General features: G+C 58.2%; 44 protein-coding genes, 1 pseudogene and 1 riboswitch (2 of these 46 running past the window's edge). Of the genes and pseudogenes, 13 read left to right on the top strand and 32 right to left on the bottom strand.

Annotated features, from left to right (window positions below; all coding sequences use genetic code 11):
- On the top strand, nt 1-1482 hold the 3' portion of the coding sequence (locus tag ACVBEG_RS21915) for a histidine kinase (RefSeq protein ID WP_322177561.1). Its footprint begins 69 nt before the window's first position; only the last 1482 of its 1551 coding nucleotides appear in the window; the start codon falls outside the window, past its left edge; the stop codon is at nt 1480-1482.
- Between the two features lie 123 nt (nt 1483-1605).
- Here the strand turns inward: ACVBEG_RS21915 and ACVBEG_RS21920 are convergent, their stop codons facing one another.
- The 7 genes from ACVBEG_RS21920 to cpdA form a co-directional block, all read right to left on the bottom strand.
- A complete protein-coding gene (locus ACVBEG_RS21920) occupies nt 1606-2316 on the bottom strand; it encodes a PqiC family protein (protein WP_322177560.1) in 711 nt (236 codons plus the stop codon).
- A gap of 180 nt (nt 2317-2496) precedes the next feature.
- Nucleotides 2497-4755: a DNA topoisomerase IV subunit A gene (gene parC / locus ACVBEG_RS21925; RefSeq protein ID WP_322177559.1), complete on the bottom strand. Its 2259-nt coding sequence runs from the start codon at nt 4753-4755 to the stop codon at nt 2497-2499.
- A gap of 10 nt (nt 4756-4765) precedes the next feature.
- The gene (locus ACVBEG_RS21930) at nt 4766-5245 is read right to left on the bottom strand and encodes a retropepsin-like aspartic protease family protein (RefSeq protein WP_407074642.1); all 480 of its coding nucleotides are present in this window, start codon (nt 5243-5245) and stop codon (nt 4766-4768) included.
- Nucleotides 5246-5283: 38 nt separating this feature from the next.
- Nucleotides 5284-6261: an esterase-like activity of phytase family protein gene (locus tag ACVBEG_RS21935; RefSeq protein WP_322177557.1), complete on the bottom strand. Its 978-nt coding sequence runs from the start codon at nt 6259-6261 to the stop codon at nt 5284-5286.
- Nucleotides 6261-8165, bottom strand: coding sequence for a DNA topoisomerase IV subunit B (parE, locus tag ACVBEG_RS21940; RefSeq protein WP_322177556.1), 1905 nt, complete (start codon nt 8163-8165; stop codon nt 6261-6263). Before parE ends, ACVBEG_RS21935 begins: the two co-directional genes overlap by 1 nt.
- A gap of 59 nt (nt 8166-8224) precedes the next feature.
- Nucleotides 8225-8842 carry a YqiA/YcfP family alpha/beta fold hydrolase gene (locus tag ACVBEG_RS21945; protein WP_322177555.1) on the bottom strand — a complete coding sequence of 206 codons (618 nt, stop codon included), beginning with the start codon at nt 8840-8842 and terminating at the stop codon, nt 8225-8227.
- Nucleotides 8843-8948: 106 nt separating this feature from the next.
- Complete coding sequence (cpdA, locus tag ACVBEG_RS21950; RefSeq protein ID WP_322177554.1) at nt 8949-9770, bottom strand: 3',5'-cyclic-AMP phosphodiesterase; 822 nt, start codon at nt 9768-9770, stop codon at nt 8949-8951.
- 288 nt (nt 9771-10058) lie between these two features.
- Here cpdA and ACVBEG_RS21955 point away from each other — a divergent pair, with 288 nt between their 5' ends.
- Nucleotides 10059-10541: a YkgB family protein gene (locus ACVBEG_RS21955; RefSeq protein ID WP_322277950.1), complete on the top strand. Its 483-nt coding sequence runs from the start codon at nt 10059-10061 to the stop codon at nt 10539-10541.
- 87 nt (nt 10542-10628) lie between these two features.
- Here the strand turns inward: ACVBEG_RS21955 and ACVBEG_RS21960 are convergent, their stop codons facing one another.
- Nucleotides 10629-11081, bottom strand: coding sequence for a DUF1249 domain-containing protein (locus tag ACVBEG_RS21960; protein WP_219062406.1), 453 nt, complete (start codon nt 11079-11081; stop codon nt 10629-10631).
- A complete protein-coding gene (locus ACVBEG_RS21965) occupies nt 11072-11689 on the bottom strand; it encodes an NUDIX domain-containing protein (protein ID WP_322277949.1) in 618 nt (205 codons plus the stop codon). Before ACVBEG_RS21965 ends, ACVBEG_RS21960 begins: the two co-directional genes overlap by 10 nt.
- Nucleotides 11690-11894: 205 nt before the next feature.
- Between ACVBEG_RS21965 and ACVBEG_RS21970 the strand changes: the two genes are divergently transcribed.
- Entirely contained in the window at nt 11895-12641 is a 747-nt protein-coding gene (locus tag ACVBEG_RS21970; protein ID WP_322177552.1) for a DUF3298 domain-containing protein, read from the top strand.
- Here ACVBEG_RS21970 and cytX read toward each other — a convergent pair.
- Complete coding sequence (gene cytX, locus ACVBEG_RS21975) at nt 12610-13902, bottom strand: putative hydroxymethylpyrimidine transporter CytX (protein WP_322177551.1); 1293 nt, start codon at nt 13900-13902, stop codon at nt 12610-12612. The genes ACVBEG_RS21970 and cytX overlap by 32 nt on opposite strands.
- A 113-nt stretch (nt 13903-14015) precedes the next feature.
- Nucleotides 14016-15905 carry a phosphomethylpyrimidine synthase ThiC gene (gene thiC / locus ACVBEG_RS21980; RefSeq protein WP_447108306.1) on the bottom strand — a complete coding sequence of 630 codons (1890 nt, stop codon included), beginning with the start codon at nt 15903-15905 and terminating at the stop codon, nt 14016-14018.
- 155 nt (nt 15906-16060) lie between these two features.
- Nucleotides 16061-16165, bottom strand: a riboswitch (TPP riboswitch).
- A 179-nt stretch (nt 16166-16344) separates the two neighbouring features.
- Between thiC and ACVBEG_RS21985 the strand changes: the two genes are divergently transcribed.
- Nucleotides 16345-17784 (top strand): TolC family outer membrane protein, encoded by a 1440-nt coding sequence (locus ACVBEG_RS21985; RefSeq protein WP_322277948.1) that lies wholly within the window; start codon nt 16345-16347, stop codon nt 17782-17784.
- A gap of 30 nt (nt 17785-17814) precedes the next feature.
- Here ACVBEG_RS21985 and waaA read toward each other — a convergent pair whose 3' ends face one another.
- Both waaA and ACVBEG_RS21995 read right to left on the bottom strand, forming a co-directional pair.
- On the bottom strand, nt 17815-19092 hold the full coding sequence (waaA, locus tag ACVBEG_RS21990; protein WP_447108307.1) for a lipid IV(A) 3-deoxy-D-manno-octulosonic acid transferase: 1278 nt from the start codon (nt 19090-19092) through the stop codon (nt 17815-17817).
- Between the two features lie 14 nt (nt 19093-19106).
- Nucleotides 19107-19991 (bottom strand): LysR family transcriptional regulator, encoded by an 885-nt coding sequence (locus ACVBEG_RS21995; RefSeq protein WP_322177548.1) that lies wholly within the window; start codon nt 19989-19991, stop codon nt 19107-19109.
- Nucleotides 19992-20084: 93 nt separating this feature from the next.
- Between ACVBEG_RS21995 and ACVBEG_RS22000 the strand changes: the two genes are divergently transcribed.
- The 4 genes from ACVBEG_RS22000 to ACVBEG_RS22015 are packed head-to-tail and all read left to right on the top strand — an operon-like array spanning nt 20085 to nt 23466.
- Entirely contained in the window at nt 20085-20417 is a 333-nt protein-coding gene (locus ACVBEG_RS22000; protein ID WP_322177547.1) for a DMT family transporter, read from the top strand.
- 50 nt (nt 20418-20467) lie between these two features.
- Nucleotides 20468-21658, top strand: coding sequence for an NAD(P)/FAD-dependent oxidoreductase (locus tag ACVBEG_RS22005; protein ID WP_330200585.1), 1191 nt, complete (start codon nt 20468-20470; stop codon nt 21656-21658).
- Complete coding sequence (locus tag ACVBEG_RS22010; protein ID WP_322177545.1) at nt 21655-22464, top strand: aldo/keto reductase; 810 nt, start codon at nt 21655-21657, stop codon at nt 22462-22464. Before ACVBEG_RS22005 ends, ACVBEG_RS22010 begins: the two co-directional genes overlap by 4 nt.
- 39 nt (nt 22465-22503) lie before the next feature.
- The gene (locus tag ACVBEG_RS22015; protein ID WP_322177544.1) at nt 22504-23466 is read left to right on the top strand and encodes a metal ABC transporter ATPase; all 963 of its coding nucleotides are present in this window, start codon (nt 22504-22506) and stop codon (nt 23464-23466) included.
- A gap of 126 nt (nt 23467-23592) precedes the next feature.
- On the opposite strand, the gene hldE is transcribed toward ACVBEG_RS22015, so the two are convergent.
- The 5 genes and pseudogenes from hldE to msbA form a co-directional block, all read right to left on the bottom strand.
- Nucleotides 23593-25014 (bottom strand): bifunctional D-glycero-beta-D-manno-heptose-7-phosphate kinase/D-glycero-beta-D-manno-heptose 1-phosphate adenylyltransferase HldE, encoded by a 1422-nt coding sequence (hldE, locus tag ACVBEG_RS22020; protein WP_322177543.1) that lies wholly within the window; start codon nt 25012-25014, stop codon nt 23593-23595.
- An 86-nt stretch (nt 25015-25100) separates the two neighbouring features.
- Nucleotides 25101-25313 (bottom strand): annotated as a pseudogene (locus ACVBEG_RS22025) (adenylyl-sulfate kinase); the annotation flags it as partial.
- A 63-nt stretch (nt 25314-25376) separates the two neighbouring features.
- Nucleotides 25377-26111, bottom strand: coding sequence for a glycosyltransferase family 25 protein (locus tag ACVBEG_RS22030; RefSeq protein WP_322177542.1), 735 nt, complete (start codon nt 26109-26111; stop codon nt 25377-25379).
- 50 nt (nt 26112-26161) lie between these two features.
- Nucleotides 26162-27367 carry a capsule biosynthesis protein gene (locus ACVBEG_RS22035; RefSeq protein WP_322277947.1) on the bottom strand — a complete coding sequence of 402 codons (1206 nt, stop codon included), beginning with the start codon at nt 27365-27367 and terminating at the stop codon, nt 26162-26164.
- Nucleotides 27368-28016: 649 nt separating this feature from the next.
- Nucleotides 28017-29822: a lipid A export permease/ATP-binding protein MsbA gene (gene msbA / locus ACVBEG_RS22040; RefSeq protein WP_322277946.1), complete on the bottom strand. Its 1806-nt coding sequence runs from the start codon at nt 29820-29822 to the stop codon at nt 28017-28019.
- A gap of 156 nt (nt 29823-29978) precedes the next feature.
- Between msbA and ACVBEG_RS22045 the strand changes: the two genes are divergently transcribed.
- Nucleotides 29979-31835, top strand: coding sequence for an O-antigen ligase family protein (locus tag ACVBEG_RS22045; protein WP_322177539.1), 1857 nt, complete (start codon nt 29979-29981; stop codon nt 31833-31835).
- A gap of 289 nt (nt 31836-32124) precedes the next feature.
- Here ACVBEG_RS22045 and ACVBEG_RS22050 read toward each other — a convergent pair whose 3' ends face one another.
- From ACVBEG_RS22050 to glnE, 14 genes are all read right to left on the bottom strand, one after another.
- Nucleotides 32125-33009, bottom strand: coding sequence for a glycosyltransferase (locus ACVBEG_RS22050; protein ID WP_322177538.1), 885 nt, complete (start codon nt 33007-33009; stop codon nt 32125-32127).
- Nucleotides 33006-34160: a glycosyltransferase gene (locus ACVBEG_RS22055; protein WP_322277944.1), complete on the bottom strand. Its 1155-nt coding sequence runs from the start codon at nt 34158-34160 to the stop codon at nt 33006-33008. The genes ACVBEG_RS22050 and ACVBEG_RS22055 overlap by 4 nt, the downstream gene beginning before the upstream one ends.
- Nucleotides 34157-35041, bottom strand: a complete 885-nt coding sequence (locus tag ACVBEG_RS22060; RefSeq protein WP_322177536.1) for a DUF6625 family protein — start codon at nt 35039-35041, stop codon at nt 34157-34159. The genes ACVBEG_RS22055 and ACVBEG_RS22060 overlap by 4 nt, the downstream gene beginning before the upstream one ends.
- A gap of 57 nt (nt 35042-35098) precedes the next feature.
- Nucleotides 35099-36523, bottom strand: coding sequence for a PIG-L deacetylase family protein (locus ACVBEG_RS22065; protein WP_322177535.1), 1425 nt, complete (start codon nt 36521-36523; stop codon nt 35099-35101).
- Nucleotides 36520-37416: an antimicrobial resistance protein Mig-14 gene (locus tag ACVBEG_RS22070; RefSeq protein ID WP_322177534.1), complete on the bottom strand. Its 897-nt coding sequence runs from the start codon at nt 37414-37416 to the stop codon at nt 36520-36522. Before ACVBEG_RS22070 ends, ACVBEG_RS22065 begins: the two co-directional genes overlap by 4 nt.
- A complete protein-coding gene (locus ACVBEG_RS22075) occupies nt 37416-38546 on the bottom strand; it encodes a glycosyltransferase (protein ID WP_322177533.1) in 1131 nt (376 codons plus the stop codon). The genes ACVBEG_RS22070 and ACVBEG_RS22075 overlap by 1 nt, the downstream gene beginning before the upstream one ends.
- Nucleotides 38530-40287, bottom strand: a complete 1758-nt coding sequence (locus ACVBEG_RS22080) for a carbamoyltransferase family protein (protein WP_322177532.1) — start codon at nt 40285-40287, stop codon at nt 38530-38532. The genes ACVBEG_RS22075 and ACVBEG_RS22080 overlap by 17 nt, the downstream gene beginning before the upstream one ends.
- 249 nt (nt 40288-40536) lie before the next feature.
- Nucleotides 40537-41979: a lipopolysaccharide kinase InaA family protein gene (locus ACVBEG_RS22085; RefSeq protein WP_322177531.1), complete on the bottom strand. Its 1443-nt coding sequence runs from the start codon at nt 41977-41979 to the stop codon at nt 40537-40539.
- Nucleotides 41979-42731, bottom strand: a complete 753-nt coding sequence (locus ACVBEG_RS22090) for a lipopolysaccharide kinase InaA family protein (RefSeq protein ID WP_322177530.1) — start codon at nt 42729-42731, stop codon at nt 41979-41981. Before ACVBEG_RS22090 ends, ACVBEG_RS22085 begins: the two co-directional genes overlap by 1 nt.
- A 73-nt stretch (nt 42732-42804) precedes the next feature.
- Complete coding sequence (rfaP, locus tag ACVBEG_RS22095; protein WP_322177529.1) at nt 42805-43611, bottom strand: lipopolysaccharide core heptose(I) kinase RfaP; 807 nt, start codon at nt 43609-43611, stop codon at nt 42805-42807.
- Complete coding sequence (locus ACVBEG_RS22100) at nt 43608-44732, bottom strand: glycosyltransferase family 4 protein (protein WP_322177528.1); 1125 nt, start codon at nt 44730-44732, stop codon at nt 43608-43610. Before ACVBEG_RS22100 ends, rfaP begins: the two co-directional genes overlap by 4 nt.
- On the bottom strand, nt 44732-45793 hold the full coding sequence (gene waaC / locus ACVBEG_RS22105; protein WP_322177527.1) for a lipopolysaccharide heptosyltransferase I: 1062 nt from the start codon (nt 45791-45793) through the stop codon (nt 44732-44734). Before waaC ends, ACVBEG_RS22100 begins: the two co-directional genes overlap by 1 nt.
- Nucleotide 45794: 1 nt before the next feature.
- The gene (gene waaF, locus ACVBEG_RS22110) at nt 45795-46829 is read right to left on the bottom strand and encodes a lipopolysaccharide heptosyltransferase II (RefSeq protein WP_322177526.1); all 1035 of its coding nucleotides are present in this window, start codon (nt 46827-46829) and stop codon (nt 45795-45797) included.
- Nucleotides 46830-46985: 156 nt separating this feature from the next.
- Nucleotides 46986-49931 carry a bifunctional [glutamate--ammonia ligase]-adenylyl-L-tyrosine phosphorylase/[glutamate--ammonia-ligase] adenylyltransferase gene (gene glnE, locus ACVBEG_RS22115; protein ID WP_322177525.1) on the bottom strand — a complete coding sequence of 982 codons (2946 nt, stop codon included), beginning with the start codon at nt 49929-49931 and terminating at the stop codon, nt 46986-46988.
- A 382-nt stretch (nt 49932-50313) separates the two neighbouring features.
- On the opposite strand from glnE, the gene aceE reads away from it, so the two are divergent.
- The 4 genes from aceE to ACVBEG_RS22135 all read left to right on the top strand — a co-directional run.
- Nucleotides 50314-52959 carry a pyruvate dehydrogenase (acetyl-transferring), homodimeric type gene (aceE, locus tag ACVBEG_RS22120; protein ID WP_322177524.1) on the top strand — a complete coding sequence of 882 codons (2646 nt, stop codon included), beginning with the start codon at nt 50314-50316 and terminating at the stop codon, nt 52957-52959.
- Nucleotides 52960-53113: 154 nt separating this feature from the next.
- On the top strand, nt 53114-54760 hold the full coding sequence (aceF, locus tag ACVBEG_RS22125) for a dihydrolipoyllysine-residue acetyltransferase (protein ID WP_323566009.1): 1647 nt from the start codon (nt 53114-53116) through the stop codon (nt 54758-54760).
- Between the two features lie 237 nt (nt 54761-54997).
- Nucleotides 54998-56434, top strand: coding sequence for an alkaline phosphatase D family protein (locus tag ACVBEG_RS22130; protein WP_447108308.1), 1437 nt, complete (start codon nt 54998-55000; stop codon nt 56432-56434).
- A 270-nt stretch (nt 56435-56704) separates the two neighbouring features.
- Nucleotides 56705-57671, top strand: partial view of a putative bifunctional diguanylate cyclase/phosphodiesterase gene (locus tag ACVBEG_RS22135; protein ID WP_322177521.1) — the start only. It continues 1727 nt past the right edge of the window; 967 of the gene's 2694 nt are visible here — the first part of the coding sequence; its start codon is at nt 56705-56707; its stop codon lies beyond the right edge, outside the window.

Here is a 57671-nt window from a genome sequence, read left to right on the forward strand (position 1 = left end):
CGTGTACCGCTTGCTTTGCGCATAGCCAGCCATAACGTGATTCTGGTCGCCTTGGCGTTGGTGATCTATGCCTGCGTGATGGGCCTGCAGTTCAAGCAGGCCATGCACGAACAGGCTGATGCCCTCGGCCAGGCCCTGACCACGCAAACCGCGACGTCCGCCACGGAACTGTTGGTGTCCAACGACATCCTCAGTCTCAACGTACTGTTGGGCAATCTGGTGAAGAACCCGCTAGTGGCCCACGCAGCCATCTACAGCGTGGATAACCGCATCCTTGCAGAAGCCGGTCAGCGCCCTAAAAACGGCCTGCTGGGTGAAGCCGAAGGCTTGTACGAGATCAAAATCACCTTCCAGGACGTGATCGCCGGGCATCTGCGCATCAGCCTGGACATGGCGCAATTCCAGCAGCCGATGACCATCAGCTTGCAAAGCATGGGCATCCTCAGCGGCATTCTGCTGGCATTGGCACTGGCGCTGAGCTTGCGTCTGGGTCGTTATATCTCGACGCCCCTGCTGCAATTGCGCGTGTGGCTGCGCGATATCGACGAGCACACACCCGCCACCGAGCGTCAGGATGAAATCGGCGACCTGGCCCGTCAACTGCACGCCTCGTTCGCGCCCGAACCGCCTGAACCTCAGCCCGTTCCGGAACCCGAATACGACGAACACGCTGGCAACGATCCGCACCTTGAAACCGAAGAGGACGACGAACCCGGGTTTACCGCGAACGACCTGCACGAACCTGGTTTCGATGAAGCACCTAAACCTCGCCTGCCAGCGCAAGCGCCGAGGCGCATCGTCGCGGAAGAAGATGAAGAGGACGAAGAAGACCCCTTCGCCGATCTGCGTGATCATTCCACCCCCGCACCCGTGGTCAAGCACGCTCCGATTGTCCCGAGCCAGCCGCAACACAGTGCGGTACTGGCCGTACAGCTTGGCGCCCAGGATCAACTGCGCCGTTTGCCCCGCGCTCGCCTGACCGATTTGCTGCAACGTTACCGTGACTGCCTGGATCAGGCGGCATCGCTGTATCAAAGCGAACTGCACACCCTGAACGATGGCAGCACGCTGATGCTGTTCCATAGCCAGGACAGTGGCGAGGATTACCTGACCAACGCAATTTGCTGTGGCGAGCTCCTGCGCGCCCTGGGCCATGCCTTGCAGATCGAGGTCGCCGACAGCGGCATCACTCTGCAATTGCAGTTAGGCCTGACCCTGAGTGACGGGCTGTTCGGTTTGAGTCAAATCGACCTGTTGCTGACCGAAACCGCCCAAGATGCACTTGCGCTGTCACAACACAGCCGGAACCTGCTGCTGGTGGAGCGCAAGATCAGTGATGATGTCCTGATCCGCCAACGCGCCCGTATCCGACCTATCGCCAGCCCGGAAGGCGCTTGCTGCGTCGAACGGCTGATGGAACCCTACCCATCCATGCTCGAACGCCAACTGGCGCGGATGCATGAGAGCCGGGGCAAGGTTTAGCGGATACCGCCATCGCGGATAAGCCTGCGCCAGCCTGCGCCAGCCTGAAGGTGTTGGTGAGTCACCGCCCAATAAAAAGCCCACATCGCTGTGGGCTTTTTATTGGGCGGTGGAGCCACTTCCTTAGAAGCGGAACACTTCCATATCCGTACGAATCGGTGAAGCCAAGGGAATCTTTGGTCTGCCCTGATCTTGCTCTTTATTAGTGCGAGTCTGAGCCGAAGGCTGCTTTTTAGGTTCGTCCGCAGGCTGGTTGGCCAGGGGTTTGACCGCAACGCTCAACTGATCGGCCAGACGCTGCAAAAGTACGCCCTGCGCTTTTACCTGTGCAGCAGAGGTCCCGACGTGGGGCTCTTCCAGGTGAATCAGTCGGCTATCGCGAACCTGGCCCCTGCGATCAAGCAAGCGCCACTGAGCATCGAGCACCGCTGGTTGGCTTACACCCGAATCAAGCCGGGTAATGGACAATAAGACCTGCACATCCGGTGTAAAACCAGCGACAGCCGGTGCCAGCACCACCCGCTGACTGTCCAGCTTCCAGGCCAGTCGGCGCAACAGTAGTTGATCGATGTCAGAAGACAGACTACCCGCCCAGCGACCATCGGCCGATGCCGTCAGGCTGCCATCCGGCTGCCGTTGCAACAGGGTTTCACGTTGAAGGTAATCGGCCACTGAAACCGGCCCCAACAAAACAGCCAGCCCTGCACTTTGTTTAGGTTGACCCGGCTCACCGGCGTCAAGCTGATATAACGAAGTCGGTTGTTGCATGCTGCAACCGGCAAGCCCAATTACGCCGGTCATTAATAAAACAAAAGGAAGGCGTAAAAAATTCATCATCCCATCCAGGTAGTCGCCACAAGGCACACCACAGCGTCAATACTCACAAAATACATGAAGGCACTCAGCCACGCTGGTGACTCAAGACGTCATATCATCCGTGAATATTGCTCATGACTCCAGCGATTATGCGTCGGCCATCATGGCCAAATGAAGACCGAGCGCTCTATTCCGGCATTACAGGCTACTTTCGACCAATAATGCATCCACACGCTGGAAGCCTCGGGGAAGCTTGTTACCGCGTCGACCGCGCTCCCCTTTGTAATGCTCGAGGTCATCAGCCTTCAACGACAGGGTGCGCTTGCCGGCTTGCAGCACCAATGTCGCGCCTTCCGGGACCACCGCCAGGTCGGTCACGTACTCTTCGCGGCTGGCCACACGCTCGCCCGGAATACCGATGATTTTGTTGCCCTTGCCTTTGCCCAGCTGCGGCAAATCACTGACTTTGAAAATCAACAAGCGTCCCTCAGTGGTCACTGCCGCAAGCCAGTTTTGCTCACGATCAGCCACTGGCCGCGGCAGAATCACCTTGGCGCCATTAGGCAGACTCAGCAACGCCTTGCCCGCCTTGTTCTTGGCTTGCAGGTCTTCACCTTTAACCACAAAGCCATAGCCTGCGTCGGAAGCGATGACGTACAGCGCGTCGTCGTCCGGCAACAGTACACATTCAAAGCTCGCACCCGGCGGCGGCGTGAGACGACCGCTCAACGGTTCGCCCTGGCCACGGGCGGACGGCAAGGTGTGTGCCGGCAGCGAGTAGCTGCGCCCCGTAGAGTCAATGAAAACCGCAAATTGGTTGGAGCGCCCGGCGGCCGAGGTCTTGAAGCTATCCCCGGCTTTGTAGGAAAGACCGGTGGCGTCGATATCGTGACCCTTGGCGCAACGCACCCAACCTTTATCCGACAGCACAACTGTGACCGGCTCGGTCGGCATCAGCTCGTTTTCCGACAACGCCTTGGCTTCAGTGCGGGACACAATAGGCGAGCGACGGTTGTCGCCATACGTTTCAGCGTCCGCGATCAGCTCAGTGCGCACCAGCTTACGCAACTTGGTTTCGCTGCCCAGCAGCGATTGCAGACGCGCCTGTTCCTTGCGCAACTCATCCTGCTCGGCCCGCAGCTTCATTTCTTCCAGGCGAGCCAGTTGACGCAAACGCGTGTCGAGGATGTAGTCAGCCTGAATTTCCGACAGCGCGAACCGCTCGATCAGCTCCGCTTTCGGGTGTTCTGCGGTGCGGATGATATGGATGACTTCATCCAGGTTCAGGTAAGCCGTTAGCAAACCGTCCAACAGGTGCAGGCGGCGCTCGACCTTGTCCAGACGGAATTGCAAACGTCGGCGCACGGTGCCGATACGGAACACCAGCCACTCGCTGAGCAACGCCTTGAGGTTCTTGAGTTGCGGCTTGCCATCGAGACCGATGATGTTGATGTTCACCCGGTAGCTGGATTCCAGCTCGGTGGTGGCGAACAGATGCTGCATCAACTCGTCGAGTTCGACCCGATTGGAACGCGGGATAATCACGATGCGGCAAGGATGCTCATGATCCGACTCGTCGCGTAAATCGGCGACCATCGGCAGCTTCTTGGCCTGCATCTGCGCAGCGATCTGCTCCAGCACTTTGGCGCCGGACACCTGATGCGGCAACGCAGTGACGACGATATCGCCGTCTTCGATGCGATACACCGCACGCATGCGCACCGAGCCTTTGCCGGTTTCGTACATTTTCAGCAGATCGGCGTGCGGGGTGATGATTTCCGCTTCGGTCGGATAATCCGGGCCCTTAATGTGCTCACACAGCTCTTCGATCGTGGCCTTGGGCTCATCGAGCAAATGCACGCAGGCAGAGGCGACTTCACGCAAGTTATGCGGCGGTACATCAGTGGCCATGCCCACGGCGATGCCGGTGGTGCCGTTGAGCAGAATATTCGGCAGGCGCGCCGGCAACACGGCCGGCTCGTCGAGGGTTCCGTCGAAGTTCGGTACCCAATCCGCCGTGCCCTGACCCAGTTCGCTGAGCAGCACTTCGGAATAGCGCGACAACCGGGCTTCGGTGTAACGCATGGCGGCGAAGGACTTCGGATCATCCGGCGCGCCCCAGTTACCCTGACCGTCGACCAGCGTGTAGCGATAGCTGAACGGCTGCGCCATCAGCACCATGGCTTCATAGCAGGCCGAGTCGCCATGGGGGTGGAATTTACCGAGAACGTCGCCGACGGTACGCGCCGACTTCTTGTGCTTGGAGTCGGCATCGAGCCCCAACTCGCTCATGGCGTAGATAATACGCCGCTGTACAGGCTTCAGGCCGTCGCCGATATGCGGCAGGGCACGGTCCATGATCACGTACATGGAGTAGTTGAGGTAGGCCTGTTCTGTGAAGTCAGCCAGTGATCGGCGTTCTACGCCATCCAGGCTGAGGTCAAGGGAATTGCTCATGCAAGCCTCATCATTTCGTGGTCTGGCGCAGCAGCATAGTGCCGCCGCGCTGGGTGAATTCAAGTTGTTTCATTGCGCTCATGCCCAGCAGTATCTGTTCGCCTTCCAGACCGGGCGCCACCAGGGCGCGTACGTCATGCAGGACGATATCGCCCACTTGCAGACGGTCGATCGTGGTGCGAAACCCCTCGCTCCGGCCATTGGCGGTATTGACCGTCACCGGCGTGCCGCGTTTGAGTCGCAATGTATCGGCTACCTTGCCGGGAATCGCAACGTCGGTGGCGCCGGTATCCAGTAAAAACTGCACCGTCTGGCCATTGATCTGACCACTGCTGACGAAATGGCCCTGGCCGTTGCTCAGCAGTTGCACTTCGATATAGCCATCACCGTGTTGCGAAGTTACCTCCGTATTGGGGTTTTCCTGGCGCGCCTCCCACTGCCCGAAAAAGCGTGTGGCCAGAAACAGCGCAGCACCCCACGCCAGAATCATCAGCACGCGGCCCGCACGCTTGCCGGGAAGTTGCTGACTCACGGCTTGGCGCTCCAACCACCCTCGGGTGCCGCGAAACGCCAGACTATCGGACGTTTCTCGCCATCGGCTCGGGCGCCAAAGTTATTGTCGACACCGATCCAGGCGCCTTCCGCGTCTATAACCAGCGCCTCGGCCAGTCCGTAAGGCTGCGAATAACGTCGCGACGGCACCAATGCATCATCGGCGAACGACCAGCAAAGCTCGACCTTCCCAGTGTCCAGATCGCGACGACAGACTCGATATGCGGCGCGTTCCAGGGTAAACAGCTTGCCGTTGAACAGCGAAATATCGGAAAAGTCTTTTGGCGCCTCGCGACTGTCCATTTGCGCCGGCATGGTTTGCTTGCCCGCCTCACTGAGGATCACGCAACCCCCTTTGCAGCTCCAGGCAGCCTGATCACGATGGACCACCAGCAACCCGCGCTTCTGCCGCTCGGCCGCCAGCCACAGCCGATCTCCGGCCGGATTGATCGCGATACCCTCGAAGATCGCATTGAAGTGCTGGAGCATTCCCTTGGCACGCGCCTGGCGGACCAGACTCGGCGGCAGCTTCAACCAACTCGGCGCGCCGGAAACAGGCACTTGCAGCACCGCCGCGTACCCCTCGCTGACCAGGTAACGATTCCCCGCCGCGTCGCACGTCACGCCTTCGAAATCCAGGGCGCCCCCACGAACCAGCGACGACGCCCCGACCATCGAACGCACACTCAACGCCAGACCACTGTCCGGCACGGTCGGCACGTCAATGGTATTCGCCTCGGCCTTCCACACCACCGAAGAGGTATCGAGCCTGTACAGCAAGGCATCATCGCGGTCCGATACTGTCCACAGCTCGCCATTGCAAGACGCCAGTCCCGACAGATTACCGCCCACCATGCCCTCGACCGCATGTTCGGACAGCATCTTCAGTTCAGCCAGCGGCGCTGCGAATACCGGTGAAGCGATCAGCCATAACGCGACGAACCAGCCTCTCATCAAGTGAGAACCTCGGCCAGATTGCCTTTTGATTCGAGCCAGGTCTTGCGGTCGCCCGCGCGTTTTTTTGCCAGCAACATATCCATCATTTCCGAGGTCGCCGCGTAATCGTCCAGGGTGAGCTGGACCAGGCGCCGGGTGTTCGGGTCCATGGTGGTTTCGCGAAGCTGGGGCGGGTTCATCTCACCCAGGCCTTTGAATCGGGTGACCTGTGGCTTACCGCGCTTTTTCTCCGCGATCAGACGATCAAGAATCCCGTCACGCTCCGACTCATCCAGCGCGTAGTAGATCTCTTTGCCCAGGTCGATCCGGTACAGCGGCGGCATTGCAACGTAGACGTGGCCCGCGTCCACCAGCGGGCGGAAATGCTGGACGAATAACGCACAAAGCAACGTTGCGATGTGCAGGCCGTCGGAGTCGGCGTCGGCGAGAATACAAATCTTGCCGTAACGCAGCTGGCTGATGTCGGCCACACCCGGGTCAACGCCGATGGCCACGGCGATGTTGTGCACTTCCTGGCTGGCGAGCACTTCACCGCCATCGACTTCCCAGGTATTAAGGATCTTGCCGCGCAACGGCAAGATCGCTTGAAACTCTTTGTCTCGCGCCTGTTTGGCCGAACCGCCAGCGGAGTCGCCTTCGACCAGAAACAGCTCGGAACGCATCGGGTCCTGTCCGGCGCAGTCGGCCAGCTTGCCAGGCAGCGCGGGGCCTTGAGTGACGCGTTTACGCTCAACCTTCTTGCTGGCCTTAAGGCGACGACCAGCGTTGTTGATCGCCAATTCCGCCAACTGCATACCGAGTTCGGAGTGCGTATTGAGCCACAGGCTAAATGCGTCCTTGACCACGCCAGAGACGAACGCCGCCGCTTCACGCGATGACAGCCGCTCTTTGGTCTGGCCGGAGAATTGCGGCTCCTGCATTTTCATCGACAGGACGAACGCGATCTTCTCCCAGACGTCTTCGGGCGCCAGTTTGACGCCACGCGGCAGCAGGTTGCGGAACTCGCAAAACTCGCGCATCGCGTCAAGTAAACCCTGGCGCAGGCCGTTGACGTGGGTCCCGCCCTGCTGGGTAGGAATCAGGTTGACGTAGCTTTCCTGAACGCTGTCGCCACCCTCGGGCAACCAGAGCAAAGCCCAATCGATGGCTTCTTTATTACCGGCGAAACTGCCGCAGAATGGTTCATCCGGTAGACGCAAAAACTCGCTGACCGAATCTTGCAGGTAAGAACGCAAGCCGTCTTCGAAATGCCACTCGATTTTCTCGCCGGTGGCTTTGTCTTCGAAGCTGACCAACAGCCCCGGGCACAATACCGCCTTGGCTTTGAGCACATGCTTGAGGCGGCTGACAGAGAATTTCGGCGTGTCGAAATATTTAGGGTCCGGAGCGAAGTACACGCTGGTCCCGGTATTGCGTTTACCAACCGTGCCGATAACCGCCAGTTCGCTGGCTTTGTAGCCGTCAGCGAAGGTCATTTCGTATTCGTTGCCGTCGCGTTTGACCCGGACCCGAACATGGTTCGAGAGCGCGTTCACCACGGAAATCCCCACGCCGTGCAGGCCGCCTGAGAACTGGTAGTTCTTGTTCGAGAACTTGCCGCCCGCGTGCAGTTTGGTCAGGATCAGCTCGACGCCAGACACACCCTCTTCCGGGTGAATGTCCACCGGCATACCGCGACCGTCATCGGACACTTCCAGCGAGTTGTCGGCGTGAAGAATGACCTGCACCGATTTCGCATGCCCGGCAAGGGCTTCATCGACGCTGTTGTCGATAACTTCCTGGGCGAGGTGGTTCGGCCGCGTGGTGTCGGTGTACATGCCCGGGCGTTTGCGTACCGGGTCGAGGCCCGAGAGGACTTCGATGGCGTCTGCGTTATAAGAGCTAGCGCTGGGATTGGCCATGGGGTCTCGTCATCAGTCGTTCGTGAAATTTCGGAATATCAGTCAATTGATTACAGGTGTTACAGCACAGAACGATCAATCGCCTGGAGCAGCGCCGGGGCAAAGCCTGCAAAACCCAGCAACGCCGGCAACTGCTCGGTAAAGCCCTGAAAGCTGTGATCGCCGCCAGGCTGAATGCGCAAGGCGCACGCTCGGTAATAGGACTGGGCACTGCGGTAGTCCAGGGTTTCATCACCTGTCTGCAACCACACCTGGAAGCGCAACGGATCCTGCGGGGCGGGCACTTCCAGTTCGGCGAGAGCCTGCACATGGTCGTGGGTCAACTCCCAGCTTTCACCGCTGTAAAGATTCTGTTGGGTACCGATATACCCGTCGAACAGCCGATGTGGCATGACTGCCGGGTTGATCAGCAGAGCCTTGAGGCCATGGCGCTCAGCCAAGTGAGTGGCATAGTAGCCGCCGAGGGAGCTGCCGACCAGCAGCGGTCGACCCAGCTCGGTGATCAATGCGTCGAGCTGAGCAATCGCCTGACGCGGGTGATGATGCAGCTCCGGCACCCGCAAATGCTCATCGAGGCCAAGCGTTTGCATCAAGGTCGACAACTGGCTGGCCTTCTTTGAGCGCGGCGAGCTGTTCAAACCATGGATATACAACAGTGTGGATGGTTCGCCGGTCACATTCCCTCCTGAAACTTTTTAGCGCAAGCAAAGACGCGCAGTTTACAGGGACTGCCGCCCGTTGACTCGCCTTCAGACATTTCCCACTCAAATCAGGACGGATCGCTCAATAACCTCGGCCACTGTAATCCACGTCAAAGGCCAGCCCCTCTACCCGCGACACACCGGTTTCAAGGCGGCCGTCTGCGTGCAGACGCAACCAGCGGTAGCCTGGCGCGGTGCTGTCGACCTTGAACTCGACACTGCCCGGTGCAAACTGAATGCAGGTGGACGGTGAGGCCAGCAGCCGTACGCCATTGCGCAGCTGGTCGTATTCCTGATGGACATGGCCCCAGAGTACAGCGCGCACCTGCGGGAATCGATCAAGCACGGCAAACAGCGCCTCGGGGTTACGCAGGCCGATGGGGTCCATCCAGGCACAACCGATGTTCACCGGATTGTGGTGCAGGCACACCAGATGGTGGCGATCAGGCTCTTCACTCAGGGACTGCGCCAACAGCTGCAATTGCTGATCCTGCAAATACCCCGGCACCGAACCAGGCACCGAAGAGTCCAGCAGGGTGATACGCCAATGGCCGAGATCGATGATCGGCGCGAGAAAATCGCTCTGCCGCGCAGCCTCGGTCATCGCCGGCACCTCATCGTGATTCCCGGGAAACCAACGCGCCGGTGCCTGAATCCGCCCACTGGCCTGACGAAACGCCTGGTAGGACTCAAGACTGCCGTCCTGGGACAAATCACCGCTGGCGATCAGCAGGTCGATCTGCGACTGCTCAGCCAGGACGCACTCAATCACCTTGTTCAGGCTTTCAAAGGTACTCATGCCCAGCAGCTTTTCGTCTGCATTGGCAAACAAATGGCTGTCGGTTAGCTGGACCAGCAGGACTGAAGAATCGGCGATAGGGCTGGGGGGGCTCGGCAAGGCCATCTCCTTGAGCGGGGTCTGCGACGATTATGGCGGCCGATGGTAGAGGCGGCAAACCTGTCCAACGATTCGGCTTACATTTGAGGGGATATCAAAATCTGCATTACATCGACTTATCTCTGACAGACAACCAGACATAGCGTGCAAGACTCTTTCCCTCACATGGAGGCCGAACAATGAGGGTAACGAGCGGACTTAGCCAGCAAAGTTCATTCCAGATATGTCTACACGGCAACGCAGAACAAGACGCCGGCTATATTGAAATCTCCCCCATAACACTGAGATTTACCCATGCACGGATGCGCCCTGAATCGCCTTTGCCACTCCAACATCGATGTTCAACTCATGCGCTGGACGCTCGTGTTGATTTTTGCATTGTTTGGTTACACCAAATGGTTCCCTTACGAGGCACAATCGCTGATCCCGCTGATGTCTAACAGCGCGCTATTCTCATGGCTGTACCCGGCCTTTGGCGTGCAAGGCGCAAGCTATGCGCTGGGCGTGGCCGAATGGGCCATTGGCTTGGGATTGGTGGTCGGAGCCTGGATACCAAGGGTTTCTGTCGTCGCAGCCGCGGCCTCCGTCGTCACGTTCCTCACTACCTTGACACTCATCATTTCTACACCAGGTGGATGGGAAGCATCTGCTGGCGGTTTCCCTGCCATGGGCAGCGCTACCTCTTTCCTTATTAAAGACGCTGTACTGTTGGCCGCATCATTTAGTCTGTTCAAGCATGATTTGATCGCCGTGCGCAGTGCCCCCACAAAACAGTAAGTCTGTAATGGATTCACGTCACTTCAGCGCGCGACAGGGGAAAACTCCCCGCGCGTAGCTGTTTAATAGAGCCCTTCCACAGCCGCCTTAGCGCACCACTTCAAACTCATGCCCGCACGCCAGGCAATGGCTCAGCCACTCCCCAAGAAACAGGTTGAGCTGGGCTTTTTCATCCGGCTGGTGCATGGCGGCATTGGGATAAGGGTAGATGCCGCGAAACCGGCGGGCATGTTCGGCGCCGATGACTTCGGCCATGCGGGCGTCGTGATAGACCTGCACTTCGAGCTTGGGCACCGGCAGCCACGGCAGGCTGTGTTCCTGACGCACTTGCAGGGTGGTGGTGTACGGACAATCGAGCAGCACTTCGACGGCCAGCACACCGAGCATTTGATCGCCCTGGGTGACGGCCACCCGACGCGAGCGTTGCTGGTTGCGCATGTCGGGGAGCAATCGCATCAAGCGCGCATAGTTGGCCTCGCAGGCCGCTTGCAGCCCGACAAGGTCAACACGGTAGCGCTCGCGCACAAGGTTCACGACCATTGCCCCCTGACTTCAGTACGGTTCAATGCCAGCCATTGCAATGCAATAAGAGTGGCCGCGTTGAAAATTCGTCCATCACGTACGGCCTGTAGCGCATCGTCCAGCGACCACACCGTCACGCGAATATCCTCGCCTTCCGCTTCCAGCCCGTGTAACCCTCCCGCCCCCTCGCTTTCGCAATGCCCCAAGTACAGGTGAACGTATTCACTGCTGCCACCCGGCGATGGAAAGTACTTGGTGATCGGCAACATCGCACTGAAAGTAAGTCCAGCTTCCTCTTCTGCCTCGCGGTGGGCAACCTCTTCTGGTTCCTCGTCCTTGTCGATCAGACCGGCCACCAGCTCAATCAACCACGGGTTATCGACCTTGCCCAGCGCACCGACTCGAAACTGCTCAATCAGGACCACCTCGTCGCGCTTGGCATCGTAGGGCAGCACGCACACCGCATCGTGACGAACAAACAACTCACGGCTGATTTCGTTGCTCATGCCGCCACCGAAAAGCTCGTGGCGCAGGTGCATGCGGTCGAGGCGGTAAAAACCCTTGAAGCAGTTTTCACGCTTCGTAATTGCCACCGCCACCGGGACGGATCTGGTCGTATCACTCATATAGTTCTCGCTACTGGCCCACGTCGACTTCGCGCCATCCTAGCGCGGTCTTTCACCGGATGCAGCCCTTTAAACCAGTCATTGGGGCAACCGGGGTAGACGGCCAGGTCGCAAACAACTTCTAATTAGCCTAGTGGCGAACTGATGGGGCTGCTTGCAGTCGAAACACGTCAACTCGCTTTTTTTGTTACTGCCAAGGATCAACATGTCAATTTTGAGGATCACTTCGCTCGCGTGCATCGCACTGATGCTGGGCGCCTGCCAGAGCCTGTTCCAGCCCGACATGCGTGCACCGCTTGAAGTCCGGCGTGATGCCTCGGAACAGATCAAGCCGGGCTGCACCGTGGCTGACTGCCCACTGGTGAACGTCGATACGGTGCATTTTCAGAGCGAGCCGACGCTCGACAGTCTTGTCGAGAAGTCCTTGCTGAAAATGACCCGTACCTCGCCGAACGCACCGTTGCCGGTGTCGCTCAAAGTCTATGAAGAACAATTCCTGCGTGAAGCGCAAAGCCACAACGGCAGCTATCTGCAAGCCAAGGTACGCGACCAGCATGACGGTCTGGTGATTGTCGAACTGTCCAGTTATCTGGACACCGGTGACGAACAGGGAACACCCGGTCGCGGATTCATCAACTACTCCCGTCAGCAACACAGAGCACTGACCCTGCAAGACATGCTTTTACCGGGCCAGGAAGAGGCATTCTGGCTGACAGCGCAGCAAGCCCACAAAGAATGGATGATCAACACCCGGTTCACTCAGGACCCCGCGTTCGTGAAGACGTGGCCGTTCCAGAAAACCCCTAACGTCGCCCTGACCTCTGGCGGAGTCATTCTAAAATACGAGGTGGCGACGATTGCCCCTTATGCCAACGGTCACATTGAGCTGAAGATGTCTTACCTTCAGCTCAATGGCATCCTCAAGCCGGAACTGTTCCCGCGCCGCGGTTGAATGTCTGACCCAGCAACAGTTGCAGCACGCCAGCCACAATCAGGGCTGGCAGTGTTGCACCCACGTCAGGGTACATGTTGGCCAGCAGGTGATAGGTGCTGACGCCACCCAGCCAGGCCAACAGCGTCATCCCGCGAAAGCCTACTGTTGCCATCTGGCTGCGGCGGCGACGCTGGATGAAGTGGTCCACCAACACCACACCGAACAACGGTGCGAACACCGAGCCGATCAGCAGCAGGAAGTTCTGGTACTGCGCCAGCGGTGCAAAGCAGGCGATCAGGGTGCAGATCACACCGATGGCCAATGCCAGATGCTCTACCTTCAAACGCAGCAGAATCCCGCTGGACACCGCCGCCGAGTGAATATCGGCGAACGCGTTTTCTGACTCGTCGAGCAGAATCAGCAACAGTGGAATACCCAGTCCGGCACCGGCCAACGCCAGCAGCAACGCATTGATTTCACCGCTCGGCGCGAACGCCAGGGTGTAGGCAACGCCCAGGCTCATCAGCCAGAAATTGCCGATAAAGAAGCCCAGCGCTGTGCCGCCAAAGACACTTTTGGCGCGTTTGCCGAACCGCGAGTAGTCGGCGATCAATGGCAGCCAGGACAACGGCATGGCAATGGCGATATCAAAACCCACGGCAAACGGCATCGAACCGTCACCGGCACGCGACCAGAGTGCGGACAAGTCGGTTTTGGTCAGCAGGTTCCAGGTCAACCACACACACGCAGCCAACAGTAGCCAGATGCCCCACTTGCGCAGTATCTGACGGACGAAAGTCAGCGGTCCGCTGACCGCCAGCAAGGTGGCCAGCGCGCCGAAGAACAACGTCCAGAGCAGAGGGTTAGCCCATAGACTGCCCTCGGCAAACGCACGCGCGCCCAGCAGACTGGCGGCGTCACGCATGATGATGATCTCGAAAGCCCCCCAACCCACCAATTGCAGCAGGTTCAGCACCGCTGGCAGCGACGCGCCACGGGTGCCAAGGCTGAGCTTGAGCGCGGCCATGGCCGAAAGCCCGGTATCGCTACCGATCACACCCACGGCGGCCAGCAGCAAAACGCCGACGAGGGTGCCAAGAAAAATCGCCAGCAGTGACCCTGACAAGCCCAGCCCCGGCGCCAGCAACGCGCCGGTTTGCAGGACCATCAGGCCAATGCCGAGGGAAAACCACAGGGAAAACAAATCACGACCGCCGAACACACGCTTGCCCGCAGGCACCGCGACATCGGGGGAGTAGGTATTGGTTGAAGGGTTCACGGGGTTATCTCAGAGGAGCAGATGATAGGGGTTAACCCTTTGTTTTTTTGGTGCCTTGCCTGACCTCTTCGCGGATGCGGGGTGTCAGACACCCCGCATTCAGGCCAAAAGACTTAAACTTTTTTGTACAGCTGACTGCCTTCCTGCTTGAAGCGCTCGGCCTGTTCTCGCAGGCCCTCCTGCACGGCCGCATCCACGGTTTCGATGTGCTGGTTGGCGGCGTATATCCGAACTTCCTGGGTAATTTTCATCGAGCAGAACTTCGGTCCGCACATGGAGCAGAAGTGCGCGACCTTGGCCGAGTCCTTCGGCAGGGTTTCGTCATGATACGAGCGTGCGGTATCAGGATCGAGGCCGAGGTTGAACTGGTCCTCCCAACGAAACTCGAAGCGCGCCTTGCTCAAGGCATTGTCGCGAATCTGCGCGCCAGGGTGCCCTTTGGCCAGGTCCGCCGCGTGGGCCGCGATTTTATAGGTAATGATCCCGGTCTTCACGTCATCCTTGTTCGGCAAGCCCAAATGTTCTTTAGGCGTGACGTAGCAGAGCATGGCGCAACCGAACCAGCCGATCATGGCCGCACCGATGCCCGAGGTGATGTGGTCGTAACCCGGTGCGATGTCGATGGTCAACGGCCCGAGGGTGTAGAACGGCGCCTCGTCACAGCATTCCAGCTGCTTGTCCATGTTCTCTTTGATCAGCTGCATCGGGACATGGCCCGGGCCTTCGATCATGGTCTGCACGTCATGCTTCCAGGCAATCTTGGTCAGCTCGCCGAGGGTTTCCAGCTCGCCGAATTGCGCCGCATCGTTGGCATCGGCAATCGAGCCCGGACGCAGGCCGTCGCCCAGCGAGAAGCTGACGTCGTAGGCCTTCATGATTTCGCAAATGTCTTCGAAATGGGTGTACAGGAAGTTTTCCTGGTGATGCGCAAGGCACCACTTGGCCATGATCGAACCACCACGGCTCACAATCCCGGTCACGCGTTTGGCGGTCAGCGGTACATACCGCAACAGCACGCCAGCGTGAATGGTGAAGTAGTCGACGCCCTGCTCGGCTTGCTCGATCAAGGTGTCGCGGAACAGCTCCCAGGTCAGGTCCTCAGCCGCGCCGTCGACTTTTTCCAGCGCCTGATAAATCGGCACGGTGCCGATCGGGACCGGCGAATTACGGATGATCCATTCGCGGGTTTCGTGAATGTGTTTGCCGGTGGACAGGTCCATGACAGTGTCAGAACCCCAGCGGATGCCCCAGGTCAGTTTGGCGACTTCTTCTTCGATGGAAGAACCCAGCGCGCTGTTGCCGATGTTGCCGTTGATCTTCACCAGGAAGTTACGGCCGATGATCATTGGTTCCAGTTCAACGTGGTTGATGTTGGCCGGAATGATCGCGCGACCGCGGGCGATTTCGTCACGGACGAATTCAGCGGTGATTTCTTTCGGGACACTGGCGCCGAAGCTGTGACCCGCGTGCTGCGGAGTCAGCAGACCGGCGGCGCGGGCTTCCTGAAGTTTCATGTTTTCGCGGATGGCGACGTATTCCATCTCGGCGGTGATGATGCCCTGACGCGCATAGTGCATCTGGCTTACGTTGGCGCCGGCCTTGGCCCGGCGCGGGTTGCGCACATGGGCGAAGCGCAGGGCTGTCAGTTCGGCATCGCTCAGACGTTCCTGGCCAAAGTTGGAGCTCAGCCCCGCCAGGCGCTCGGTGTCGTTACGCGACTCAATCCACGGCGAACGGATGTCTGCCAGGCCTTTGCGCACGTCGATGATCACGTTGGGATCGGTGTAAGGGCCCGAGGTGTCATAAATAACCACTGGCGCGTTGATCTCGCCGCCAAAGTCGGTGGGCGTCACATCCAGAGTCACTTCACGCATCGGCACAAGAATGTCCGGGCGCGAACCCTGAACATAGATTTTTTGCGAGCGGGTAAAGGGCTGCACTGACCCCGAGTCGACCTTGGCCGAATCGCTCAAATTGGTGGCGTCTTTTAGTTTTTTACTCATCACGGGCACTCCAGGCATCATCCAGCGGCGGATTAATTGTCGGAGCAAACCTGAATGACACGGACGCACCAAGGCTGGCGCTGAGTATAGAAAGGAGGCGTACTGTTCATTTATTGAACAATCGACCCCGGACGACACTCAAGAGGACTCGCCGGGAGACGAGAAATCTTGTTCCCTACGCAGGCGTTAACCTGATCAGGTTCAACGGGATCCGGATTAACCGATCTCAGCCTCATAGCAAGGCACCCCGACAAGAACCCGACCAGTCTAGTGCAAGATATGGACAGAACGCCAACTTCCTCTTATATCGTTCGATAAATGGCGGATATACAGGATTGTTGTGAGCAACCCCGAGAACTACACTCGCTGCGTTGCGGATCGTGCCCCGTAGCAGCGATCTTCACATCCTCATTGCACTATCAACTCTAGGGAACGTCTCATGCTGCGCAAACTTTCACTGGCGCTTGCCGTGTCTTGTGCTTCCAACGGAATGGCCTGGGCAGCAGACGCGCCCATACCGACCAAGACCGGCCTGGTCAACGTGTACCAGGATGCCGTGAATAACAACGCAGACCTGGCTGCCGCTATCGCTGATTACTCGGCCCGCAAGGAAATCGTGCCCCAGGCTCGCGCCGGTCTGCTGCCTAACCTGTCTGCAGGCGCGGGTGTCAGCAATACCCGCACTCAAATGGATCAGCCCTCAATGACCGCTACCCGTAGCGGCACGGCCTATCAAGCAACATTGAGCCAGCCCATCTTCCGCGCGGATCGCTGGTTCCAGTTACAGGCCGCCAAGGCCGTCAACGAACAGGCGGCGCTGGAGCTTTCCGCGACCGAGCAGAACCTCATTTTGCAGAGTGCGCAAGACTACTTCGAGGTCCTGCGCGCCCAGGACACCCTGGCCTCGACCAAGGCTGAAGAAGCCGCGTTCAAGCGCCAACTGGATCAAGCCAACGAGCGCTTTGACGTTGGCCTGTCGGACAAGACCGACGTACTGCAATCCCAAGCCAGTTACGACACAGCGCGCGCCAACCGAATCGCCGCCAAGCGTCGGGTAGACGATGCGTTCGAGGCGCTGGTGACCTTGACCAACCGCGACTACAACGCCATCGAAGGCATCGTCCACACCCTGCCCGTGTTGGCGCCAACGCCCAACGATGCCAAAGCCTGGGTCGACACCGCGTCGCAACAGAACCTGAACCTGCTTGCCAGTAACTACGCGGTGAGCGCCGCTGAAGAAACCCTGCGCCAACGCAAAGCCGGGCATGCGCCGACTCTCGATGCGGTCGCTTCGTACAAGCGCGGGGATAACGACGCGCTGGGTTTCAGCAACCCCAACTTCACGGGTCAGAATTATGGCGGCAACGTCGAACAACGCAGCGTTGGCGTTGAGTTGAACATTCCGATCTACAGTGGTGGCTTGACCAGTTCACAAGTGCGTGAAGCCTATGCACGCCTGAGCCAGATCGAGCAGCGCCGCGAAGCCTTGCGTCGTCAGGTTGTGGAAAATACCCGCAACCTGCACCGCGCCGTGAACACCGATGTCGAACAGGTTCAGGCACGCAAACAATCGATCATTTCCAACCAAAGTGCACTGGAAGCGACCGAAGTCGGTTATCAGGTCGGGACGCGCAATATCGTCGATGTGCTCGACGCCCAGCGCCAGCTGTACAACTCGGTGCGTTTATACAACAACACGCGCTATGACTACCTCATCGACAACCTGCGCTTGAAGCAGGCGGCGGGCACGCTGAGCCCGGCTGACTTGCAGGGGTTGTCGCGCTACCTCAAAGCCGACTACAACCCGGACAAAGACTTCCTGCCACCAGACCTGGCGAAGGCGGCACAGAAAAACCTGGAGAAGCCTTCGGAGTATTGACGGCCTTCCCCACAGAGGCTTGCGACGGCCTTACAGCTTCGCCACCCGCGCCAACATTGCCAGTAACCGCTGCAAAGCGCCCTGATTGGCACGCATCACTGTCAGGCCGGCATCGGCCATGATGCGCGCCAACTGCGGCTGATCGAACAGGCGCTGCACCGCGACCGCCAGCCCCGCCACATCACTCACTTCTTCCAACGCGCCAGCCTGACGCAGCAGCGCAGCGATTTCCAGAAAGTTGAACAGGTGCGGGCCGCTCAAGACCGGCTTGGCCAATGCCGCAGGTTCCAGCAGGTTGTGCCCGCCATTGGGCACCAGGCTGCCGCCGACAAACGCGCAATCGGCCAACGCGTACAGAAACAGCAGTTCACCCATGGTGTCACCCAGCAACACCGACGTGGTTGACGTCACCGCTTGCGCCGTCGAGCGACGAACCGTCTCGAAGCCTTGCTGCTGGCATAAATCGTAAACGCTGTTGAAGCGCTCGGGGTGACGCGGGACCAGGATCAGCAACGCATCGGGATGGCGGAGGAGCAACTGACGGTGCGCCGCCAACACGGTTTCATCTTCGCCGGCGTGGGTACTGGCCGCGATCCATGTCGGGCGCTGGCGCGTGTGCCATTGCTCACGCAGCTCAGCGGCGCGCATCAACAGCTGCGGGTCGATGCTCAAGTCGAACTTGATCGAACCTGTCACTTCTACGCAATCGCGCCGCGCCCCCAGATCGAGAAAGCGTTGGGCCTCGGTTTCGGTCTGCACGGCGAATCCGCTCATTTTGGCAAGCATCGGTCGGGTCAGCTTGGTGAAACGCCCATAACCGCGTGCCGAGCGCTCTGACAGTCGGGCGTTGGCCAGGACTACAGGGATGCCGCGCCTGGCGCATTGGTGAATGTGGTTGGGCCACAGTTCGGTTTCCATGATGACCCCGAGCCGAGGCGCGACATGATCGAGAAAACGTCCGGCTGCCCAAGGCAAATCGTAGGGTAGATAACAATGCTGAATGCGCGGCTCGTCAGCGAACAGCGCCTTGATCCGCTCCGAACCGGTCGGCGTCATGCAGGTCACAGTGATCGGTAACTGTGGATAACGCGTCAGCAAGGCGCGAATCATCGGCGCCGCTGCGATGCTTTCACCCACCGACACTGCATGCACCCAAATGCCGCCACGCTGCATGGGCGGCAGACCGAACGAAAACCGCTCGCTGACTCGCTGCGCGTACGCCGGGGCTTTGCGCGCCCGCAACCACAGGCGCAGCGCGACAAGAGGTAAACCGAGATGAAACAGCAGGGTATAAAGAGTTCTATTCATGGCGGCGGAGTTTATCAGCCAATCGCCTGCAAATGCCGGGCAAAGCATTCGGCCAGCCACCGGGCCGCCGGACCAAGTGGTTCGTCACGGCGCCAGACCATCTCCACCACCAGGGCCGGCGGGGTCCAGTCGCTGATCAGCTCGACCATCTGATGCTGGTAAGCCGGGTACTGCACCACATGCCGGGGCAACCAGGCCCAGCCGAGGCCACGCATGAGCAATTCAGCCATCACGTAAAAGCTGTCGGCACGCCAGACCTGTGCACTGATGGGTTCGCCACCGGGATAGCCGCTTTGCTGAGGCGCGATCAATAGCTGCCGATGGCGCCCCAACTGCTGACGACTGACCCGTGACGCGTTGACCAATGGATGCCCCACTGCACAGACCGTGACCATTTCGACGCTGCCCAGCACCCGGCGTTCCAGAGCTTCGGGCATCTGCTCATGATGAAACAGCAGCCCGAGATCGGCGCGGCGCTCCACCAGTTTGCGCGCCACATCACCTTGGGCGCCGCTGGCCAGTTGCACCTCCAGACCGGGAAACTGTTCAGCCAGCGCCTCCAGGCTGTCCAGCACCGGTTGATAAGGCATGGCTTCGTCATGCGCCAGTCGCAAGCGGGCCTCTTCGCCACGCATCAAGGCCAGTGCCCGACCGTCCAGACGCTCACACTGGCGCAACAGCTCTCGCGCTTCTTCGAGCAACGCACTACCGGCTTCGGTCAAGCGTGGCTGACGGCCACTGCTGCGGTCGAACAGGCTGACTCCCAGATCAGCCTCCAACAGCGCGATACCACTGCTGACCGCCGATTGTGCGCGCTGCAGATCACGCGCCACGGCCGAAAACGAGCGCTGTTCGGCTACGCTGACGAATAAACGAATTTGCTCGAGGTTCCATTGCAAAGCACACCAACCTATCGCTCAGAAAGATAGGTAATGACTTTACCCCATCCAAGCAATCTCTAGAATGCGTGGCTAATGAAGAGGAATCCCGTCATGACCGCCTACTACTATCTGGCCATCGCCATCTGCGCAGAAGTTATCGCTACCGTCTCGATGAAAGCGGTCAAAGGCATCAGCACGCCACTGCCATTGCTGCTGGTGATCGTGGGTTACGCCATTGCGTTCTGGATGCTGACGCTGGTAGTGCGCAGCATTCCGGTGGGGGTCGCGTATGCGGTCTGGGCGGGCATGGGCATCGTCATGGTAAGCATCGCCGCGCTGTTCATTTACGGGCAGAAACTCGACGTGCCCGCGATGCTTGGCATGGGCCTGATCGTCCTCGGCGTGGTGGTGATTCAACTGTTCTCGAAAACCGCCGGGCATTGAAAACGCGATCCCCTATAATGGCGACATCCGTTTAGCCACCGAGGTCGCTCATGCCATCTGCGCTCACTCCATCCCCTATGACCACTGACGTCCTGATCGTCGGCGCCGGTGTTGCCGGTCTTTGGCTCAATGCGCGCCTGCGCCGTCAAGGGTTCTCGACCGTTTTGGTGGAAAGCGCCAGCCTCGGCGGCGGGCAAAGTACAAAGTCTCAGGGGATCATCCACGGCGGCGCCAAATATGCGCTGCACGGCGCACTGAGCGGTGCTTCCGAAGCGATTGCCGACATGCCGCGTCGCTGGCGTGATGCGCTCGCGGGCAAAGGCGAGCTGGACCTGTCTGGCGTACGCTTGCTGTCCGAAGCGCATTACTTATGGTCACCCGGCACCCTCGCCGGCAACCTCACCAGTTTTTTCGCCAGCAAGGCCGTACGCGGCAGGGTCGATCACGTCACCGGCAATGACCTGCCTCCGGCGCTGCAGAGTCCCGGGTTCAAGGGCAAGGTCTATCGACTGGCCGAACTGGTGATCGACGTGCCCAGTCTGGTCGAGCGTCTCGCCGAACTGTCCGGCGACAGCCTGCTGGCGGGCACAAAAATCGAACCCCTGTTCGAAGGTGAAGATCTGATCGGCCTGCGGGTCGATGGCCGCGAGATCCTCGCCCAGCGTGTGGTTTTGAGCGCGGGCGCGGGTAACGCCGAGCTGCTGAAGTCCATGGGGCTGTCCCATCCCCCTATGCAACGCCGCCCGCTGCATATGGTGTTGGTCAAAGGACCGACCTTGAAGCCCTTGTATGCCCATTGCCTGGGCGGCGGGCCGAAACCTCGGGTCACCGTCACCACCCACCCCGCAGCCGATGGCCAATGGGTCTGGTACCTGGGAGGGGATCTGGCCGAAGCTGAGGGCGTCGCCCGCGAACCCGAGGCTCAGATCGCTGCGGCCAAAAAAGAACTCGGCAACTTGCTGCCGTGGGTCGACCTCAGCCAGGCGCAATGGGCGACCTTGCGTATTGATCGGGCCGAACCGGCGCAGTCCGGCCTGGTGCGCCCGGACAACGCCTATCTTTCCGTGCAACAACGCCTGATGGTGGGCTGGCCGACCAAGCTGGCGCTGGCCCCTGACTTTGCTGATCGGGTATTGGCCGCACTGGCCCGCGACGGTGTCCATCCGACACCGCAGTCGCCAGCCGTCGGCCTGCCGAAACCGCCCATGGCCCAACCGATTTGGGATCAACTGCTGCCATGAAAACCCTGCATGAACTGCACCGCCCGCTCGGCAGTACCGGTCTGCGTGTTTCGCCACTGGGACTGGGCACCGTCAAGCTCGGCCGTGATCAAGGGGTCAAATACCCCAACGGTTTCACGATCCCCGATGATCGAGAAGCACAGATGCTGCTCAAGCTGGCTCGCGATCTGGGCATCAACCTGATCGACACGGCCCCCGCCTACGGCACCAGCGAAGAGCGCCTGGGCCCATTGCTGCGAGGGCAGCGTCAAGAATGGGTGATTGTCAGCAAAGTCGGCGAGGAGTTCGAGGGCGGCCAATCGCGCCACGACTTCAGTGCCGAACACACGCGGCTGTCGGTGGAGCGCAGCCTCAAGCGCCTTGAGACTGACTTCATCGACCTAGTGCTGGTCCATTCCGACGGCAATGATTTGGCCGTGCTCAACGATTCCGGTGTGTATCAAGCACTGGCCGAACTCAAGCAGCAAGGCAAGATTCGCGGCTACGGTTTTTCCGGAAAAACTGTCGAAGGCGGCCTGCTGGCGTTGCGCGAAGGCGATTGCGCGATGGTCACCTACAATCTCAACGAACAAAGTGAAAAGCCGGTACTGGACTACGCCGCCAGCCATGGCAAAGCCATCCTGGTGAAGAAGGCGCTGGCCAGCGGTCATGTGTGCCTGAGCCCCGGCGTGGACCCGGTGCAGGCCAGCTTCGAGTTGCTGTTTGCCCATCCGGGTGTCGCCAGTGCTATTGTCGGGACTATTAATCCGCTGCACTTGGCCCATAACGTGGCGACTGCCGCCGCCGTGATTCGCCGTCAAACCTGATTCAGGCGGCGGCCGACCCCAACGCAAGAAGGAGCCGACATGCCGCGAACGTTGATTCGAAAAAACCCCAACAACTTTAAAACCCTGCCGCTCGCTGTCGAAGCCACTCCCGAAGGCCTGAATTACCAGAGCATCGGGATGCCGTTGAATTTCGCCCAGACCCTGCAACGTCGACGCAAGATCGAAGTGGCCGATGTGGAACGCTTTTCTGTGGAGCTGGCCAACCTCGGGGTGTCGGTGCGCTTGACCCTGAACTGGCAGAACCGCGATTACTGGGTGCTGGTCAGACAGCGTCGGCGAGACCGTGGCGATGTCGTACTGAAATTGATTTCCGGCTACGTGCCCGCGCACGAATTGAATCTGCCACTGCACACCGCCATTCAGGAAGTCGCTGAAGAGTGCTTGATCGAAACCCCGCAAGGCTGGCTGAGCGGACGCTTCAATGACACCTGGCTGCCTGCGCCCTATGCCTCGGCGCTGCATTACCGCGAAGCCCTGCCTTTTCGTTTAAGCCCGCTGTCCGGTGCTGCCAGACCCGTGCGCTGCGGGAGCATGCCCCTGATTGAGCGCCCGCGTGCTTACGTGCACCTGCCGACGTCGTCTCTGCAGCTGATTTACGACATGCGTCTGGAAGTGCCCAAAGAAGCGCGGCCAATGAGCCTGTTTCACGTTGATGAGAGCCTGGAAAACGATCAGTTGGTGGCACGACTCAACCGCAGCCGCCCCGACCTGTACCTGATGCCCCTGGAAAATGGCTTGCCCAAACCCGAGCTGTACACCCTCAAGCGCGACAAGCTGCAACCGGCCAGCACCCGCGGCCTGTACCTGGCCGAAAGTTTTGCACCGCAGGAAGGTTGGGTTGTGCGTGATGAGCGGATTCGCTGGAAGGATTGGCTCCGGCAACAGGGTTTGACCCCAGCGCCAAAGAAGACCGGCCTCAAGCGCCTGACGAGCAAAGCCCGGCAATTGATCGACCTTGCCCGAAGCACCCTGAGCAAGTGATCCCACAGATTGGCGTCTCACCTGTAGGAGTTGCCGAAGGCTGCGGAGCAGTCGCAGTGCGGGAGCAATCGGAACGCGCAGTCTTATTCGCGATGGAGGCGTCAGCACGGCTGACGCCTCCCCCCATCACTGCCTGCGAATTTTCTCGACGATAGCGGTGGTCGAACTATTGGCAACCAGCCCCAACACCTTCACCTTGCCACCATAGGCTTCAACGATTTCAGCACCGACCACTTGATCGATGCCGTAATCCCCGCCCTTGACCAACACGTCAGGCTTGACGTGGGACAGGAGGTTTTCCGGGGTGTCCTCAGGAAAGCTGATCACCCAATCCACAGCGCCCAATCCCGCCAGCACAGCCATGCGTCGGTCGACACTATTAATCGGCCGTCCAGGCCCTTTCAGGCGGCTGACAGACGAATCATCATTGACCGCAACGATCAGCCGATCGCCTTGCGCGCGCGCCTGCTCCAGGTAGGTCACATGCCCGGCATGGAGAATATCGAAACAGCCGTTGGTGAAGACGATCGATTCTTTGTGCGCACGCGCATCGTCGATTGCCAGGAGCAATTGATCGAGGCTCAACACCCCACGCTCCGAGCCTTCTTCACGCTGGATCGCACGACGCAACTCCGGCGCGCTGATAGCGGCTGTACCCAGCTTGCCGACCACGATGCCGGCGGCCAGATTGGCCAGCGCAACGGCGTGCGGCAGCTCTTCACCGGCAGCAATCGCCGCCGCCAAGGTAGAAATAACGGTATCGCCCGCACCCGTGACGTCAAACACTTCACGAGCACGCGCCGGCAAATGAAGGGCCGGACAGTCAGGACGCAACAGGGTCATGCCGTGTTCGCCACGGGTCACCAGCAATGCACCCAGCTCCAGCTCACTCATCAACTTCGCGCCCTTGGCGACCAGTTCAGCCTCATCGGAGCAATGGCCGACAATGACTTCGAATTCACTGAGGTTCGGCGTAAGCACGCTGACGCCGCGGTAGATCGCAAAATCCTTACCTTTAGGGTCAGCAAGGACAGGGATACCCCGAGCACGCGCAGCCTGAATCAATACTTGATGGTTTTTCAGCGCGCCTTTGCCGTAATCGGACAGCACCAGCACTTTGATGCCGTCGAGCATGTCTTCGACATCTGCGCTCAGCGCCAAGGCATCGGTGGCAAACGGTTCTTCGAAGTCGATACGCAGCAACTGCTGGTGACGACTCATGACCCGCAGTTTAACGATGGTCGGTTGATGGGCGATGCGCTGAAAACGTGCGGTCACACCCGCCGCTTTCAGGCTATTGGCCAGACTTTCGGCCGCCTCATCTTCCCCGGTTACACCCACCAGCGAGGCTGGCGCACCCAGGGCTGCAATATTCAAGGCAACGTTGGCAGCACCGCCTGGGCGATCCTCTATCTGCTCGACCTTGACCACCGGCACCGGTGCCTCCGGTGAAATCCGTGAGGTACCGCCATGCCAATAACGGTCGAGCATGACATCGCCAACTACCAAGACAGGCGCTTGATCGAAACGCGGCATGGACAACTTCATGGGCAACCCAAATACAAAATGAACAGGGGCGCGATATTAACACAGGGTGAACAGCCCCTAGGTCGACTGTATCGAAGGGGTTGCCACTCCCGGCGCAAAGGTGAGGTCGCCGAGACAATCACCACCAAGCCAGCATCTACCATTAGGCGAGCAAAGTGCGCCATTCGGCGGATATTTTCCGTTCGCGATTTGGCACACACACCCAAATCACTGCTCAGGCCACTGCGCACGTTATCGCCATCGAGCACAAAGGTATGCACACCCTGCTCGTTGAGCCGTATCTCCAAGGCATTGCATAATCACCTTGGCAAACCTGACGAACCGACCTGCATGTGCGCACAAAGCGAACGTCGCGCAGGCCTTTAGCCAAAGACCCCATAACGCAACCGTGCGGCCAAGCGACTGACCCACTGTCGAGTCTTAAGCTTCGGTTTTCGAACCACCTGCTCAATATCACTCATTACCATCAAGCTCTGTCGAGCCAGGATTGGCTGCACGATAAAAGCCCGAGTCGTGGACAACAGCATTTCCGAGTAATACCAGTCCAGTGGCAGGCCAGAAACGGGAGCCTCCTGCAAAATTCTGTCATAAAGCTCAGCCCTGACCACATAGGCATGCGCCAGGCGCACGCGAGTCACGGCCGTCAAGTTAGGTGAGACTTTGCGGGCCTGGCCGCCCTTCTTCAGGGTGCCCCCCAAATAGAGCAGGGTCCAATCACGCCCCTGCAATTGGGCCTGTACGCGCCGCAGAACCGCCGGAGTAAAGGTTTCAAACTCACAGTCATCCTCAAGCACCAGCACGTAAGGCCAACCGCTAGCTCTCGCCTTGGCGATCACCGCCAAATGGCTGCGCATGCACGCCCAAGTGGCCAGCAGCTTATGCTCTGACTTATCACTCGGCCCGTCAGTACGCAAAAGGAACTCGCGTAGCGACTGCGAAGGCTGGTCATCGCCAAGCTCATGCAGAGAGACCGCAGAAAAGCGCTCGGCCTCCAAGCCCAAACCCTGTAAGTGGTTCTGCAGCCGTGACCAGCGATCATTTCGGCTGTCGAGATTGATGACGCAAGCGTGCTCAAACGGCCAAATTATGCTTTTCATACCACCGCGACTCACACCCTTCATCCGAATGAATTTACTCACATTGGCGACTAAACCGTGCCATCAAGCACTTGGCTAGGCACAGGCTTGGCGTTCAATAGGTCAACCAACAGGTTGACGGTTCTGTCCAGCGCCCCAGCCCCATTAACCAAATGAAACTCGGCAAAACGCTCAGCCTCTTCAAGGCACTGCCGATAGTGCGTCTGAATCCAAACAATACGCTCCGACAATGCCGCAACCGTGGCCACTCGACGGCCCAGAAAACGCTCCTGGGAAAAAATATCGTGATGTTCACTGGCATTGACATAAATAATCGGTCGTCGTGCCAGTGCGGCCTCAATGACAGCGTTGGACATGATATTGATCACGATAGAGGCCTTATCCAATGCGGCCGCCAAACTGCACTCAGGGGGCAACACCTGAACATGGGGCAAGTCCAGCGCCGCTTTCTGCCAGAACGGTATCTGACTGCGAGGGTGCGCCTTGATCAACACTTGGAACTCCGGATGTTGAGACACCCATTCGTAAAGTAAGGCATAGGTTCTCTGGTAACCCGGTTCCTTCTCTTTATCCGGCCCCACACCGAGTACCAACAGGACTCGACGCTCGGGCGTCGCCGGCAGCAAATCGTAAGACAGGTCAATCATGTGCGAACCCGACAACACGGCGTTGGAGTTGCCAAACCGTAGCGGCCGTGACTGCAGAGCCTCCAGAGAACTGTGACCGAACATAAAATAGTAGTCGTAGTCATTCATACTCAGACGGCTGGATGACTCGACCGTCGTGGCGTGCGCCAGATGCACCAACAAACATTGCCGCTGGTTCAATGCCAAACGCAAAAACGGCGCATACAGGCTGCCATTACGGTCATTGAGCAAAATTCTCGGCTGGTGATGTGCAACCAGCCACTCCGCATAAGCGGCATAGCCAAAATAGCGCAACGGCACAGCTTGCGGTGGACGCTTGAGCAGGCGCCGCGCGAGGATTGTCGGCTGGTCTTGCAGAGCGGTTTCAACCAAAAGGTAGTGATGATCGCGTAAAGCGGTGATCAACAGTTTCTTGCGCTGAAAAGCAATGACCTTGGTGGCTGATTGCAGCAACAGAAAATCACAGGGCTCAGCCACGACTTCAGCACTCAACCTGGCCTGCGCTCTCCAGCCAAATAGACAGTCACTCAGGGCGTCGCGCGCAAATCGAAGCACGCTGCCAAGCCAGCTATGGCGCTCACGCAACAACCGCCAGCGATAACGATCCATGGCTCGAGCTTTATCCGCCCACGAACTATTGGATATCTCGTCAGTCATAGAGAGACAGGCCCAAGACAGAGAGGCAGGGAGGCTCCGTCCCGCAGGCTAACTGATGAGCGAATACTGGCCGACACGGCGCCCCCAAAACAGTCGATTAGATAAGATGGCGATAACATCAGCGCCCCGGCTGAGAATGCGTCGATGACGAGGCGGCGATAAAGGCTTACGCGGGAGACATGATGGGAAGATGGAAAAGACCATCAACAACAACGACAACTATCATCCCCCTCCCTAAACACCGCTACGGTTTAAAAATAAATCGCCCATCTTCCGTGGGAGCTGTTGCTGTTTCAGCACGACACCCTCGAAGCCCTTAGGCACCTAACGGTCCAATGATACCCAAGAGCCTCACTAAAATCCTGCCTACGTGCTACGAATCAGCGCCAGTCTTTAGTCGACAATGCCGCAAGGAGCGCTTTTTGCCAATAGACGTATTCGTCGACGTGGACCAACTGGTGGCTGGAGACAATACCAAGCGTACTCACTGTCCGTATGTAGAGTTGATCAAGATCGCAAGCTTCACGATACAAAACACATGATTCACTCTACATCGCAGGACAATGCGCCAGAGGGCGGGAGCCCACCCTCTGGTCAAGCGTCAGGCTATCCCGGAGGTCGTCGGCTCATCCAAACCCATTGAGTTCAGCCTGGCATAGTAGCCATTCTGGGCCAGCAACTGGGCGTGAGTGCCTCGCTCGACAATCTGTCCTTTGTCCATGACCAAAATCAGGTCGGCTTTCTCAATGGTCGAAAGGCGGTGAGCAATGACCAGCGTGGTGCGTCCCTTCATCGCCTGATCCAGTGCGGCCTGAATATGCCGTTCAGACTCGGTATCCAAAGCAGATGTTGCCTCATCAAGAATCAGCAACGGAGCATTTTTCAACAGTGCCCGAGCAATCGCCAAACGCTGACGCTGCCCACCCGACAACAAGACACCGTTCTCGCCCACCAAGGTGTCCAGGCCTTTAGGCAACTGCTCGATAAAATCCTTGGCATAGGCATCTTCCGCAGCTTTCTCGATGGCCGCACGCGGCGCGCCTGCTAAATCGCCATACGCAATGTTGTTAGCCACGGTATCGCTGAACAGCGTGACGTGTTGGGTGACCTGGGCGATGTGCCGACGTAGATTGAGCAAGCGGTAATGCTCAACCTCAATACCGTCCAATAGGATTTGACCGTCCGTATGGTGATAAAAGCGCGGAATCAAGCTGGCCAGCGTCGACTTCCCGCTGCCAGAACGCCCTACCAGCGCCACGACCTGTCCCGGTTCAACGGTAAAGGAAATATTATCCAGGACCAGACGATCAGTTCCCGGATAGGTAAAACTCAGATTCCGCACCTCCAACCGCCCTGTCAGCGAACTGCGTTCAAGGGTACCGCCGTCCATTTCAGGCTCGACATCCAACTGTTCGAAAATGCTCTCAGCACCCGCAACGCCCTTCTGGATGGTTGAACTGACCTCAGACAATTGACGAATCGGCTTGGGTAAAAAACCCGCCAGGGTGATGTAGGCAATCATATCGCCCGCAGAAGCATCACCACGCAGGTACAGCACCAGGAACATCAAGACCGCCATGGCCGTGTAAATCACCAACTGCAACATCGGGGTGTAAATAGCCCCGGTGCGAGTCATGCGTAATTGCCGGTTGGTATTGCTTTCGCTCGCGTTGAGAAACCGCTGTTTCTCGTAGGCCTCGCCGCCAAAGCTGCGGACCACGCGATAACCCTGGATAGTTTCAGACGCCACATGGGTGACGTCGCCCATCGCGGCCTGTATTTTCTTGCTTTGCTTGCGAAACTTTTTACTGGCCGTACCGACCATGAATGCAATCATTGGAAGAATGGCAATCATCACCAGCGTCAAACGCCAGTTCATAAAAAGCAGCGAGGCAAACAGGAAGACAACGCTCATTCCCTCACGGATTACGACCTTGATCGCATCCGTTGCCGCCCCGGTGACCATGGTGACGTTAAAGGTGATACGCGAGATCAGATGCCCCGAGTTATTCTGGTCGAAATAACGATTCGGCAAGACCAGCAAGTTATTGAACAACTCCATTCGCAGGTCATGGACCAGCCCTAGCGATACCTTTGCCAGAAAGTAGTTACCCAGATAGGATCCCAACCCCTGCCAGGCCGCGATCAGGACAATCAACAATGGCACAGCCTGCAGCAGCTGCAAATCGCGCAGGTAAGGAACACTGGGGAACAACACGGCTTCCGGGTTGGACAGACCATCAACAAAGTACTTTAGGATGTACCCCAGCATTGGCTGCGTCGAAGCAAAAATCACAAACCCGACAATGCTAATCAGAAAAATCCCGGCATAGGGTCGGACGTAGCCGAGCAAGCGGAAGTAGATCTTCATGCTCGAAGGGCTACCGGAGGGACTGGATTCGGTCATATCACGCGGCGGTAATTGAAAAAGGAGGCTGACTTTAGCACAGCTTCTCTGATGTACTGGCAGCGGTTTAGAATACAAGCCTGCTCAGCCCACGCAACAACATCAAATTGCCATCAACTTATGATAGCTAATCACCTTCTGGAGCGAGCTTCTCGTATGCACTACAGCGGTCTGCGTCATGCCTCCAATCGAGCCTTCGAGTTTATTTGCCTGTGGATCATTCCCATCGGCTTTTTCCTATTGCTATGCGACCTGTTTTTTCTTCCCGGACGTCCGCAGCATCACAAGCTTTATTACGCACTGTTCAGCATTCCAACGCTGATCGCCATTTGCCTGCGCCCCCGAGAACTGCGTGACCTGCTACACGAGCCTCTCATTTTGAGCTTTCTGGCCTTTTTAGCCTGGTCACTGATCAGCCTATTCTGGAGCCCCCTCGACGAAAGCATCGGAGGACTGATAAAGCCGCCACTGCACACGCTCATGCTGTTCATCGGCTGCGTATTACTGGTGCGCTACCGTAGCGAATACCTGCAACCCTTGTTTTTTGGGGCCGCCGTGGTTGCGCTGATTGCCTCACTCTTCAATTTGTATGCGTTCGCCAAAGCCTACTCTCCCGACCTACGGATGATCGGAGCCGGCGCTTTCGACAATCCACTGCTGAGTTCCCACGTCTTTGGCTTTTTCTGCATTTATTGGCTGAGCCTGAGCATGACCTGTAAGCGACGAGCGGTACTTTGGCTAAGCATCCCCGCATTGATCGTAATGTTCACGGCGGTGATGGCGACGGGCTCCCGAACTCCGCTGGTCGCATTGGCCCTTGCAACACTGTGGCTCTGCTTTGTCTGCTGGAATCGCCGCTCCTTATTCGTACTGATCGGCACGGCCATCTGTGCTGCCATTGTGGTGTTTGAGTTCTCTGGGATTATTACCGCTCGGGGAGGGTCCTATCGTTTCGAATTATGGAAACTGGCCCTCGAACAGATTGCCCATCACCCCTGGATAGGCAAAGGTCTAAACGCGTCACTGAGCCTTGATGTCGGGGTCGGCTATCTTCTGGAAGAACCCCACAGTTTTGCACTTGGCGTCCTCTACTATGTCGGCATCATTGGCTTCATACCCTGGCTGTTCATGCAGGCATGGGCACTGCTGAGCGCTTGGCGGCAACGGGCGCACCCATTGTTTATCATCGCCTCCACATGGCTGGTTTTCGGTATGGGTGCAGGGCTGACAGAAGGTGGCGGCATTTTGAGTCGCCCTAAAGAACACTGGTACCTGTTGGTTATCCCGCTGGCCCTGATTGCCGCCCTTAACATCAGCCGGCGTAGCGGCCGACTCCCAGGCATACACGTCGAGCCTCTAACCACCAGCGCTATGACGCAATTGGCAGACGGCGCTCATGTCGTCGAGAAGGATGGGCTGGGACCCAAAGTATTACGGCTCAGCAACGGCCACTTCCTAAAACTGTTCCGCCCTCGGCGCTGGTACACATCGGGGCACTTCACCCCCTACTCTGAACGCTTCGCTTCGAACAGTGAGCACCTGCGCAGCCTGGACATCCCAAGCCCGGACATCCTCAAGTTGTATCAACTGGATGATGGAAGCAGTGCCGTACTCTACCAACCGCTGTCAGGCCAAACCCTGCGCCAAATTCTGCAGTCGACGGGCGCGCCTGCCGTTCGCGAGGCATTGGTCGAGCGCTTTGGCAAATTTCTGGCTCAACTGCATGACCGAGGCATCTACTTTCGCTCGGTTCACCTGGGCAATGTCCTGCTGCTCGACACCGGCGAGTTTGGCTTAATCGACCTGGCCGACATGCGAATCCTGCCCTCGCCGCTCAATTTGTCGCTACGCCAGCGAAATCTACGGCATATACAGCGTTACCCCGAAGACAGGCGCTGGCTGTTTGAAGAGCAATTACAGGCTCTACTCCAAGGGTACGGTAAAGTGGCGCCGAAACGAGCAGTGGATAACATGCACAAACATGTGCTGGCTTTTGCAGTAAAGGCGGGGTGAGTCGACACGGCCAGCGTAAATAGAGGGGGCAGCGCGGTCGACGCTCTCGGGTATACGTCAGGAAATCATCCATATCAGAACTGCAGAGCTTACTCAAAACGCTCTGCAACTCAACCTCTGGCCAGTCGTGGACCTGAGGCAAACCGCAGCTACCACGACCGATGTGATAGCCAGGATAGCGCTCTCTGAAACGAGCCGTGCCACGTTCTGTTTTTGGTAACTTTCGGATTTCAGGACGCGCCATGCGCTTGTTCAAAAACCGCTGAATCCAACCCGTAAGAATACTCGCTCAGTTTTTTTCCAAGCGCGAAAAGTACAAACGCCCTAGTGCGCGCCAGGTTTTGCCCGTCCAAGCCTTGAAGGGCAACTGCGCCAAAAGCTCACGAGCCAGTGGGCGGTCACGATTGGATGTTTTCAGGAACATGGAGTTGAGGAATTTGTAACGCACTTCCTCATAACGCGGATGGTCACTGAATAGCGCATACGAGCGCAGAATGTTATCAATCATGAATCGGTGGTTTTTATACGAGTTGGTAGCGTGCTTACGATAGCGCGCCATCAATACACTCAGGCCATCGATAAAATACCCGGCGTGGGTGATTTTCAATTCAATCAACAGGTCTTCCAAACGAATATCAGGGTCGAAACCGCCGACTTTTTCCAGCGCTTCACGCCGGATCAATAACGTAGGGGCTGGTGGATAGGGCTTTCGCTCCAAGAACATATCATCGAAATCAAGGCGACGAAATGGTACCTCCCGGCGCTGACGCTTCTCGGGAAACAGGTTGCCCTCAGCATCAATCAATTCGATATTGCCCGCGCAAATACCGACTTCCGGCTTGTCCTGCATGTATGCCACTTGAGTCGCAATACGCTCCGGCAACATGATGTCATCCGACCCGAAAGGGGCGATCAAGCTGCCGGTTGAACGCGCGATAGCGTCATTGAGGGTATGGGTCAAACCCTGGTTTTGCTGGACCCTAAAATCAAAACCATAGCGGGTTTGCAGGCGGCGAATACGCTCGACACTGTCATCCTTAGAACCATCATCGATGACCAGCAACTCAATATGCGGGTACGTCTGGTTCAGGACGCTCAGAATGCTTTGTTCGATATAGGGGCCATGGTTATAGGAGGCGATAATCACCGTCACCCGTGGTTGATCGCCTGTCACAAAACCCCCTTCTGCGCCAGGCCCAGACCTGTCTCAATCAACGCCAGATACTCCTGACGAAATACATCGATATCGTGCTGAGCCAGCAAATAACGATAGGCTTGCTCACCCTTAGCCTGAAGCACTTCATCCGAGAGGCTCAAGTACTCATCCAGGGCCGCCTTAAGCGCGGGAACATTAGCCGGCTCTACGGCAAGCCCACCGGCACCGTGAATGAGCGGGAGCATGGCTGGAACACTGGAAGCAATAACCGGCAGATGCCCGCTCATGCCTTCAAGCAGCGCCAACCCCAAGCCCTCAGCCAGGGAGGGCATGGTCCAAATATCGAAAGCCCTGACGTACTGCAGTGCATTTTCGCGAAAACCCAGTAAATGAGCGCGGCCGATCAGCCCCAATTGTTCAATTTCACAACGCAGTCGCGACTCCTCACGCCCCGCTCCGATGATTGCCAATTGAGCATTCGGGTACTTGTCTTTCAGAGCGGCAAAAGCCTGCAAGAGGTACGTGTGCCCCTTGACCGGCACCAGCCTCCCCAATGCGCCAACCAGCCGTACGGAGGGATCAAGCCCCAGCAACTGCCGAGCCTGCTCACGAGCGTACTGCAGGCCTTCAGCTTGCTCAATGTCGATAGCATTGGTGATGGCGTAGGTATTCTCATCGGTAAAGCCACAGTCGCAGTCAATCAGGTACTGCTTGACTGCCGGGGAGACGCCGACAAACCGCCAGTGCTTATCAATCCGGCCCTGAGCTTGGCGCCGGCGATAAAATCGATCGTACTCGCCAAACCCATGGGAAATGCCGATACACAAAGGGATCTTCAGCCAACGATTAAGCTGGAGCATCATATTGACCGGTTTGAAGCGATTACAGATCACCACATCGAACTGTTCTTTGCGGCAAAACCAAAAAAGCCGCCACATAGCGCGCAGGCGCAAGCCCTTGAGCGATTTTTCGGGAAACTCAAAATACACTGAGCGGTCAGCGCGACTCACCGCGCCTCCAGAGTCCGGCTTGCCACGCATAAACGCCGCCGTCACGTCATAGCGATCTGCGGGCAGAGCTTTGACAATCTGTTCCGCCAAATCAGCGAAATCGTAAGCCTTAACGTTGTAATCCGGCTGCAACTGCAGCACTTTTAAGCGCTGACTCATACCGCTCCCCGCTGAAAGCCTGACGCATCAATAACCCAAGCCGACTGCGCCGCCAAGTGTTTTACCGTTTCAGGGTCGGGCGCTGGCAAACTCGACCACTCATGCCGCTTCCAAAACATAAAATGAAAATACGGGAAAGGTCGACTCCCATCCTGCTCATTGGTCAACTGCCCCTTGTGCCATAGCCAGCGAGAGGGGAAACCATGAGAGCCATCATGCCACTTGATGCAGCTGCCCGGTGTACTGAATGCTTCTGTAAATTCACTGCGTCGCCGCCACGGATTAAATTTCCCCACCAGATTGAACAGCGGCCTCGGGAAATTTTTACGCCACAGAAAAATACGACTGAATGCACCTTCATCCAAAGCATGCTGCTGTTGATCGGCAAAACGCTTACGCCAGTTTTTAATCCGCATGAATAGTTCACGGCTGCGCACTGAGTTGCGCATCAAACACAAATGCCCGGCCACACGCCGTTCATGGGTCGAAAACAGGTCGTAGCGAGCCAAACGCTCTCGCGCAAAGCAGCGCCGCAGATCACCGTAGACTAGATCAGTATCGCCGAATGCCCAAAAGTCGTAACCGTCAAGGCGATCGGCATGAATAAAACCCAAGGCTGGTTTGATATCGCACAATTTATAAGCTGCTACGGGCGAGAAGTGAATACCCAAACGATCCGAGACCAACTGGCAATAGCTCTTAAAATCAATGATTTCAACCCTGACATTATCTGGAAGGTTCTCTGGAATACCGCAATCACTAAACAGTAGCCAGTCGATATCTGCGTTATGCCGACAGCTTTCAAGAAAGAAAGGCATCCAGAACGGCCAACGGCCAAAGTAAGGAATGATAAAAAGAATCCGCGGATTTGGCTTGCTCACAAAATACTCACTGTACATTGTTTTTATTTAGGCCATGTTCCGCCCTAGGCTGCTTCATTATTTGCGTGGCAGAAACCAGAACAACTCGTGACGTCTGACCGCTTTGCGAAAAAACTCATTCTCCCCGTAGGGTGACGATGCCCTGCCGACCAATAGCCGTTGTATCAAACGTCGTAGTCGTCGCTTGAAAGGCACGGCCGTTTGCAGATCATGCATCATTCCCAGCGCCATCGCCTTGTCCCGCTGCTGCTCCAGTGTCAGAGAGTAAACACAAGGCTGCAAAACCTGATCTGGATCGAACGCAGGCGCAAGCGCAATACCGGCTCCCGAATCCCCCATTGGCCAGCGATCATTGTCATGGAGGTGGTTGGCATAACCGAGCAATGCCTGCGGCTGCCACTCCAACCCTTTTAACGCTTCCAGAACCGCAGCCTGGGCACAAATATGGTCAGGGTGCGGGTCCAGTGTCGGATGGGGCATCACAATCACCTGCGGCCGGGCCCGGATAAGGAGCGCTCGCAAATCCGCCAGCAGGTTATTCCAAGTCGGAGCACCATCTGTGTCGCCGGGCAACACAAACGCGTTGAACTGGCGAAACAAGCGGGTATCACTCAACGCTGCTTCGCGTGAACCAACAGGCTTATCGGGTGCCGCTTGCATCGCGGGAAGCTGTAGGCAGAAATACCCGAGCTGCACACAATGTTCCTGCGGCACGCCAGCCCAACGCGGCACCGCAATACTGTCCCAAGCCCGCAAGCGGCCCTTGATTCGAGCCGCTTCAACAGGGTCGAGTCCCATTTTCTGGTAATGCTGCGCTTCAATTTCACCTGCCGTCAGGGTCACGATCCAAGCCTCATCAGCCTGACTGTACAAACCAAACGCTGCCAATTCGGCATCATCAGCATGGGGAGCAATCACCATGACCCGCTGACGCCTGTAATCCGGATACTGAAAAGACCACAACTTCGGCGGCCCCTTCAGGCGACAGAAACGGCCTCGCAAGCGCACCTCACCACGCGCCAAGGGTTGTGCAACCGTACTGAGGTTCAGATAACGCAAGCCGTTGACCCCGCGCTCAAATGTCTGACGGTCCTGTTGATCACCATCGAGCACCATCACCACAGGATCAAAGAAACGCCCCAGCCACGTACTCTTGACCTGCAACGCCAGCACCAGCGTTTGATCGGCGGCGGGATCCAGCGGCGTGTCCATCAACAAGTGCTGTCCCTCAAGGCGAACCTCAAGCACACGACTGTCCGATGGGAAGGTGTACTGATAATCATCCTTGGGCGAATAGAACAGATGGTCGGCGAACCAAGCCTCATGGGCAATCCACACCAGCACACCGAGCAGGAGCGGCAACCACCAGGCAACCAGGACCCCAAGGGCCCCTAACAGCACAAGCCCCACCAATAAAACAATGCGTTTATGCCGCCGATGACGCTTGAGCAACTGCTGCTTTCGACTGACGTCCTGACTCATACCTTGAATACCGGCACAGGGTTGCACCAACGCTCTTTATATTCTCGATCCGCTCGACCAAACGAAAAGCGCAAGGGCTTCCCCAAGGTCCTGGCATGCTCCCAGGCACTTTGGGTATTAAGAAAGCTCAACACGCTCCCCGGACTGAACTCACGTGTCTCGGGGTCTACGCCGCCGTTGATGTACTCCACACTGACCCACTGCGGCGCCTCAACCCTATACACCAGTTGAATGGCGATAGGAGCATCATTGAGGAAAATAACCGACCCGATCAGCAGTTCGCGCAATAGCTCGACGACCTCGGCCATGCGCTCGGCACCCGTCGCAGGGAAGCCCCAGCGCCGCTGAAACAGGTCGCAGTAAATCGCCGCCAACTCCCGACTGCCAAACTCGCTGACGGGCCGCACCACACCGCCTGCCTCCTCCAGCAACCGTAACTCGCGTCGCTGGTTATAGCGAAACTTCTTCGATAACGTTTCAGGGGTACGCGCCATCGCCAACTGTTCAGCCTGCGGTTGCAGAGTGGTGATCTGCCCGTCATGCAATGACGACAAATAACGGCCACGGTGGCGCAAAGCAACCTGTGCATCCGCCGCCACAGGCAAAATCAACTCGGCATTACCCAGGTCGAACAGGCCTTTCTTGCCACAACGCTTAAGCACATCCTTGGACAGCGCCAAATCGCGGCCCCAAGTCGCAATAGATGCCTTCAACTCACCCTTTTGCTCCCAGGCCAGGTACCGAACCGGAATCTGCGCCAGGTGCGCCAAGCGCTCGACCACCAACGGATGAGTCGCCACACTGCCGCCAAACTGCTGCCAGGCGGCGGCATAGGTACACGCATCAACTGCCGACCAACCGCGCTCACGCCAGCCTTGAAATCGGTTGAGCATCAAACCTCCGCAGTCAGGTCAGTCACCTGTGGCAAACGCCAGAATGCGTCACGTACCGCCTGGTCAGAGAAACGCTCACGAAGGCGCTCAAGCATCAAACGAGCACAGTCCTGACGCTGTTCATCATTAAGCGCGGCAAGGTGTTCAAGCCCTTGGGCCAACTGCTCGGCACTACCTTGCGCAAACAAAATACCCACGCCCTCGACCACTTCCTTGGCCCCGCCACACGCCGTAGCCAACAGAGGGACACCGGCAGCCATGGCTTCGAGCAGTACCATGCCGAACGGCTCATGATCAGAACTCAAAGCAAAGACATCAAACGCACGAAAATAACGGCGCGCCTCTGGGATCTGCCCCAGAAACAGAACTCGATCACTTACCCCAAGTTCCTCTGCCAGTTGTTTAAGCGCCTGCTCAAGACGACCGACACCCACAATCACTAAATAGCTGTTTTTTGGCAAAGAGGGCAAGGCCGTAGCAAACCCTCGCAGTAGAGTGGCCTGGTCCTTATCGGGATGAAGTCGGCCCACGTTACCGACAATCCAGCCATCGGCAGGCAGACCCAGCACATCACGCGACTGGGCTTTGGATAATTGACTGGCTTGCAGCGCATCGATATCAACACGGTTGTACAACGTACGAATACGCCCGTTCGGCCATGTCGGCAGGCATTGGCGCATGTCATCACGCACCGCATCGGAAACGCCAAGCAGGCTCAAACGTTTGCGCAACAGGTGCGCGAACAGCTTGCGACTGCGGCGCGCATAATCACCAAACGCATGATGTACGCCGATCACCGGCAAAGTGGTGGCCAGCAACGCGACGTAAATAGGCTTGAAACGATGGGCAATACAGAAACTGAAGTTTCGGGACCGGGCGATTTTGCGCAAGTCGCATATCGCCCCCAGTTTCAGCCCCCGGATGGCTTTGGAACTGTACTCCATGAACAGCACTTCGTCCGAAGCACAGTCGGCAGCGACATCGGCATCGGCCACGCCTGTCAGAAAGACCGTGGTCACCCGATACCCCGTTCCCGCAAACAGGCTGGCGTATTGCCGGGCGCAGTCGAGAAACGGCCCGTCATAGCCGTGACAAAACTGCAGCACATGGCGTTCAGCCGAAAGTGTCATAAGCATCCACGCCGTCTTTGAGCACCAGGATATCTTCCATGATCAAGTACTCCAGATCGGAGCCAAAGAACATATTCAAGGCGTCCGTCGGCGAGCAGATCATCGGTTCGCCACGACGGTTGAGCGAGGTGTTCAACGACACGCCGTTGCCGGTCAGTTCTTCCAGCGCCTTCATCATGTCGTAGTAGCGCGGGTTGTATTTGCGCTCCAGCACCTGTGCGCGGGAGGTTCCATCTTCATGGACCACTTCCGGCACACGGCTCTTCCACTCGTCCGACACTTCAAAGGTGAAGGTCATAAAAGGAGCCGGGTGATCGACCTTGATCATCTGTGGGCCAACGGTATCGAGCATCGACGGGCAGAAAGGCCTCCAGCGTTCACGGAACTTGATTTGCTCGTTGATACGGTTGGCCACGCCAGCAATGCTCGGGCAACCAATGATCGAACGACCGCCCAAGGCTCGCGGACCGAATTCCATCCGACCCTGGAACCAGGCGACTGGGTTACCTTCGACCATGATTTTGGCGATGCGCTGTGGAGTGTTGTCGATCTTGCGCCAGACCGGTTTGCTCGGGTGGCGAGCGCAAGCGGCGATCACGTCTTCGTTGCTGTACGACGGGCCGAGATAGACGTGTTCCATCTTCTCCACGGGTACCCCGCGCGCGTGAGACACATAAGCCGCAGCGCCCACAGCGGTCCCGGCATCGCCGGAGGCAGGTTGCACAAACAGCTCTTTGACTTCCGGACGTGCGATGATCTTCTGGTTCAGTTTGACGTTCAGTGCACAACCGCCTGCGAAGGCCAGCTTGCCGGTCTCCTTGAGGATATCGCCCAGGTAGAAGTCCATCATTTGCAGCGACAGTTTCTCGAACAGCGCTTGCATACTTGCGGCGTAGTGGATGTAGGGCTCGTCCGCTATGTCGCCTTCGCGCTTGGGACCCAGCCACTCGATGAGCTTAGGCGAGAAGTAGAAACCTTTGCCCTTCTCTTTATAGCGACGCAGGCCGATCACGTTGGCGTAGTCGGTGTTGATGACCAACTCACCATTTTCGAACGTCGCCAGACGTGAGAAATCGTATTTGCTGGCATCGCCATACGGCGCCATGCCCATGACCTTGAATTCACCGTCGAGCATTTCGAAGCCGAGGAATTCGGTGATCGCGCCGTATAGGCCGCCGAGGGAGTCCGGGTCGAAGAACTCTTTGATCTTGTGGATCTTGCCGTTTTCGCCATAGCCGAAGAACGTCGTGGCGTACTCACCCTTGCCATCGATGCCCATGATCGCGGTTTTCTCTTGAAAACCGGAGCAGTGGTAAGCGCTAGAGGCGTGGGCCAAGTGGTGTTCGACAGGCTCGATCTTGATTTTCTTCGGATCGAAGCCCAACTGCTCCAGGCAGAAGACGATTTTGTTGCGATAGCGTTTGTAGCGGCGGTTGCCCATCAGCAGCGCATCAAGGGCGCGATCAGGTGCGTACCAGTAGCGCTTGGCATAGTGCCAACGCGCCTTGCCGAACAGGCTGATAGGGGCGAAAGGAATCGCCACCACGTCAACGTCCGAAGGCTTGATACCCGCTTGCTCCAGACAGAACTTCGCCGACTCGTAGGGCATGCGGTTCTTTGCGTGCTTATCGCGAACGAAGCGCTCTTCTTCAGCGGCCGCAATTAGCTTGCCGTCGATATACAGGGCTGCGGAAGGATCATGGCTAAGGGCGCCGGACAGGCCAAGAATCGTCAATGCCACAGGGGTCTAGCCTCTTTAGTCTGCATGCAGGCGGTAGGCGCCTGAGAAAAATGTGCTCTCGCAAAAGGCGCGAGGAACAGCTAAAGGGCGGGATTATAGCGCAATGAGGCTACGTGTGGTCGGGTGGCTCACAGCACACGGTCAAGGATGATCATGGACCTGTCAGCGCGGGCAGAAGGGGCCGCCAGACACCTGACCCGCGCAGACTACGTTGCGGCTCAAGCCCCGGCGAACAAAAGAGGCACGCACTTATTCGGCGATTTTGGGCAAGCGCTGTTCCAGTGACTGACGCAGCACACTGTCGGCAGGCCAGTTACGCATAAACCGTGCACGGTCTCGCTCGAACGCCTTGGCGAAGGATGCAGCTGAAGTGTGCTGGCACATCGCATCAAGGTCGATCAGCGTCCAGCGATCCTGATGCCAGAACACGTTGTGCCCTTTCAGATCGCCATGGCTGATGCGTTCGCGCAACAACTGGCCGAACAACTGATCCAGCGCCTGCAACTCAACTTCCGGCGCATTGCCTGTCGCTACATAAGGCGCGAACCGCTCAATGATGTCCGGCCCCGGCAAGAACTCGGTCACCAGGTAAGCCTTGCGCCGCAGCCAGAAGAATCGCTGCTCCAGCAACGCCAGTGGTTTGGGCGTCGCGATACCGAGGAACGCCAGCCGATTGCCTTCACGCCAGGAGTGCCAAGCGCGACTCGGACGCCAGAAACGCTTGAGCCAATGAGCAAAACTCTTGATGTTGTAGCGTTTGATCACCAGTGATCGACCCGCCACATCCACACGCCCGACGCTGGCCGCGCCACCAGTCTTGTAAAGATGACCGTGATCAAGCAACTGGTCGGCCTGGGCCAGTACCGGCGTCATCGCGGCCTCTTCTTCGCGCCGAATTGCGCGCAGGCCAAAGGCGCTGTCTTTGACGCTGAACAGACTGCAATCGCGGCCGACCTTGCTGAGGAAGTCCTTCAGGCGCCAAACGCGAACCTTATCGATCTGTTTTTGCAGCGCCTCCATTGGCAAACCATGTTCGCCGTTGCTCAACAGGTAATGCACCAGCAATTCTTCAGTAAATGGCTCGAGGGTCTTGGGCAACTGGGCGAAAAATACCCCGAGATTTTCCAGAACCCGTGTTCGCGACAACGGCTTGCCAGCCTGTTCTGCGCAAATCCCGGCACCGTCAATCAAATACAACTGACCGTTGTGACGCAGCAGGTTGTCCAGGTGCAGGTCTTCCTGCCAAAGCCCTTTGCTGTGCAGGCGGGCGATGGCTGAAAGCGCATCACCCAGCACCGCGTGCTGCTCTTGAGCCAAGACTGGCAAGCTTTCAACTTCAGCCCAGGCTTCACCGAGGCTATGTGCGTGCTCCAGATACTCGAACAATAACCAACCACCCTCGCCATTTTGCAAGCCATCGGCCAGCAGCAACGGTGTGGTCATGCCTTGCTCGGCAAGCAGTCGAGCGCCCGCCAGCTCGCGCTGAAAATGTCGCGCGGCTTTGGGTCCGACCAACAACTTTGCCAATACCACACGTCCACGCCAGATACCGGCGCCGACATAGCGTTGCCCCGGCAACACCCGCAGCAAGGTCAACAGTTGCAACTCGGCCGGGCCTGCAGCATCAGACAGTGCCAGGTTTATCGGCAGCGCAGGCGTACGCCCAGCGGATTTGAGTTCAGACAAACGCATCAGAGAACCTCTTTATGACTGCGGCGTTTGACCAGTCGTCGCCACCACGTATTGACCACCGTACTGGTGACTGGCGCTTGCAGGTACGTTGCCAAAAAGTCACGCACCTCGGTTTCATTCCATATCGGCGCTTGGCGCAGCAACGACTCAAGGTCTCTGATACGGTCACGCCAACCGAACAGTGCGGGCCGCGTTTTCTCCAGACCTATTAACTGCGCCTGATACGCATCAGATCGCGAACGCAGGAAGACATGCCTGGGGCAGAAGCAGCCGTGAACCTGCCCGGCAGAATGCAGTGTGCGCGCCAACTGCCCACAGGACCGAAGGATCGCCAGATGCTGGTGGGGATTGAGCGTCGACCACTGCTGCAACAGAGCGTCCAGATCGACCCAACCGTCCAGCGCCCGCGTCATCAGAATCGCCCGACGCTCGCCTTTTACTTTGCGCTCGCCGTAGAACACCGCATACAACGAGGGAATGCCCAATGACTGGTAGCGGTTGATCATGCGAAATTCACGAGCAAACGAGGGCTCGCCTAACGGTCGATACGCGCTTCGGACCAGGTAGTTGCTCTGGCGCTTCAGGTAAAAGCCGGACGCTTCCAGCTCCAGGCTATCCACGCGGCTCCAGCCGGAGCCCAGGGTGCCAGGCTCGCCGACGATGTCTCGTGGCATGTCCCACAAGGCATCGAAATCAGCCAGGCCATGGCGATCAAGCAACCCCCGATCAGTTGCCGCAATGAAGTCACTCATCCGCGCGCCTCGAAAAAACCGAGTATAAAGCAGATGCTTTTTTGTCCAGCCGGCTCAACTTACAGCCCCCCCATCAGAGCGCATCCCCGTAGCGTACTTTGCGTGCGTACAGCTTGTTGGCCTTGCTTTCCAGCCAACGGAGCAACGCGGCTTCCTCTGCCAGGATCTGCCTCAACGGCTGCTGGAAGTAGCCGCGCAGGAAGCGCAATTTGTCTCGCTGGGTCAGGCCAATATCCAGCGCCGAAAAATACAGCGCGGCCAAGTCCTTGTTACGCCATCGCATGCTAATCGTCTTGCGTGTCTGAGCGCGGTGCAGGTCGATCAACGACAGTTTGAAGTCATCGGCCGTCACCGGCTTGTCGGTATGCAACAGAAAGTGACAGATGTAGCAGTCACGATGATTGACCCCGGCGCGGTGCATCATGCCGGTCATGCGCGCGACCTCGGCGATCAATGCGCGCTTGAGCCTTGGCTGCGGCGGTTGCTGACGCCAATGGATGCTGAAATCTTCCAGGCTGACGGTCGGCGCCAATTCTTCGGTGACGATGAATGAGTGCTGCGCGGCCGGATTGCTGCCGCGCTCGCCATAGGCAACGGCGGTCATGGTGGGCACACCGATTTCATGCAGGCGATTGATCGCCTTCCACTCCTGACCGGCGCCCAGTACTGGCAATTTGGCGGTCATCAGGTTTTTGACCACTTCGCCCCAGCCGATACCCCGGTGAATCTTGACGAAATACCCGCGCCCCTCGACCTCAGTGCGCAATGTGCGCCGACCTTCGAGTTCGCGATAAACCTGACCGTCCAAACGCTCGACTTCGGCGAACGCATCGCGCCCATCCCAGAGGCTTTTGAACGGCTCAGCAAGGATCAATTTCATCCGTGGTGCTCCGCCAGAATCACATCGGCCGCATGCTGCGGCATGCTATAGAGGTCCGCCGTATCGGCGAAGGCCAGGCCATGACGGCTCCAGGCCGTGCGTGCAGCGTCATCCTTGAGCATGGTTGCCAGGTAGTCGTTGAGTTGCGCCTGCTCGAAAGGCTCGTCCAGCACCCGGCCGCAATCGGCTTCGGCGATGTAATGCGCATAACCGCACACTGCACTGACCAGCACCGGTAAGCCAGCCACCAGCGCTTCAAGCAGAACCGTGCCGGTGTTTTCGTTGTAGGCAGGGTGAATCAACAAGTCAGCACCCAGCAGAAAACGCGGAATATCGCTACGCCCCTTGAGGAACTGCACATGTTCGCCCAGCCCCAGCGTGGCGCTTTGCAGCTGGAATACCTTGGGGTCGTCCTGGCCAATCACAAACAACCGGGTGCGCTTCTTCAGCGCTGACGGCAAGCCGGCCAGCGCTTTCAGACTGCGATCAACACCTTTGGTCTTGAACCCGGAGCCAATCTGCACCACCAGCAAGTCGTCGTCCGCGAGGCCAAACTCGCGCCGGAACTCGGCGCGAATCTGCGGCGCATCGGCCGGTGCACGGCGATCCAGGGCAATGCCCGGCGGTAACAGGTGGAAGCGTTCCAGCGGCGTGTCGTAGTGCTTGATAAACAACGGTTGCTGCACTTCGGAAATCATCAACACTTCGGTTTTCGCATCTTTGGCGAACACCGCTCGCTCATACTCGGCGAAGTGACGATAGCGTCCCCAGCGACGGTATAACGCGTTACGCAGGTTTTGCGCCTTGTCTTCAAAGCACCCATCAGCAGCGTAGTACACGTCCAGACCGGGCATTTTATTGAAGCCGATCAGACGGTCCACCGGACGCTTGGCCAGATCCGCTTCCATCCACGCGCTGAGCTTTTCGTTACGGCGATGGTTGAACATTGCCTTGACCGGCGCCACCAGCACTTCAAAGCCGGGCGGCACGTCGCCTTCCCAAATCAAGGTGTAGACGCGGATTTGATGCCCGCGCTGCTGGCATTCCAGGGCAATACGCATGAAGTCGCGTTGCAGGCCGCCGAACGGGAAATATTTATAAAGCACAAAAGCCAGTTGCATCAGCTTGGTTCCTTTGCCAGCAACAGCGCGCCCAATTGGCTCGCTACTCGCTCGGGATTCAAGCGAGTGAAGCACAATGGCCACTCGCGTTTTAGATCGAACCGACGCTGATCTTCAGCCGTCGGGCGATAGGTGCATTTCTTTTGCAGGCACGGGGCACATGGAAAGTCGCTGGCAATGTGCACTTGCGACTTGCCATATGCACCCGTCAGGCCAGGGTTGGTCGGGCCGAACAGCGACAGAGTTGGCACGTCCAGCGCGGCAGCCAAATGACCGAGACCGGTGTCCACCGCGACACACGCTTGAGCGCCAGCCAATACTTTGGCAACACCCGCCAAATTCAGCTTGGGCAGCACCACCGCATTATCCAGGCCGTCGGCAATGCGCTCGGCACGTGCCAGCTCGGCCGGGTTACCCCACGGCAGGCGCACCTGAAGACCGCGTGCGCCCATCAACTCAGCCAATTGCCGCCAATAGAGCTCCGGCCAGTGTTTGGTCGTCCACGTGGTGCCGTGCAGAAACAGGACAAAAGGCTCACTGTCGGGCGCGTCCAGCAGACGCGTGCGATCCAGACCGTAATCGCCCAGACCGTCAGGCACTTGATAGCCCAGCGCTTGAGCGAACAACTGGCGTAAGCGCTCCACCGCATGTTGCCCGCGCGCCACTGGATACGGTCGGTCATAAAAACGACTGGCCAACGGCTCACGCGCCGATTGCCGATCAAGGCCCACCACCGGCGCGTTGACGTAACGCGTCAGCAACGCACTTTTCAGCAGCCCTTGAGCATCAATGACCAAGTCGTAGTCAGTCTCGCTCAAGCGCTGCTTAAAGCGCCGCCACTCGCCATTCTTGAGGGTTTGCCAGAGGTTCTTGCGCCAGCGCCGGATGGCCACCGGGATCACCCCGGCCACCGCCGGATGCCAGGTCGGGATCTCGGCGAAGCCTTCTTCGACCACCCAGTCGAATTGAATACCAGGCAACGCCCGCGCAGCATCGGTCAACGCTGGCAGCGTGTGAATCACATCCCCCAGCGAAGAAGTTTTGATCAACAGTACCCGCAACTCAGATAACCTCGACCGGTGTGCCGCCCAGACGCTCCAGCGCCTCGACCACAGGTGTTGGCTCCAGCTGACGCATGCAGTTGTAATGACCAAAGCGACAGGTACGGTCGAAACACGGGCTGCATTCGATGCCCAACCGGACGATTTCGACCTTGTCGGCCAACGGTGGGGTGAAGCCCGGAGACGTCGAGCCGTACACCGCCACCAGCGGGCGATTGAGCGCCGCGGCGACGTGCATCAAGCCCGAGTCATTGGACACCACTGCGTCAGCGCAGGACATCAGGTCAATCGCTTCGGCCAGCGACGTGTCGCCGCTGAGGTTGACGGCCTCTTCGCGCAAGCCGGGGATCAATCGATCACGAATGCTCTCGCCCACCGCATGATCATTTTTCGAACCAAACAACCAGACCTGCCAGCCTTGGCGAATTCGGGTTTCAGCGACCTTGGCGTAATGTTCAGCGGGCCAGCGCTTGGACTCGCCGAACTCGGCGCCAGGACACAGCGCCAGCACCGGGCGATCAAGGGTCAAACCGAACTTGCTCAGCGCGGCATCGCGGGTGGCGGCATCGATTCGCAGGCTCGGCCGTGGATACGGCTGAGGCAGCTCGACGCCCGCGTCATAGGCCAATGCCATGAAACGTTCGATCATCAGCGGGTAACGCTGCTTGTCCAAGGTGCGCACATCGTTGAGCAGGCCGTAACGGAACTCGCCACGCCAGCCGGTGCGTTTCGGAATGCCCGCAAAAAACGGCACCAGCGCCGACTTCAGCGAGTTGGGTAACAGAATCGCCTGGTCATACTGGCCAGCCAGCGACTTGCCTATCCTGCGGCGGGTTGCCAGTTCGAGCGCGCCGTGGCCGAGCGGAAAGCTCAAGGCCTTGCGCACTTCGGGCATGCGCTCAAGAATCGGCCGGCTCCACTCAGGGGCCAACACATCGATTTCGCACTCGGGATGACGCTGTTTCAGGCACTGGAACAGCGTTTGCGCCATCACCATGTCACCGACCCAGCTTGGCCCAACGATTAGAATTCTCATGCTTAATCCAAAAACCACCAGAAACGAGCAGGGAGGCTTATCAAATTGCGCGACCTTGCCACACAACCTGACGCCTCCCTGTCATAGCGTTATAAATCCTGCGCAACACGACGGTTAAGGCCGCGAGCGCTCGCCGGATGCCATTGATTCACACCCTTAACTCAAACCTAACTCAGACCAGATCCGTAGCACTTCGCGCCGTTGGGCGTGAAATTGATCGCCGCCGATCACCCCGGCCTCTTTCTGCAAAGCCTGCCGGTGAGCCGCTGCACGATAGGCCTTATAAGCCTCGCGTAACAGGTGGGCATCTGTGTCGGGAACCAACCCGGCCTGTTCCAGACCTTCCAGAATACGGATGTTATCGGTATAACGCAGCAGTGCCGGATGCTCCCAGGACCACGCCAAGGCGGCGTATTGCACCATAAATTCGATATCGACGATACCACCGGCGTCCTGCTTGAGATCGAACGGCGCCGTGGCTTCGAAGGCATTCGCGGCCGTTCCGGCGGCCGTCGACTTGCTGCCCAGATTGTCCCGCATCTTGGCGCGCATCTCGCTCACTTCCAGTCGCAGCGCAGGCAAATCACGCTTGCGACCCAGCACCGAGGCCCGTACTTTTTCGAAAGCGGCACCTACCTCTTGGCTGCCCACCAACACCCGCGCACGCACCAGCGCCTGATGCTCCCAGGTCCAGGCTTCGTTTTCCTGATAGCGGCTGAAGGCGCCCAATGAACTGACCAGCAGCCCCGACGCGCCAGACGGACGCAGGCGCATATCGACCTCGTACAACTGACCGGAGTTGGTCTGGGTGGTCAGCAAATGGATGATCCGCTGGCCCAGTCGGGTGAAAAACTGCGCGCCATCTATAGGCTTGGCACCGTCGGTTTCAGCCTGCGGATCGCCGTCATGAATGAACACCAAGTCCAGGTCCGAACCGTGACCGAGCTCGATCCCCCCGACTTTGCCGTACCCGACAATGATGAAACCGGGATCGCACAGGGTGCCATCCGGGCGCGATGGCGTGCCGTGCCTGGCGACCGTGTGGCGCCAGGCCAAGGCCAACACCTGCTCCAGAATCGCTTCAGCCAGCCAGGTCAGGTAATCGCTGACTTTCATCAGGGGCAAGCTGCCGGTTATTTCCGAGGCCGCCACACGCAGCCGGTGGGCCAGCTTGAAGTGTCGCAGGGCCTCCATCTGTTGTTCGAGGTCATCTTCGGGAATCCGGGTCAACCGCTCGCGCAGTTCCGCTGCCAGTTCCGGGGCCAACGGCGGGCTGAACAGACGGCCTTCGTTGAGCAATTCATCGAGCAACAGCGGGAAGCGTGCGATTTGCTCGGCGATCCACGGGCTGGCCGCACACAGCGTCAGTAAACGACGCAGGGCATTGGGGTTTTCCGTGAGGAGCACCAGATAGGCGGACCGTCGGGCGACCGCTTCGACCAGTGGTAACACGCGTTCCAATACCAAGTCGGGATTTTCATGCTCCACCGTCTGCGCCATCAGCCGTGGAATAAAGGCGTCCAGACGTTCGCGACTCAGGCGCTGCATGGAGCGTAGTTGCGGACTGCCGCGCAGGCCTGACAATTGTCTCAGCGCCTTGGCGGCATCGGTAAATCCGCCTTCCTGCAACTGGCGGCAGGCGGCGTCTTCGTCCTGGGATTCTTCCCACAGCGGCAACCATTCACCGCCGACCACCATTTGGCTTTCTTCACCCTGCTCTTCATCGGGATCAGCGATCACTTGGCGGAAATGCCAATCCACGCGACCACGCCAGTGCATCAACCGTTCGTGGAAACTCGTCCAGTCGGCAAAGCCCAGCATGAAGGCGATGCGTGCCTGATCTTCCGGGCTGTCCGGGAGCATCTGGGTCTGGCGATCGGCGATGGCCTGGATCGCGTGCTCGGTGTATCGCAAAAACTCATAGGCATCGCGCAGCTCACTAATCACCGCAGGCGGCAGATACCCCTGACCTTCCAGGGTGTTCAGCACTTTAAGCAGTGGGCGTTGTTGCAGGCTCAGGTCTCGACCGCCGTGAATCAACTGGAACGCCTGGGCGATGAACTCCACTTCGCGAATTCCGCCTGCGCCAAGCTTTATGTTCTCGGCCATGCCTTTGCGCCGGACTTCCTGCTGAATCAGCTGCTTCATGGTGCGCAGCGCTTCAATCGCAGAGAAGTCCAGATAACGCCGGTAGACGAACGGCCGCAGCATGTCGAGCAACTGCGCGCCAGCGACTTGATCGCCGCCCACCACCCGCGCCTTGATCATCGCGTAGCGTTCCCAATCACGACCCTGATCCTGGTAATACTGCTCCAGCGCGTTAAAACTGAGCACCAGCGCACCAGACGAGCCATAAGGCCGCAAGCGCATATCCACGCGGAACACGAAACCATCGACGGTGATCGGGTCCAGCGCCTTGATCAGCCGTTGCCCCAGGCGAATGAAGAATTCCTGATTGTCCAGAGGGCGCTTGACCCCTTGGGTTTCGCCACCTTCGGGGTAACCGAAGATCAGATCGATGTCCGACGACAAGTTGAGTTCGACCGCCCCCAGTTTGCCCATCCCAAGGATGACCATCTGCTGCGGCTCACCGCTGCGACGCCCGGTCGGCACACCGAACTGCTGACAATGGCGCTGATACAGCCATTGATAGGCCAGATCGATGCAGGCGTCGGCCATGTCCGACAGGTCGCGGCAGGTTTCAACCAGATCGGCCTGACGGGTCAGATCACGCCAGACGATGCGCACCTGATGTCGGGTGCGCTGGCGGCGCAGATGGCGGCCCAACTCATCCTCGGTGCTGGCGAGTTGCACGGCGGCGTCAAGCTGCTCGCGCATCTCGCCCACGGCAAAACTGCGCTCCAACTGGCCGGACGCGGCAAGGTCGAGGAGCATTTGCGGGTCGCGACACACCTGATCGGCGACAAAGTCACTGGCCGCGCACACGCGTTCGAAAGCGGCGCGGCGCGCATCGGGCCACGTATCAAGCGTGACAAGGATATCGTCGGAAAGGGAGGCCACGGCGGTACCCCACGACTGATGCGCACGCGTGACAAACGGCTGCAGGATGGCTGGCAGATCGGCCAGCAAAGGGAGGCTCATGGTCTATCCTTTATCGGCGTACGGAGGGCCGGTTGTCGTGACAACAAGAAATACGTAGTGAGGCGGATCGTCGAACAAAGGTTATAAATAGCTGAAAAATCATATTTCTTGGCAGCCAACATCAAGTCTTTCCCCGTCCGAGTTCACGTTACACCTACATTAACGATTTATCTCACAACACAACAGGAGCCCATAAGTCGCTCTTCTGTAGTTTTACTACTGAGGCACCTACTCGAAAGGCTGAAATAGCCGACGATTTGTAGTAAAACTACACAACGCCGGTACAACCCCCGGTAATCCAAGAATTTATGTCGTCTGCCCACAAGGCCAGTCGCAAACTCAGGCAACCGATTCTGGAAGCCTTTCCGCCCTGGAGCAAGCCATGCAAGACCTCGATCCCGTCGAAACCCAGGAATGGCTGGACGCCCTGGAATCGGTTCTCGACAAAGAAGGCGAAGACCGTGCTCACTATTTGATGACCCGTATGGGCGAGCTGGCCACCAGAAGTGGCTCACAGCTGCCTTACGCCATCACCACGCCCTACCGCAACACGATCCCCGTTACCCACGAAGCACGCATGCCTGGCGACCTGTTCATGGAACGCCGCATTCGCTCGCTGGTGCGTTGGAACGCGTTGGCAATGGTTGTCAAAACCAACCTGCATGACCCTGATCTGGGCGGTCACATCTCCAGCTTCGCCTCCAGCGCGACGCTGTATGACATTGGTTTCAACTACTTCTTCCAGGCCCCGACCGACGAACATGGCGGCGACCTGATCTACTTCCAGGGTCACGCTTCGCCGGGCGTTTACGCACGGGCGTTCATGGAAGGCAGGATCACCGAAGACCAAATGAACAACTTCCGTCAGGAAGTCGACGGCAAAGGCCTGTCGTCTTATCCACACCCGTGGCTGATGAAAGATTTCTGGCAGTTCCCGACTGTATCCATGGGCCTTGGCCCGATCCAGGCGATCTACCAGGCACGCTTCATGAAGTACCTGGAACACCGTGGCTACATCCCTGAAGGCAAGCAGAAAGTCTGGTGCTTCCTGGGCGATGGCGAGACCGACGAGCCGGAATCCCTGGGTGCAATCTCCCTGGCCGGTCGTGAAAACCTCGACAACCTGATCTTCGTCGTCAACTGCAACCTGCAACGTCTCGACGGCCCGGTTCGCGGTAACGGCAAGATCATCCAGGAACTCGAAGGTGTGTTCCGTGGCGCTCAATGGAACGTGACCAAAGTGGTCTGGGGCCGTTTCTGGGACCCACTGCTGGCCAAAGACGTCGACGGCATCCTGCAACGCCGGATGGACGAAGTGGTCGACGGCGAGTATCAGAACTACAAAGCCAAAGACGGCGCGTTCGTGCGTGAACACTTCTTCAACTCGCCCGAACTCAAGGCGATGGTTGCTGATCTGTCCGACGATGAAATCTGGAAACTCAACCGTGGCGGCCACGACCCGTACAAGGTCTACGCGGCGTACCACGAAGCCGTTAACCACAAGGGTCAACCGACCGTGGTTCTGGCCAAGACCATCAAGGGTTACGGCACCGGTGCGGGTGAAGCGAAGAACACCGCGCACAACACCAAGAAAGTCGACGTCGACAGCCTGAAAAGCTTCCGTGACCGCTTCGACATTCCAATCAAAGATGACCAACTGGAAACCCTGCCGTTCTTCAAGCCCGAAGAAGGCAGCGCCGAAGCCCGCTACTTGAGCGAGCGCCGTGCCGCACTGGGCGGTTTCGTGCCACAGCGTCGCGCCAAGAGCTTCAATCTGCCGACTCCGCCACTGGAAACCCTCAAGGCTATCCTCGACGGTTCCGGCGATCGCGAAATCTCCACCACCATGGCCTTCGTGCGGATTCTGTCGCAACTGATCAAGGACAAAGAGATCGGCCAGCGCATCGTGCCGATCATTCCCGACGAAGCCCGTACCTTCGGTATGGAAGGCATGTTCCGCCAGTTGGGCATCTACTCGGCCGTCGGCCAGCTCTACGAGCCAGTCGATAAAGAACAAGTGATGTTCTACCGCGAGGACAAGAAAGGTCAGATCCTCGAGGAAGGTATCAACGAAGCAGGCGCCATGTCCTCCTTCATCGCTGCCGGTACGTCCTACAGCACTCACAACCAACCGATGATCCCGTTCTACATCTTCTATTCGATGTTCGGGTTCCAGCGTATCGGCGACCTGGCCTGGGCCGCTGGCGACAGCCGCACCCGGGGCTTCCTGGTCGGCGGCACGGCCGGTCGGACCACGCTCAACGGCGAAGGTTTGCAGCACGAAGACGGTCACAGCCACATCCTGGCCTCGACCATTCCGAACTGCCGCACGTTCGACCCGACCTACGGCTATGAGTTGGCGGTGATCATCCGCGAAGGCATGCGCCTGATGTTCGAAGAGCAGCAGGACGTTTTCTACTACCTCACCGTGATGAACGAATCCTACGTGCAACCGGCCATGCCGGCTGGCGTCGAGGAAGGCATCATCAAGGGTATGTACCTGCTCGAAGAAGACACCAAGGAAGCGGCGCACCACGTCCAGCTTATGGGGTCGGGCACTATCCTGCGTGAAGTGCGTGAAGCGGCGAAGATCCTGCGCGAGCAGTTCAACGTCGGCGCGGATGTCTGGAGCGTTACCAGCTTCAACGAACTGCGTCGCGATGGCCTGGCCGTAGAGCGCAGCAACCGCCTGCACCCGGGTCAGAAGCCTGCATTGAGCTACGTGGAAGAATGCCTCAGTGGCCGTAAAGGTCCGGTGATCGCTTCGACCGACTACATGAAACTGTTCGCTGACCAGATTCGTCAGTGGGTACCGACCAAGGAATACAAAGTCCTGGGCACTGATGGTTTCGGCCGCAGTGACAGCCGCAAGAAGCTGCGTCACTTCTTTGAAGTCGATCGTAACTTCGTGGTCCTGGCAGCTCTGGAAGCCTTGGCTGATCGCGGCGATATCGAACCCAAGGTGGTGGCTGAAGCCATCGTCAAGTTCGGCATCGACCCTGAGAAACGCAACCCACTGGACTGTTAAGAGTCTGTTTTCAGATCGCACACAGCGCTGATGAGGTGCGCGAAGCAGCAGAGGGTGCGGAATTTACATCGGTAAATGAGCACCCAACGCTGTTTTCGTCTCAACTGAAACCAGTGCAGTCGAGAGTGAACAGGTTCTCCGAAGGAGAGAGATTGTGAGTGAGCTAATTCGAGTACCCGACATCGGCAACGGTGAAGGTGAAGTCATTGAGTTGATGGTCAAGGTCGGCGATCGTATCGAAGCCGATCAGAGCATCCTGACGCTGGAGTCGGACAAGGCAAGCATGGAAATCCCTGCGCCTAAAGCCGGTGTCATCAAAAGCATGAAAGTGAAGCTCGGCGACCGCCTGAAAGAAGGCGACGAGTTGTTCGAACTGGAAGTCGAAGGCGACGCGGCTGCTCCTGCACAAGCGGCTCCCGCTGCGACCGCACCAGCCGCTGCCACGCCAGAAAAAGCGGCGCCTGCCGCCGCCCAGGCACCGGTTGCTGCACCCGCGGCCGCGGCCAGCGAAACGGTCCAGGACATCCATGTTCCGGACATCGGTTCGTCGGGCAAAGCCAAGATCATCGAATTGATGGTCAAGGTCGGGGACACCATCGTCGCTGATCAATCGCTGATCACGCTCGAATCCGACAAAGCCAGCATGGAAATTCCTTCGCCCGCTGCTGGCGTGGTCGAAAGCATCAGCGTCAAGCTGGACCAGGAAGTCGGCACCGGCGACCTGATCCTGAAATTGAAAGTGGCGGGCGCTGCAGCTCCAGCCGCAGCACCGGCTCAGGCTCAGGCGGCTGCACCAGCTCCAACCGAAGCGGCCGTACCGGCAGCAGCGTCGGCACCAAAAGCCGAAGCCGCTGCTCCAGCCGCCGTGGCACCCGCGAAAGACGGCGCCAAGGTTCACGCAGGCCCGGCAGTTCGCCAACTGGCCCGTGAATTCGGGGTAGAACTGAGTGCGGTTGGCTCAACCGGCCCACACGGTCGCGTGCTCAAAGAAGACGTGCAGGTTTACGTCAAAGCCATGATGCAGAAGGCCAAGGAAGCACCGGCCGGCGGCGCTACCGGGGGCGCGGGTATCCCGCCGATCCCGGAAGTCGATTTCAGCCGTTATGGCGAAACCGAAGAAGTGCCGATGACTCGCCTGATGCAACTCGGCGCGTCAAGCCTGCACCGCAGCTGGCTGAACATTCCGCACGTGACTCAGTTCGACCAGGCCGACATCACCGAACTGGAAGCTTTCCGCATCGCTCAGAAAGCCGTCGCAGAGAAGGCTGGCGTCAAGCTGACCGTCCTGCCACTGCTGCTCAAGGCCGCTGCGCATTTGCTCAAGGAACTGCCGGACTTCAACAGCTCGTTGGCGCCAAGCGGCAAAGCGATCATCCGCAAGAAGTACGTGAACATCGGCTTCGCCGTGGACACACCGGAAGGTCTGCTGGTCCCGGTCATCAAGAACGTCGATCAGAAGAGCCTCCTGCAACTGGCCGCTGAAGCTGCCGCTCTGGCAGAAAAAGCGCGCGCCAAAAAGCTCTCCGCCGATGACATGCAAGGCGCCTGCTTCACGATCTCCAGCCTCGGCCACATTGGCGGCACCGGCTTCACGCCGATCGTCAACGCACCGGAAGTGGCGATCCTTGGCGTGTCCAAGGCCACTATCCAGCCAGTCTGGGACGGTAAAGCCTTCCAGCCGAAACTGATGCTGCCACTCTCGCTGTCCTATGATCACCGCGTGATCAACGGCGCTGCGGCTGCGCGCTTCACCAAGCGCTTAAGCGAGCTGCTTGGGGATATCCGCACGATGCTCCTGTAAAAAAGCCGGCAGGCCCGTTTCCCCGGGCCTGCCGAGCACTGTTTTCCGAGCTGCCACGCTCGTACCTCAACCCCGCCAGCTTGGCGGGGCTTTTTTTTGCCCGCCGAACCGCTTTTCCTACAGCACGCATCGTCAGCAGCCGCAAACGCTGTAGCCCTTCATGAAGCGATTTTTTTCCTGTCCACCCTAAAATCAATGAGGCACTACACACCCAATTTGATTTGAACGGATTCAATCATGGAAATACTCAAGCCCACTGTCGGCCCTATCGTTGGCCACACCACCTCGCAACAATGCCGGATATTTCTTCGCAGCAAAAAAAGCGAGTCGCAAACCCCTCATTTCAGCGTTGTACGTTACCGAGTCAGTCACAATCCTGACTGGTCTGAACCTGTGTTCAACCAACTGATGCCTTACAACGACATGACGGCGGTCATGATCCTCGATGGCCTCGATGACAACACGGTCTATGACTATCAAGCAGGCTGGTTCACCGCTGAAACAACCCTGGACAATGTCGCCCTGCAAAGCAGCGGCAAACTGAAGTGGCCCAGCAGCACCTATGTCTTCAAAACGGCCACCCGCAATCCAAAAGCCGAGCGCAACTTCATCGTCGGCTCCTGCCGTTATATCCATACTTTGAGGGGCAGTGATGGAATGGGCCTATGGCCGGATCTGGGCGACCAAATGTTCAAAGTGATGTTCGACAAAGTCACCCGAAAGAAAATGCCCATTGATGCCGTGTTCATGGTGGGTGATCAGATCTATGCCGACGACCTCAACCTGATCAACCCGGCAGCGGCGCTGGAAGATTTCCTCAGACGCTACCGGGTCGCGTTCAGCCAGGAAGGTATCGGCAAAATGATGAACAACGTACCCACCTACATGATCCTCGACGACCATGAGATCGAGGACAACTGGCCCGCCAAGGCCACCCCTCAGGACATAGAAACGCTCTACCCTGCAGCCATCAAGGCGTACAGCATCTACCAGTGCAGCCACAGCCCCCTGTACGACGCCAGGGAGAGCGGAGACATTTCCGGCGCGGTCATCCCGAAGAAGTTTTGGTACACCGTCACCAACGGCGTATCAGACTGGTTTGTCATGGACGTCCGAACCGAGCGCAAATTGCACACCACACCACCCGAAATGATTGGCACGGTGCAAATGGCCGCCCTGCTCGACAGCTTGAAAACCAGTGAGGCGCGAGTCAAGTTCGTGGTTACGCCGGTCATGTTTTACCCGGACCTCCAGTCAGACCATGGCGACAGCTGGAAGTCGTTCCCGGAACAACGCAACCAGATCCTCGACTACATTCGCTTCAATAAAATCCAGAACGTCGTATTCGTTTCCGGCGACGTTCATTGTTCGCTGATCAGTAAACTGACCCATTCGGCCGACCCCGACTTTAGCGTGCACACCATCGTGTCTTCGCCGCTGTACAAAATCCCGCTGTTGGCGACGTATGCTTACTCCTATGAATCGGACTTCATACTGAATGGGCTGGTGAGCATCGTGAACGACGGTGCTTACAACAGCCAACTCATCAGCAACGTTCACAGCGAAGACAACTTTGCCTATGTGAGCGCGAATGAAAAAGAAGTTCAGGTGCAATTCTTTGGCAAAAATGGCCAAACCCTGGAAAAACAGCCTGTCGTCATTACATTGGACTAACAGACCGCGTCTATCCTCTTTGCAGGCCAGCCGGTACCCACAATCCAGCGCAGAGCTTGTGGGTAAGGGCTTGCATGCGAAGCCCCAAGCCAGGCACACCCCGAAAGTCCCGGGAAATACTGCAGATCAATACGCCAATCGGTACGATTTATAGCACTAAGCCACTGCCCTCCCTTGTCAGCCTGAGCTGCATGATGCAACCTTGGCGCACGCGACAAAAAAGAGGGCGCAAGCCCGGGCGCGATCAGCATTCTGGAAGCGAGTTTGTTAATGAAAAGCCAACCCGATGCCGTCGGTCGAACCGCGGTCGAGGTAGTCACGCAATTACCGGTGCCCTCGCGGCTCGGTATGTTGCGTTTCGAACGGCTGAATGACGCTAGCTGGGCGCTGCTGTACCTCGATCCCAATTGCGAAAAGCAGTTTGGCCTGCCCGCGGTAGACCTTTGCTCCCTCGTTGGCTCGCCTTATGCCAGCCTGATGGAGCCCGAAGCGCGCTATCAGATGCATGACGACATCCAGCTGCAATTGGCCAACAGCCCGTTCTATCTGATCCGCTATACGCTGCACACTGCCGTTGGCCCGATCAGCCTGCTGGAGATGGGTGAGGGCTTTAAGCAGCATAACCGCCACCTGCTACGCGGCTACATCATCGTGGTCCAAGGCCTGCTCGGTGACAGCGGCCCTGCATCAGACCCGGATCTGGAAAACCAGAACAACCGCCTGCAAATTGCCCTTGAGCTCAACCAGCGTGCCCAGCATGAGCAACTGCTGCATCTGGAGCGTGTTCGCGCTCAGCAAAGCCTGATCCTGCGCCTGGCCCGTCATCGCTACAGCAGCCAAAACTCAGTGCAGGAAGCGGCCCAGCTGATCACTCAAAGCGCCTGTGAAATCTACGACATCGCCTGCGCCAGCATCTGGAACCTCAACGACCAGCGCCTGGAGCCGATTGCCGCGTTCAATCGCGACACTGGCGACTGCCTGCTGCCACAACCCATCGACGCCAGCCTGTTCCCGAGCTACCTCGGTGCCCTGCACACCGGCCGCGCCATTGATGCCAATGACGTATCACTAGACCCGCGCACCCGCGAGATGGCCGAAAGCCTGAAGCCTCGGGACATCAATGCGATGCTCGATGCCAGTATCCGTGTCGATGGCAATGTCGTCGGTGTGCTGTGCCTGGAACAGACCGGCACCCCGCGCGCCTGGCAGGCCGATGAAATAACCTTTGCCGGCGAGT

The organism is Pseudomonas sp. GG8 (assembly GCF_052976945.1).

Bases quoted from the DNA above. Each gene is read 5' to 3' on its own strand.
- ACVBEG_RS22070 (WP_322177534.1), bottom strand. From the start codon at position 37,416: ATGCTCAACCGATTTCAAGGCTGGCGTGAGCGCGGTTGGTCGGCAGTT.
- ACVBEG_RS22075 (WP_322177533.1), bottom strand. From the start codon at position 38,546: ATGACACTTTCGGCTGAACGCCATGTGCTGCAGTTTTGTCACGGCTAT.
- waaA (WP_447108307.1), bottom strand. From the start codon at position 19,092: ATGAATAGAACTCTTTATACCCTGCTGTTTCATCTCGGTTTACCTCTT.
- cpdA (WP_322177554.1), bottom strand. From the start codon at position 9,770: ATGGCCTTGCCGAGCCCCCCCAGCCCTATCGCCGATTCTTCAGTCCTG.
- ACVBEG_RS22045 (WP_322177539.1), top strand. From the start codon at position 29,979: ATGCACTACAGCGGTCTGCGTCATGCCTCCAATCGAGCCTTCGAGTTT.
- parE (WP_322177556.1), bottom strand. From the start codon at position 8,165: ATGGCCAATCCCAGCGCTAGCTCTTATAACGCAGACGCCATCGAAGTC.
- ACVBEG_RS21965 (WP_322277949.1), bottom strand. From the start codon at position 11,689: ATGAGTGATACGACCAGATCCGTCCCGGTGGCGGTGGCAATTACGAAG.
- hldE (WP_322177543.1), bottom strand. From the start codon at position 25,014: ATGAAGTTGTCCATGCCGCGTTTCGATCAAGCGCCTGTCTTGGTAGTT.
- ACVBEG_RS22085 (WP_322177531.1), bottom strand. From the start codon at position 41,979: ATGCGTTTGTCTGAACTCAAATCCGCTGGGCGTACGCCTGCGCTGCCG.
- ACVBEG_RS22010 (WP_322177545.1), top strand. From the start codon at position 21,655: ATGAAAACCCTGCATGAACTGCACCGCCCGCTCGGCAGTACCGGTCTG.
- ACVBEG_RS21970 (WP_322177552.1), top strand. From the start codon at position 11,895: ATGTCAATTTTGAGGATCACTTCGCTCGCGTGCATCGCACTGATGCTG.
- ACVBEG_RS22100 (WP_322177528.1), bottom strand. From the start codon at position 44,732: ATGCAACTGGCTTTTGTGCTTTATAAATATTTCCCGTTCGGCGGCCTG.
- ACVBEG_RS22000 (WP_322177547.1), top strand. From the start codon at position 20,085: ATGACCGCCTACTACTATCTGGCCATCGCCATCTGCGCAGAAGTTATC.
- waaF (WP_322177526.1), bottom strand. From the start codon at position 46,829: ATGAGAATTCTAATCGTTGGGCCAAGCTGGGTCGGTGACATGGTGATG.
- thiC (WP_447108306.1), bottom strand. From the start codon at position 15,905: ATGAGTAAAAAACTAAAAGACGCCACCAATTTGAGCGATTCGGCCAAG.
- ACVBEG_RS22090 (WP_322177530.1), bottom strand. From the start codon at position 42,731: ATGAGTGACTTCATTGCGGCAACTGATCGGGGGTTGCTTGATCGCCAT.
- ACVBEG_RS22130 (WP_447108308.1), top strand. From the start codon at position 54,998: ATGGAAATACTCAAGCCCACTGTCGGCCCTATCGTTGGCCACACCACC.
- ACVBEG_RS22065 (WP_322177535.1), bottom strand. From the start codon at position 36,523: ATGAGTCAGGACGTCAGTCGAAAGCAGCAGTTGCTCAAGCGTCATCGG.
- ACVBEG_RS21920 (WP_322177560.1), bottom strand. From the start codon at position 2,316: ATGAATTTTTTACGCCTTCCTTTTGTTTTATTAATGACCGGCGTAATT.
- aceE (WP_322177524.1), top strand. From the start codon at position 50,314: ATGCAAGACCTCGATCCCGTCGAAACCCAGGAATGGCTGGACGCCCTG.
- glnE (WP_322177525.1), bottom strand. From the start codon at position 49,931: ATGAGCCTCCCTTTGCTGGCCGATCTGCCAGCCATCCTGCAGCCGTTT.
- ACVBEG_RS21985 (WP_322277948.1), top strand. From the start codon at position 16,345: ATGCTGCGCAAACTTTCACTGGCGCTTGCCGTGTCTTGTGCTTCCAAC.
- ACVBEG_RS21930 (WP_407074642.1), bottom strand. From the start codon at position 5,245: ATGATTCTGGCGTGGGGTGCTGCGCTGTTTCTGGCCACACGCTTTTTC.
- ACVBEG_RS21955 (WP_322277950.1), top strand. From the start codon at position 10,059: ATGCACGGATGCGCCCTGAATCGCCTTTGCCACTCCAACATCGATGTT.
- ACVBEG_RS22035 (WP_322277947.1), bottom strand. From the start codon at position 27,367: ATGGATCGTTATCGCTGGCGGTTGTTGCGTGAGCGCCATAGCTGGCTT.
- ACVBEG_RS22015 (WP_322177544.1), top strand. From the start codon at position 22,504: ATGCCGCGAACGTTGATTCGAAAAAACCCCAACAACTTTAAAACCCTG.
- rfaP (WP_322177529.1), bottom strand. From the start codon at position 43,611: ATGAAATTGATCCTTGCTGAGCCGTTCAAAAGCCTCTGGGATGGGCGC.
- parC (WP_322177559.1), bottom strand. From the start codon at position 4,755: ATGAGCAATTCCCTTGACCTCAGCCTGGATGGCGTAGAACGCCGATCA.
- ACVBEG_RS22030 (WP_322177542.1), bottom strand. From the start codon at position 26,111: ATGAAAAGCATAATTTGGCCGTTTGAGCACGCTTGCGTCATCAATCTC.
- ACVBEG_RS22005 (WP_330200585.1), top strand. From the start codon at position 20,468: ATGCCATCTGCGCTCACTCCATCCCCTATGACCACTGACGTCCTGATC.
- ACVBEG_RS21960 (WP_219062406.1), bottom strand. From the start codon at position 11,081: ATGGTCGTGAACCTTGTGCGCGAGCGCTACCGTGTTGACCTTGTCGGG.
- ACVBEG_RS21935 (WP_322177557.1), bottom strand. From the start codon at position 6,261: ATGAGAGGCTGGTTCGTCGCGTTATGGCTGATCGCTTCACCGGTATTC.
- msbA (WP_322277946.1), bottom strand. From the start codon at position 29,822: ATGACCGAATCCAGTCCCTCCGGTAGCCCTTCGAGCATGAAGATCTAC.
- ACVBEG_RS22055 (WP_322277944.1), bottom strand. From the start codon at position 34,160: ATGAGTCAGCGCTTAAAAGTGCTGCAGTTGCAGCCGGATTACAACGTT.